The following is a 55803-nucleotide window of genomic DNA, read 5'->3' as shown; positions in this document are numbered from 1 at the left end:
CCGGCATGCTGGCGCCGGTGCTGATCGGCACGCTGGTGCTGCACGGCATCGGTGACCTCGATGCACAGGTGCAGGCCGCAGATGCGGTCACAAAGGCCGCGCTGCTGAACGAGTTTGCCGCCAAGATCCACACCCCGTACCTGGCGATGGCTGCGCTGCTGGTGGTGCTGGCGGTGGCCGTTCTGTTCTCGCCGCTGCCGGAAATCAAGTCGTCCGAAGCCAACGCCACGCCGGCGGCTGCCGGTGCCGCCGAGCGCCGCAGCATCTTCCAGTTCCCGCACCTGTGGCTGGGCGTGCTGTGCCTGTTCGTCTACGTGGGCGTTGAGGTGATGGCCGGTGATGCGATTGGTACTTACGGGCATGGCTTCGACCTGCCGCTGGACCAGACCAAGATGTTCACCTCGCTTACCCTTGGCGCGATGCTGGTCGGCTATGTGGTCGGCCTGCTGTTGATCCCCAAGGTCGTTTCGCAGTCGCGCTACCTGACCATTTCGGCGGTGCTGGGCGTGGTGTTCTGCCTGGGTGCCTGGGCCACCCACGGCTATGTATCGGTGGCCTTCGTGGCCCTGCTGGGCTTCGCCAACGCCATGATGTGGCCGGCGATCTTCCCGCTGGCGATCCGCGGCCTGGGCCGTTTCACCGAAACCGGCTCGGCCCTGCTGGTGATGGGCATTGCCGGTGGCGCGATCATTCCGCAGCTGTTCGCCGTGCTCAAGCAGCACATCGACTTCCAGCTGGTGTTCGTGTTGCTGATGGTGCCGTGCTACCTGTACATCCTGTTCTACTCGGTGGTCGGCCACCGCGCCGGCCTGCCGCAGGACAAGGCCTGATCGGCGATGATGGACGGCAGCCAACCCCAGGGAAAACCCATGCGCAGAGCGACCATCAAGGACGTTGCGGAAAAGGCCAAGGTCTCGCTGAAGACGGTCTCGCGGGTGATCAACAACGAGCCTTCGGTGATGCAGGCCACCCGTGCGCGGGTGCTGCGTGCCATCGCTGAACTCGATTACGAACCCGATCCATCCGCGCGCAACCTGCGCAGCGGCACCACCTTCGTGATCGGGCTGGTCTACGACAACCCGAACCCGTACCACATCATCGGCGTGCAGAACGGCGTACTGGCCGCGTGCCGCGAGACCGGTTTCGGCCTGCAGATCCATCCCTGCGATTCCAGCTCGCCGCTGCTGGCCGATGAGCTGGCCGACTGGGTGCAGCGTTCGCGCCTGGCCGGGTTGGTGCTGACCGCACCGATGTCCGAGCGCCGCGACCTGATCCAGGCACTGACCGCGCGCGGCATCAAGCTGGTGCGCATCATTGCCGCCACCGAAGACCCGGCCGACGGCGCCTGCGTGTTCGTCGACGACCGCGAGGCCGCCTACGAGATCACCGAGCACCTGATCCAGCTGGGTCACCAGCGCATCGGCTTCCTCTGGGGCGGCATCTCGCACCGCTCATCGGGCGAGCGCTATGCCGGTTACGAAGCCGCGCTGAAGGACTACGGCATGACCGTGGACAAGCACCTGGTGGTGCAGGGTGACTACACCTTCGACGACGGTTTCCGGGGCGCACGCCGCCTGCTGGCGCTGCGCGAGCCGCCCACGGCCATCTTCGGTTCCAACGACGAAATCGCCGCCGGTGTGCTGGCCGCCGCCAAGTCGGCCGGCATGAACGTGCCGTATGACCTGTCCATCGCCGGTTTCGAGGACAGCCCGTTCTCGCGCCAGTCGTGGCCGCCGCTGACCACCGCCAAGCAGGCCACCGAAGACATCGCCCGCCACGCCGCGCGCCTGCTGATTGCACAGCTGCGCAGCGACGCCTATGACGATGCGCCGGCACCGCTGCACAACCAGGGCTTCGTGCCGCAGCTGGTGGTGCGCGGTTCGACCGCGCCGATGCGCCCGGCCGGCGCACGCCCCCTTCCTTCCGATCCTGCCTGAGCCTGCCATGTCGCTGTCAGACCCCACGTCCACCCTGATGTTCGCCGAGGCCGCTGAAGCGGCCGACGTGGTCGCGCGCCAGTTCTCGCGCAACCACGCCACCATGGAAACCCTGGCCGCCAGCCTGCGTGCGGCGCCGCCGCCGTTCGTGGTCACCTGTGCACGCGGCAGCTCCGACCATGCCGCCACCTATGGCAAGTACCTGCTGGAAACCCAGCTGGGCCTGGTGGTCGCATCGGCTTCGCCGTCGGTGGGTTCGGTCTATGCCGCACCGCTGCAGCTGCGTGGCGCGCTGTTCATCGTCATCTCGCAGTCGGGCAAGAGCCCGGACCTGCTGCGCAACGCGGAAGCTGCCAAGGCCGCCGGCGCGCGCGTGATCGCACTGGTCAACGTCGAGGATTCGCCGCTGGCGCAGCTGGCCGATACGGTCATTCCGCTGCATGCCGGTGCCGAGAAGAGTGTGGCGGCGACCAAGAGCTACCTGGCGTCGCTGGCCGCGCTGCTGCAGCTGGCTGCCTACTGGAAGCAGGACGCAAGCCTGCGTGCGGCGCTGGACCTGCTGCCGGACGCGATGCGCGAGGCCTGGCAGTGCGACTGGACGCCGGTGACCGAGGGCCTGGTCGAGGCGACCAACCTGTTCGTGCTCGGCCGTGGCCTGGGCCTGGGCGCGGCGCAGGAAGCCGCACTGAAGTTCAAGGAAACCTGCAGCCTGCATGCCGAAGCCTACAGCTCGGCTGAAGTGAAGCATGGCCCGATGGCGCTGGTCGACCGCGGTTTCCCGGTGCTGGCCTTTGCCCAGCCGGATGAAACCGGCGCCGGCACCCGTGCCGTCGTCGAGGAATTCACCGCGCGCGGTGCACAGGTGTGGATGGCCGGTGCCGGTGGCAACCTGCCGGTAGCGGCCGCGCCGCATCCGCTGTGCGCACCGCTGCTGACCGTGCAGAGCTTCTACCGCGCGATCAACGCGCTGGCGCTGCGTCGCGGCTTCAATCCGGATCTGCCGCCGCACCTGAACAAGGTCACGGAGACGGTGTGATGGCAACGGTCCTGCGCAATGCCCGCATCCTGGCAGGCGACGAATTCCGCGATGATCTGGCGGTGGTGATCGAGCACGGCCGCATCAGCGCGCTGCTGCCCGATGCAGCGCCGCAGCTGGGCCAGGCCGCCGAGCAGGTTGATCTGGGCGGTGGCTGGCTGCTGCCCGGTTTCATCGATGTGCAGGTCAATGGTGGCGGCGGCGCGCTGTTCAACAACACGCCGGACGTGGCGGCACTGCGCACCATCGCGCAGGCGCACCGTCGCTTCGGTACCACCGCGATGCTGCCGACGCTGATCAGCGATGACGTGGGCGTGATGCGTGAAGCCATCGATGCGATGCGCGAGGCGATCGCGCAGGGTGTGCCAGGGGTGATCGGCATCCATCTGGAAGGACCGTACATCGCGCCGGCCCGCAAGGGCACGCACGATGCCAGCAAGTTCCGCGTGCCCGACGAAGCAGAGATTGCGCTGGCCGCATCGCTGGACAACGGCGTGACCCTGCTGACGCTGGCACCGGAACGCGTGCCGCTGGAGACCATTCGCGCGCTGGTCGAGCGCGGCGTGATCGTTGCCGCCGGCCACACCGCAGGCACCTATGAAGAGATCCGCGCCGGCCTGGATGCCGGCGTGCGCGGCTTCACCCACCTGTACAACGCGATGTCGCCGCTGCAGGGGCGTGAGCCCGGCGCGGTGGGCGCGGCGCTGGAAGACCGCGACAGCTGGATCGGCATCATCGTCGATGGCGTGCATGTGCATCCGGCCAGCCTGCGCGTGGCGCTGGCGGCCAAGCCGCGCGGCCGCCTGCTGCTGGTGACTGATGCGATGCCACCGGTTGGCGCCGACGATCCCAGTTACGTGCTGTACGGCGAAACCATCACCGCCATCGATGGCGTGGTGCGCAATGCGGCCGGTTCGCTGGCCGGTTCGGCGCTGGACATGGCCACTGCCGTGCGCAACACCGTGCAGCTGCTCGGCCAGCCGCTGGCCGAAGCCGCGCGCATGGCCTCGACCTATCCGGCGCAGTTCCTCAACGTTGACGACCGCCTCGGCCACATCGCCGAGGGCTACCAGGCCGACCTGGTCCTGTTGGATGACGCCCTGCAGGTGCGTGGTACCTGGATTGCCGGACAGTACGAGGCCGCCTGATGAACAGTATGCCGCCACGCCGGCTGGGCTCGATCGATGCCCTGCGCGGCATCACCGTGGCGGCAATGCTGCTGGTCAACAACCCGGGTGATTGGAGTGCGGTGTTCGCGCCGCTGCGTCATTCGGAATGGCACGGCTGCACGCCCACCGACCTGGTGTTCCCGTTCTTCCTGTTCCTGGTCGGCGTGTCGATGGCCTTCAGCGTGGCGCCACGCGCGCTGGACGTGGCCTTACGACCCGCGCTGGCGCGCGGCGTTCTGGAGCGCGCACTGCGCATCCTGGTGGCCGGTGCGCTGCTGCACCTGCTGATCTGGTGGGCGCTGGATACCCATCACTTCCGCATATGGGGCGTACTGCAGCGGATCGCGGTATGCGCGGCGCTGGTGGGCGTACTGGCGGTGTATGCGCGTCCGCGCGCACAGGCGGCCGTACTGGTCAGTCTGCTGGTGGGGTATACCGTGTTGCTGGGCGTCGGCGATCTGGCGCCGTGGACCAATCCGGCCAGTCGTCTGGATACCGCGCTGTTCGCACCGTGGATCTACCAGTGGCATGCCGATACCGGGCTGGGACATGACCCGGAAGGATTGCTGAGTACGCTGGGCGCGCTGGCCAGCACGGTGCTCGGCCTGCTTGCTGGTGGCCTGCTGCGCAACGGGCGTTCGGCGGCATTGGCCGGGCTGGGCGTGGCGACCGCTGTGCTCGGCCTGTTGCTGGCCATCGTGTTGCCGCTGAACAAACAGCTGTGGACGCCCAGTTACGTGCTGTGGACGGGCGGTCTTGCGGCGCTGGCGCTGTGGCTGGGCCACGTGCTGATCGACCAGAAGGGCTGGCCCGCGCTTGGCCGGCGCTTCGGTGTCAACGCGATCACCGCGTACCTGGGGGCATCGGTGATGTCGGTGGTGTTGATGGCGACCGGCGCCTGGGGCTGGATCTGGCAGCAGCTGGCCAACGCGATGCCAAAGTCGTTGGAACTGGCGTCGATGCTGCAGGCACTGGTGTTCGTCGCGCTTTGGTGGGGCGTGGCGTGGTGGCTGGACCGGCGGAAGATCTATCTGAAGATCTGACCCCATTTGCCAACGGCATCCACGCATGGCGTGGATCTACCAGGTGCCATGAGTGAATCGATTGGCGATGCAGGGTCAGTAGATCCACGCCATGCGTGGATGCTTTGCGCGTGATCCCCACGTGCCAAAAAATGAACGATTTCAGCCACATCACATTGGCGTGAGGACCGGGCGATTTCACATCTGAACTGTGATTCTCTGCACGCAAGTTCACCTGTCGAAACGGTTCACCACACGGCAGACTGCAAGCGCAGTGCCGCACATACGCAGTTCCTGATTTCCCGTCCAGGAGTGCCCCATGTCCCGTGCCGTTCCGCGTGCGTTCCGCCCGCGCCGCCTTGCTGTTTCCGTGTTGCAGGCCCTCGCCGTTCCCTCCCTGCTTCTGACGACCGCCAGCGTCGCCTGGGCCGGCTGTAACAACTCGACACCGACCGCCGGCCAGACGGTCACCTGTGATGCCAACGCACCGAATCCGCAGACCACTCCCGTTACCGCCAGTGGCGCGGCTGGCGTCACCGTCAACGTCGGCAATGGTGCCCAGTTGCAGCAGAGTGGTGGTGGATCGGCCCTCGCGCTGGTCGGTGCCGGTGGTCACCTGCTGTCAAACCAGGGCGCGATCAGTTCGGTGGGCGGTGTGGCCGTGCAGCTTGGGGGTGGCAGCCGCGTCGACAACACCGGCAGCATCAGCACCGGCAACAACATTGCCCTGCAGTTCATCGGCGCAGGCGACAGCGTGCTGGTCAATCGGGGAACGATCAGTGGTCAGACCGGCGTGCAGTTCGATGCGGGCAACGATCGCCTCGAGATGCAGGCCGGCAGCATCACCGGAGGCGTCCTGCAGGGCGATGGAAACGATGTGCTGCTGCTCAGTGACGGTACGATCGACAGCGTCGACCAGGGCGGTGGCGATGACCAGATGACTGTCACCGGCGGCACCGTCACCGGCGTGGTGGTGCAGGGCAGTGGCCGCGATGATTTCGTCATGAGTGGCGGCACGATCGGCGCGCTGCAGCAGGGCGACAACATCGATACCTTCCGCATGAGCGGTGGCCGCATCGTCGGTGCGTTCGAGGATGGCGACCAGGCCTGGATGACCGCTGGCCGCATCGGCCGCGTCAACATGAAGCTGGACAAGAATCTGTGGGATCAGTCCGGCGGCATCGTTGAGGGCAACGTGGTCACCGGCTTCGACACCGACACCATCATCATCTCGGGTACGGCCTACATCGGCGGCAACATCAGTGTCAGTGGTGGTGCCGACAGCGTGACCATCACCGATGGCACCGTGCGCGGCCAGGTACTGCTCAGTACCGGCAACGACACCTTCAACTGGAACGGCGGCGGCATCGTCTACGGCGCGATCGACATGGGGCCGGACAACGACGTGGCCAACCTCAGCAACCTCAACCAAGGCAACCTTGGTGCAGTGCCGCTGTTCGACGGTGGCAGTGGCATCGATCAGCTCAACTTCAACAACGTCAAGGCTGCGGGCGTGGGACGCTTCCAGAACTGGGAGACAATCAGCCTGGCCAACAGCACCGAGCTGACCTTCGATGGTGATCTGGTGCTGGGTGACAGCGGAACCGGCACCGGCACGCTCACGGTGGATGACACCAGCACTGTCTACGCGGGCAGTGGCGGCCATGCCGTCCGTCCGTTCAACAGTGGCGCACTGGTGGAGATGGTCAATGCCGGGCGCATCGACCTGACCGGTGCCGGCGCCGGCGACGTGTTCACCGTGCGTGGCAACTACCGCGGTGACGGTGGCGGCCTGTACCTGCGTACCGTGCTCGGCGCGGACAATTCCACCAGCGACCGCCTGGTGATCGATGGCGGTACCGCCACCGGCACCACCGGCATCGGCGTGCTCAATGCCGGCGGCAGCGGCGCGGCCACGCTGGCCGATGGCATCCTGGTGGTGCAGGCGTTGAATGGTGGCCGTACCGCGCCGGGCGCGTTCTCGCTGTTCGCGCCGGTTGCGGCCGGTGCCTACGAGTACTTCCTGTTCAAGGGCGGTGTCAGTGCCGGTACCAGCGAGAACTGGTACCTGCGCTCGACCGTGGTGGCCGGGCCTGCACCGGCGCCCAACGGAAGCGGTATCAATGGCGTGCCGCCGCCGCCGACGCCGCCCGTCGCACCCCCACCACCGATCACCCCGGCACCGCCACCGCCGCCCGAAGGCGCCACCGATTCGGATCTGACCGCAGGCGAGACCGCGCCGCCACCACCGCCGCCGGAACCCGTGCCGGTGGCGCCGCCCAGTGATCCGGCGGTGCCGGATGTGCCGGTGGCGGGTGGCAGCCTGCCCGGTACCGGTACGCCGCCGACGCCGGGCGCGCGCCCCGCCGAGGGCGCAGTGGTGCCGCTGTACCGCGTGGAAACCGCCACCTACGCCGTGGTGCCGCCGCTGCTGCGCGAGACCTCGCTGGCCAGCCTCGGCACGTTCCATGAGCGGCAGGGCGAGCAGCGCCTGCTGTACAACCAGGGCGCATTCCGCACCGCGTGGGGCCGGTTGGTGGGGCAGAGCAGCGAGATCCACTGGAAGGGTGATGCGAAGCCCGGCTTCGATGGCGATGTGATGGGCCTGCAGGCCGGTCTGGATGTGTGGGCCGCAGCGTCTGACAATCATCGCAACCAGATCGGCGTGTTCGTCGGCCGCACCCGCGCGCAGGGCAAGACCACCGGCCTGGCACTCGGCTGGGAGAACGTGCAGGTGGGGCAGAACCGCTTGGACGACAAGCACGTGGGCCTGTACTGGACGTTCACCGACAGCAGCGGTGGCTACATCGACGCCGTGGCGATGCAGAGCCGTTACGACGGCCGCGTACGCTCCTCGCGTGGGCTAGGCTTCGGGATCAAGGGCGATGGCACCAGCGTGTCGGTGGAGGCGGGCAAGCCGCTGCTGCACTTCGGTCAGTCCGCATGGTGGCTGGAACCGCAGGTGCAGGTGATCTGGCAGCGCACCTCGCTGGACGACCGCCGCGATGAAGTATCGAGCGTGCGTTTCGACAACGACAATGCCTGGACCGGCCGCATCGGCCTGCGCCTGGCCGGCGATTACCAGTTGGCCGACAACGGCTGGCAACCGTACTTCAAGCTCAATTACTGGCATGGCCGTTCCGGCGAGGACCGCGTCGGCTTCGACAACGACACGATCATCAATTCGCAGCGCTCGCGTGCACTGGAAGCAGGCGTAGGTGTGGTCGGGCGCTTCAATCGCACCATCAGCGCGTACGCCGTGGCCGACTACACGCGCGAACTGGGCAGTGACCGCAACGAGAAGCGCCGCATCATCGAAGGCAACATCGGCCTGCGCGCGGACTGGTAGCGCCGGGTATGGATTTCATGACCCGCTCTGTGAGGTGTCGACCTTGGTCGGCACGAATCCATCGGTGCCATTACCCCGCGCATGCACCCGGCGCCACCAGCGCGCTGGCATGATCGGCCAACACCACTGCCGCGTGCAGCAGGCCTTCCTCCACCTGTGGCGGACACTGCGCCTGCGCATCGTCCGTCTCGCGCGCCGACTGTGCAGCCAGCAGTACCCCGCCGCACACAGACAATGCTGCCAAGCAGCGCGTCGCCTCCGCCAGTTCCCGGCCACGCACATCGCTGAGTTGCCGTTCGCGCCAGACCTGACCATCGGCGGCGTGGCTTTGCGCGATGCCGTGCAACCGGGCGAAGAAGGCCGGCGGCGGAGCGTGTTCATGGGCTTCTGTGAGCGCATCTTCCAACGCTTCGGCTGCGGCATTGGAGAGCTGCAGGCCGGGCATTGCGGCACCGAGCAGTACATACAGACGTGGGTAGGTGGGGTAGAGCGTGGTCATGGCAGCAACCTCACAAGGCTGGGCCACCTGCAGGGATGCAAGGTGGCGGGCGGTGCGGGTTGGCGTGCCGGTGAAGCTACCCAAAGGAAACGAAGCCGGCGGATCGGAAGGATCCCCACGCACCGCCCGCCGCAGGACGACGGACGGTGCATTATTCGAGCCCGCGACATGGTCGCAAGCCCGACTTCAGGTAGCTTCATTCAGGACGCCAATCCCGGCCAGCGCAGGAGGCGCCGACGGAGGCAACCTTCTCGCGTTCTAGGTGGCGATGACATGGGCAAAGTTGCAATCTACTGATCGCGTGCAAGCTGTCTTGCTGCAATCCGCGGCGGGGCCAGATACGACAGTCCGCGCATGGCGAAAGCCATCACCTGCGGGCTATGCTGTGCGCCTGCCTCAACGACAAGGAAACGTCACATGCAGGTTCGCAAGGGAGTGCGTCGCATTGGTGCGCTGGTGATCGCGCTGGTGGCTGCCAACGCCATGGCCGATACGCCCAAGGCAATCGAGGTGCCCTCGCCGGAGGCGGAGGCCGAGATCCTCAACCTGCTTGAACGGCAGGCGCTGTATCGCGACCGGGTGGACTGGCCTGGCACCCGCACACGACTGCAATCGGTGCAGGGTGACCCCGTGAAGCGGCTGGCGTTGCTGCGCGAAGCCATTGCGGTCAGCACGGGCAATCATGGCGTATGGACGACGACCCAGCGCCAGAGCGAATCCCTTGCGCGCGCGCAGCAGGTCGGCGCCGCCGCCGTGGAAAGGGCCAAGGCCGCCGATGCGGTGGATGCGCGCATCGGCTGGTTGGTCATCGAGGGATATGCCTCCACGCCCGGCGCGACGCCACAGGAAGCGTTCCGCCAGAACATCCAGCGCGCCGCGCGGTGGCAGCAGGTCATCCGCAGCAAGGACGACGGCATGCGCTGTGGCTGGATCGTCGACCTGCGTGACAACAGCGGTGGCAACATGTGGCCGATGCTGCTGGGCATGGCACCGCTGCTGCGCACCTCGGTGGTGAACAACGAAGATGTGGGGTCGTTCGAAACCGCACAGGGGCCGGAGCGCTGGACGTTGACCGCGACCGCCGTGCAGCGTGCAGGCAAGCCGGTGCTGGACTTCGGCCAGACCGGCTATGTGCTGCGGCAGCCTGGCGCGCCGGTGGCGGTGCTGTTCGGACAGCGTACCGGCAGTTCGGGCGAGGCCTCGGCGCTGGCGTGGCGTGGCCGCGCGCAGACGCGCAGCTTCGGCCAGCCGACGGCAGGGGTCTCGACTGGCAACAACGTGCGCACACTGGCCGATGGCAGCCGCCTGTTGTTGACCACCACCGTGATGCGCGACCGCAATGATCGTGGTGATGGGTTGAAGATCGAGCCCGACCAGCGCATCGAGGGTGATGCCGCCACCCTTGCCGCCGCCCAAGCCTGGCTGCTGGCCCAACCCGCCTGCCAGGGCCGCTGATCCATGATCCTGATCGGCCAGCAGGAACGGGTGATGGTGGTCGGCCCGACCGAAGCCCACCACTGCCTGCGCTGCCAGACGGAAACCGGGTTCGCGCCCCAGCTGCGCTACAAGATGGCGCGCATCGACCTGCTGTTCGGCCTCACCTACCATCGCCGCTACGAGCTGGCCTGCAGCCGGTGCGGGCACGGCTGGGTGCTGGACACCGACACCATGGACCAGCAGCTGGGCGGGGTGCCGATCCCGTGGCGGCACCGCTTCGGCCTGCCGCTGATGCTGGTGGTGGTGGCCGGTCTGGCGGCGCTGGGCTGGCTGTGGCGTCATGGATTCCTCGGTTGAGGAGCGGGCCTGTTAAAGTCTGCCCTGCAATCACGTACCGGAACCGACCATGGACCACGACACCCCGTTCGAACCCCTCAACGACCTCGAGGTGCGCCTGCTGCAGGCCCAGGACGGCACGCTGACCGCAGCGCAGTTCCTCGACGGCCTGCTGACCTCGACGGCATTCGTGCTGCTGGACAAGGCCATCGGCGAAGATGGCGCCTGGGACGAGAGCATCTCGCCGCTGGTGCTGACCAGCGAGAGCGGCGAGCCGATGTTCGCGGTGTTCACCGCCCCCGAGCGCGCCGGCCTGTGGCACGAGCAGCTGCCGCAGTTTGCGCATGCCATGCCGATCGCGGTGCACGCGCTGTTGGCCGGTATCGGCGACGGCGTCGGCCTGGTGCTGAACCCGGGCCTGGACGTGGGCATGGAGATGATTCCCGATGCCGTGGCCCAGCTGAAGCAGCGTGCAGCGGCGATCACCCGCGGCATGGCGCACTGAATCCAGGGATTGTCTGGTTGCCGGCTAGCGGCCGGCACTACCCGTGATGCCGGACGGCGGCGATGGCTTGCAAGTGCGTCCTGTTCAATGGAGAGGAGCATCGTGGGCAAGCGTTCTAACCGATCGCTGTGGGTCTATGAGATCGGCCTTCTTGCGGGTTTGGCACTGGCAGCTGCGTTCATCACCCGGTTCAATCCGGTGGAGACGCTCCGGTTGGGTGGTTGGCTCTTCCTCTTGATGCAACCTATCTTGTTGGGTGCTCATGCAGTCGACCACTTCTCGCGCAAGCGTCGTCGATAGACGGGCGATGTGAAGGTGCCGGCCAGCGGCCGGCACTACCAGGGCTTCAGCGTGCGGCGGCGATGGCTTTCACCCGTGCCTTGGCCAGTGCCTCACCGATGGCCGGGCCCTTCAGATGCGTGGTATCCAGATCCCGGGCCTGCACTGACAGCGCCGCCTGGTGCAGGCGCTTGAGCGTTTCGCCCTGTGGGTAGTCGGCATCCTCGAAACCGAGCCGGCCGCGCTTGTCGGCCTCGCAGCACAGCGTGATGCGGGCCACGCGTTCCGGCCGGCGCAATGCATCGCAGCGACCCAGCAGTTCCAGCACGGTGGCATCGCGCAGTTCGTCGATGCGGTGCACGTTCAAGTGCTCGCGGCAGACCGCTTCGGCCAGTTGCTGGTGCTCGGTGGGAATCTTCAACCGCGCGCACAATGCCTTCAGCGGTTTGATGCCGCGCTGCTCGTGCATGATGTGGCGTGGCCATTCCTCCGGCGGGGTCAGGCCCTTGCCGAGGTCGTGGGTGAGGGCAGCGAAGCCGACCAGGTCATCACCCGGTGCCAGTTTCGCGGCCATGTCGCTGACCATTTCCTGGTGGATGCCGGTGTCGACTTCCGGATGGAATTCGGCACGCTGCGGCACGCCATACAGCGCTTCGAGCTCGGGCAGGATCGGGCCCAGTGCCTGCGCATCGTGCAGCGTGCGCAGGAAGGCGGAGGGCCGTTCACTGACCAGCGCCTTGCGCAGTTCCTGCCAGACGCGTTCCGGCACCAGCGCGTCCAGCTCGCCACTGGCGGCGACCTCGCGCATCAGCGCCATGGTCTCTTCGGCGACGGTGAAGCCCAGTGGCGCGAAGCGCGCCATGAAGCGCGCCGCGCGCAGCACGCGCAGTGGATCTTCCACGAACGCCGGGCCGACGTGGCGCAGCACGCGCTGCTCAAGATCGCGAACGCCACCGTAAGGATCGACCAGCGTGCCGGTTTCCTCATCGCAGGCGATCGCGTTGATGGTGAAGTCGCGGCGCTGCAGGTCCTCTTCCAGCGTCACCGCCGGATCGGCATCGACCACGAAGCCGCGATAGCCACGGCCGGATTTGCGCTCGGTGCGCGCCAGCGCGTATTCCTCACCCGTCTTCGGATGCAGGAACACCGGGAAATCGCGGCCGACGGCGGTGTAGCCCTGCGCCTCCATCTGCGCGGGCGTGGCACCGACCACCACCCAGTCGCGGTCGCCGGCAGGGCGTTGCAGCAGGCGGTCGCGCACGGCGCCGCCGACAAGATAGATCTTCATGGGAGGATGATCGCACGGTAGGTGCATGAGCATCGGTAGTGCCGGCCGCTGGCCGGCAACCCTTGGACAATGGCGGTTGCCGGCCAGCGGCCGGCACTACCGATGAAGAGGAATCACGGCAGGCCGCGCCACTCCGGCACGAACAGGCCGGCCAGGAACCACAGGCCGTAGACGATCCACAGGCAGAGGAAGTAGAGCTTGATCTGCGCTTCGTCCCACAGGCTGCCCCAGCTGTCGACGAAGGCCAGTGACTTCCAGCCTTCCATCCAGGCCGCGCCACCCCAGCGCAGCACCCAGGTGGCGAACAGGCTCCAGGCGGCGAATATCCCGATCCAGGCCAGCAGGCTCATCGCTTTCCCCTCCCCGGGAAACGGATGCCGGGTAGTGCCGGCCGCTGGCCGGCAACCCTTGGATAATGGCCGAAGCCGGCCAGCGGCCGGCACGACCGCAGTGCGATCAATCGCCGCCCTGGTCCGCGTTGGCGGCGCAGCTGAAGCTCTTGCGCTTGTCCACCAGGCGGCCCATCAGACGGTCGCTCAGAGGCAGCGCATCACCATTGAGGCGCCAGTCGTAGATCACGCTGAAGGCCAGCACGCGCGCGACGTACTCGCGGGTTTCCTTGTAGCTGATGGTCTCGATCCACAGGTCCGGGTCATAACCCGGGCGCTGGCCCTGCCAACGCGCGGTCGGGGTCGGGCCGGCGTTGTAGGCGGCGATGGTCACGTACGGCAGACCGTCGTACTTGTTCATCAGCTGGCGCAGATAGGCGGTACCGATGGCGATGTTGGTGTCCGGGTCGTACAGGCTGTCGGCGCCGCCGTAGCCGGTCAGGCCGATCGACTTGGCCACGCCGGCACCGGTGGCCGGCAGCACCTGCATCAGGCCCATGGCGTTGGCAGGCGAGCGCGCGCGCGGGGTGAAGGTGCTCTCGGCGCGGATCTCTGCCGCCACCCAGGCCGGATCGATCGCGTTGCGTGCCGATTCGCGGCGGATGGTGGCGTCGTGGTGCAGCGGGAAGCGCAGGTCGTACAGGCGCTGTTCCTGCGGCTGCTTGCCGAGTGCGAACACGGCGCGGTCGAACCAGCCATTGTCCTGCGCCACGCGAACGGCGAGGCGGCGCTGGGTGTCATCGAAGCGCGACAGCGCACTGTTCCATTCGGCCACGGCCCAGCCGGCGCGGTCGATCTGGTACAGCGCCATCGCGCGCTGGATGGCTGGGTCGCGCGCGATCACCGCTTGTGCCTGCGCGCTGTCGTTCGGCTTCCACGGGCACAGCGTGTAGCCCTGCTGCAGTTTGTCGGCGGCGAGGAAACCATGGAAGGTCGGTGCGCGCGCGGCCTCGCGGAATAGCGGCTGCGCCTGTTGGGCCTGGCCGGTCTTCTCCAGCATGCGGCCTTCGAAGTAGCGCCAGCGCGGGTCGCTGCGCTGCTTGCTGCCCATCTTGCGGATCGCGGTCAGCGCTGCCGGCCAGTCGCCGCGCGACATCGCTTCGCGCACGCGCCATTCGTGCAGGCGTTCGTCGTAAGCCGATTCCGGCACCGCATTGAGACGGCGCGCCGAATCGGGCAGGTAGGACGCCACCGTCCACAGTGCGATCTGGTACAGCACCTGGCCCTGCTGGTCGGCACTCAGGCCCAGTGCCTGCGCGTACTGAGGCAGCTGCTGTTCGGTGGCGCCGGGATCGGCCTTGGCCAGCTTGGCCAGGCCATCAGTGGCGATGCGCCGGCTGCGCTCGTTGCGCGGCCAGTTCAATGCGCTGGCATTGGGCTTGTCGACAAAGGCCGCGTAATTGTTGGCCAGCGCCAGGTCGGTGGCAGGCAGGCCCCGTGCGGCGCTGCGCATCACAGCGGGTTGCTGGGCGTCGGCGGCAGCGTCGATGCGTTCCCAGCGCAGGGCGTCGCTCAGACCACCCTGTGCCTGCAGCACGGCAAAAACGGCATCACAGCCGTCCGGCAGCGACTTGCCGTTCTTGCGCCACAGATCCTGCGCTTCACTGATCCACTGCGGATCGACCTTACCGGTCACCTGGCGCGCGGTCAGCTGCGCACAGCGCAGGCCGGCGTTGTCGGTGGGCGCCCAGTTGGCGAGCAGGGTCGGCCAGTCCTGGCGGCGTGCGACCGAGGGCAGCCATACGCTGCGGAACGTGGTGGCCACGGCCTGGCCGTCATAGCGCTTGAGGAAGGCCTGCGCCTGCGCGGTATCGACGGTGTCGATGTTGCGGCGCAGGTTGGCGTACTCCAGCCAGCCGTATGCAGGATGGCGGCTGAGTGCGGCGGCCTGGCCGGGATCGAACTGGCCGCGTTCGGCGGCAGCGATCGCGGCCTTCAGCTGCGCGTTCTGCGCGTCGAGGGACTGGGCATTGGCGCAGCCGATCAGCAGCGTGGTGGCCAAGGGCAGCAGGGACAGGGCGGTCGAAGAGCGTCGGGTCATGGCGGGCAGCATAGCGGGCATTGGCTGAATTCAGTTTCGCATTGCGTGCACGCGATGGGTCGGCAACGGCAGCTGAATGCTCGTGCTGCAGGCACTGCCTCGCGAGCCTGCGGGCGACGTAGTGTCGAGCTTGGGCGAACGGCCCGGCTGCAGGGAGCGGCACATGGCGTTCAGTAGCGCAGGAAGAAGCGGCCCGCTGGCGGACATCAATGTCACGCCACTGGTGGATGTGATGCTGGTGCTGTTGATCATCTTCATCGTGACCGCGCCGATCGTGGCCCGGCCGATAGCCGTGCAGTTGCCACAGGCCACCGATCGCGTGGTCGACCGTCCCGAACCGCCACCGCCGATCGAGCTGCGCCTGGACGCTGCCAACCAGCTCAGCTGGAATGGTCAGCCGATGGTGATCAGTGAGCTGCAGGCGCGCCTGCAGGCACAGGCGGGCGAACATGCCGGCAACCTGCCGGAGCTGCGTATCGCCACCGATCCGGCGGCCGAATACGAAGGCATGGCGAGGATTCTGGCCGCAGCCGAGGCGACCGGCATGGAGCGCATTGCGTTCGTGCGGTAGTGCGATGTCTCACTGCCGCTCATGCGGTGATTGCCGCATGGGCGGCGCTTCCCCTGCTGACAGCGTCGCATCCAGGATCCGCAGAAAGGCCATTTCAATCTGCGCTGGAACCGGGGTTGGATGTGCTCGCCACCTTCCGGTCCCAGGGGCACGTTCAACGTCGAAAGCAGTCAATTCGGCTCTCTCGAAATCCACCACAACCGTCAATCCCTCTCCCGAGGCCAAGGCCGCATCGCTGGGAGAGGGGCAGTTGTTGCACTCGATCACGCCGCCTGCTCTCGATTCGCCCGCCAGGGAAAAAAGCAGCGTCATCACCGTCGTGACACCCAGCACCGCACTCACCGCTTTCATGATCGACCCTCCCGCGAATGGCTGGAGGTGCGAGTCTGCGCTGGACCGACTAGCGGCGCCTTCTGAAAGAGGGAATTTCAAACTATTCCTGAAACGGTCCGGCAGAGACCTTTTCCATGAATGCGGTGGCCCCCGGCGTGCGCTGTCGCAGCCGGCATCAAGGCTGCCTGTCGTGAACAATATCGTCCGGTCATAACCTGCAGCCATCTGACGCAATCGGCCTGCAATTGCGTCAATTCCGCGTGAAAGAGTGTCGATCATCACGCCGCGATTTTTACCACTTGTTTACAAAGGAGACGGCGCCGCCATGCAGGGAGGGAGTGCGGCAGCCCATGTCCCGACATTCCTTTGGAGAGAGAGCGAATGAATCACCTGCACCACCGCCCTTTGGCGGTTGCCGTCGCGCTGTGCGTGATGACCCTGGCACCGTTGGGTGCCGCTGCACAATCCACCACCAACCTCGATGCGGTGGAAGTCACCGGTACCCGCATCAAGCGCGCTGAAGTCGAAGGCCAGGTGCCGATCCAGACGCTGACCCGCGGTGATATCGAACGCACCGGCCTGACCTCGATCGGCGAAGTGCTGCAGCAGCTCACCGGTTCCGGTTCCGCGCTCAATGCCAAGTTCAATTCGTCCGGCAACTTCGGCTTCCCGCCCGATGGCAGTGGTGTAGGTGCTGGCTCGGCGCAGGTGGACCTGCGCCATCTGGGCGCCAAGCGCGTGCTGGTGCTGGTTGACGGCATCCGCTGGGTCAATGAGTCGTCCGCCTCCGGTGTGGGCTCGGCCACCGACCTCAACACCATTCCGCTGGCCATCGTCGAGCGCATCGAAGTGCTCGAAGATGGCGCGTCGTCGCTGTACGGCTCCGATGCCATTGCCGGCGTGGTCAACATCATCACCCGTCGTGATTTCGATGGCGGCCAGGTGACCCTGAACTACGGCGAGTACAGCAAGGGCGATGGCACGCAGAAGGGCGTGGACCTGGCCTGGGGCAAGAGCGGTGATCGCTTCAGCCTGTTCCTCGGCGCCAGCTGGACCAAGCAGGATCCGGTGTTCGCCAAGGACCGCGAGCAGTCGCGCTTCCCGATTCCCGGCACCGGCCTGGCCTTCGGCAGCGGTGGCATTCCGCAGGGCCGTTTCATGTTCACCGACCCGAACACCGGTGCGGTGCAGAACATCGTGCCCAATACCGGCGTGAGCAACCCGCGCTACGACGGCAGTGCCGGCTGCGCGCGCACCGATGACTATCACTGCTTCACCAGTGCTGATCGCTTCAACTTCGCCGAATACAACATGGTGCTGACACCGTCGGAGCGTAAAGGCCTGTTCGGTCAGTTCCGCTTCGACATCACCGACAACGTGCAGTGGTACGTCAAGGCACTGGGCAACCGCCGTGAGTCGACCAACCAGGCCGGCCCGGAGCCGCTGTTCTTCGGTCCCGATGGCGCCACCGGCAATCCGCTGGCCGACAACATCACCGTGTCTGCGCTCAACCCGTACAACCCGTTCGGCTTCGACCTGGTCTCGGGTGACAACCTGAGCCTGATCGGTCGCCGTCCAGTAGAAGGCGGCGCGCGCGTGTTCAAGCAGGAAGTGGACACCACGTATTTCGCCACCGGCTTCGTCGGCAACTTCCAGGCGGCTGACCGCAGCTGGTACTGGGACGTCAACGGCATGTACAGCAAGAACAAGGCCGAACAGACCAACTACGGCAGCTACAACATCTACAACGTCAACATGGCGCTGGGCGATCCGTCCGTCTGTGCGGCGACGCCGGGCTGCGTGCCGCTGAACATCTTCGGCGGTGCCGGTTCGATCACTCCGGACATGCTGAAGTGGATCCAGCCGGTGGTGCGTGACCGCAGCCAGAACGAGCTGAGCCTGTTCACCGCCAACCTGTCCAGCGACCTGTTCACGCTGCCGGCCGGCCCGGTGTCGTTCGCTACCGGCTTCGAGTATCGCAAGTACGAGGGTTCGTACCAGCCCGATCCGCTGACGGTGGCGGGCCACTACAACGGCGTGCCTTCGCAGCCGACGTCCGGCTCGTATGACGTCAACGAGGCCTACCTGGAGTTGAGCGTGCCGATCTTCGCCGACTCTTCATTCGGCAAGAAGCTGGACCTGAGCCTGGCCGGCCGCTATTCGGACTACTCCACCTTCGGTGGCGAGTTCACGCCCAAGTACGGCCTGCGTTGGCAGGTGACCGACGATTTCGTGCTGCGCACGACCTATGCCGAGGGCTTCCGTGCACCGTCGATCGGTGAGTTGTACGGTTCGGCCGCGCGTGCCGACCTGCAGTTGTTCGATCCATGCTCGGTGGGCCTGGGCGGTACGCCGCCGCGCGGCAGCGCCGCCAACTGTGCCGCGCTGGGCGTGCCGGCCGGCTTCCAGCAGGCCAACTCGCAGATCTCGGTGACCACCGGCGGCAACCGCGAGCTGGATCCGGAGCGCTCGCGCAGTTTCAGTGCCGGATTCGTGTGGAGCCCGTGGTTTGGCAACAACACCTCGTGGTCCGAGCGCTTCGACGTGGAGGTGACCTTCTATCGCCATGCCATCGATGGCGCGATCCAGGCAATCAACGCGCAGACCCAGCTGGACCTGTGCGTGGAAACGCTGGATCCGATCTACTGCGATGGCATCACCCGCGCCAATACCGGTGCAGTGAGCAGCTTCAACAACCGCCTGACCAATCTCGGCTCGATCAAGACCGATGGCTGGGACGTGGATCTGTTCTGGACGTTGCCGCAGAGCTCGATCGGCCAGTTCAAACTGGGCTGGAAGAACACGTTCGTCGGCCGCTACGAGGCCACCGGTGCGGCGGGCCAGAAGCAGCCGCAGAAGCCGGGCGTGGAAGTGGCCGACAGCTCGATTCCGGAATGGACCAGCAATGCCAGCATCGGCTGGACGCTGGACCGTTGGAGTGCCAACTGGACCGTTCGGCATATCTCCGAATTGACCGAGAACTGCGGTGACGCCTCTGTATTCCCGGTCTGCAGCAACCAGGCCGCAGGCACCAATACGCTGTCGGCCACCACCTTCCATGACATGCAGGTGGGCTACAAGATCGACTGGATGAAGGGGCTGCAGCTGACCGCTGGCCTGAACAACGTGTTCGACAAGGATCCGCCGATCTGCCTGTCGTGCTCGTTGAACGGTTACGACGCTTCGACCTACGACATCCCGCGTGGCCGCTACTGGTACCTGCGCGCGGACCTGCGTTTCTGATGAAGGGACGGCGCCGGGCTCCGCCCGGCGCCGTTGCAGCGTCGAGCCATGCTCGACTCCATGAAGGTGGTCAATCCGGAATGTCCTGTTCCGGGTCATCCTGTTCAAGGCTGGCACGGCGGAACGCGGTGCGTGCCCATCCCAGTCCGGCCACGATCATCATCGGCCCGACCGCGAAGGCGGGCAGTGAGGGAATGCGGAACTGTGGCAGGGATTCAACCAGCAGGTTGTACAGGATCCAGGCCACCAGGATCAGGCCGATCCCCGCGCACAACAGTCCGAACAGCACCTGTGGAATGCCCATTGCCAATCCCAGCGCGCGCTCGGAGCGGGTGGGAGTGGGGATGGCGCGCAGTTCACGGCCCAGATCGAACCAGAACAGGATCGCTGCGGGCAGGCCGATCAGCAGAAGCAGGATGAAGTAGCCATTGCCTGTAGCGACCATCAGCGGCAGCGAAGAGAACAGGGCCACGAGCGAGACAGCGAGTTTCGTGCGGGTGCGCATGGCCGGTCGTCCTTGAGGGGGAAGGCGCGAGGTATCCGTCTGCGCGACGCTACACCTGCAAGGTCAGCGCGGCAACGGGGGCGCCGAGCGCCCCCGTTGTGGTGTCGAGCCGTGCTCGACGACCCCGTGTGATCGAGTCGAGCATGGCTCGACGCTACAAGGCCGGTTGGATCAGAACGCCCAGGTGAACGTCAGCGAGCCATTGCGGCCGTCGCCGTAGGCACCGTAGCCGGTGATCTGCGAGTAGTACTTCTTGTCCAGCAGGTTGTTGAGGTTGGCCTGCACGCTGAACTCCGGCGAGATGCGGTAGCGCACGAAGGCACTGACCAGCGCGTAGCCTTCCTGTTCGAAACGGCCCACTACCGGCGCAGCGTAGTAGATGCGGTTCTGCCAGTTGGCACCGCCGCCGACGGTCAGTTCCTGCAGCGATTGCGGGGTGTAGCTGGTGAACAGCTTCAGCGCGGTCTGCGGCAGGTTGGTGTTGATGTCGGCGCCGTTGATGTCCTTGGCCACGTAACGTGAAGCACCGAAGGTCGCGTTCCAGCCCGGTGCCAGTTCGCCGTTCACTTCGAACTCGAAGCCGCGGCTGACGGTGCCACGTGCAGCGATGTAGGCGGTCTCGTTCATTTGCCCGTCGACCTTGTCCATGGTTTCCTGGCCAACGTTGTCCTGCTCGATGCGGAACACTGCCACGGATGCATTCAGCCGGTTGTCGAACCACGCGCCCTTGACGCCGACTTCGTAGCTCTTGCCATCGACCGGATCGAGGTAGCTGCCCTGCTTGTTGCGCAGCGTCTGCGGCTGGAAGATCTCGGTATAGCTGGCGTAGGCGGAGTAGGTATCGTTGATGTCGTAGACCAGGCCGGCATACGGCGTGGTCACTTTGTGCGAGCGGTCGTTGCCTTCGTCTTCGCTCTTCCAGTCGGTGTAGCGCGCACCGATGATCAGCTTCAGTGGATCGGCCAGCGACAGGCGTGCGGCGGCATAGCCGGCCTTCTGGGTGATGGTGCCCTGGCTGGCAAGCTTCAGCGGTCGCCAGTTCGGCTGCGGGAAATCACCGGTCCAGCCGAAGTAGCTGGCCAGCGGCAGGTACTGTGCATTCGGATCGTTGAAGTCAGGCTGGAAATCACCATAGTTGGCGAACTCACGCTTGTTGTAGCTCAGGCCGGCCATGAACTGGTGCTCGCGTCCGAACAGCTGGAACGGCCCATCGATGTAGCCATCGATGCCATCAACCTTGCGCTCGGTGTTGTAGAAGCCGGCCATCGGCGTGATGCCGGCGCCCGTGGTCTTGTTGAACGCGGTGTAGGCCGGATAGAACAGCTTGTCGTCGGCCTTGGTGCGGTCGTGGGTGGCGCCGATCTTGAACTTCCAGCCGTTGCTGAAGGCATGCTGCAGGGTGGCGAACGCACGCTTGCTGGTGGTGTCCCAGTAGGTCCAGTCCGGCGACGGATTGAACGAGGTCGGATAGTTGGTCGGGCTGCCATCGGCGTACCACATCGGGAAGCCGCCCCAGGTCGCGCCGTTGGCGCGCTTCTGCTGGTAGTCGTAGCCCACGCTGAGCTGCGTGTCCGGGGTCAGGTCGGCGTCGATGACGGCATAACCCAGCGTCTTGCGCTGGTTGTAGCGGTCCATCTGACCATCGGTGTCCAGGTAGCTGCCGATCACCCGGCCGCGCACCGTGCCACTGGCGTTCAGCGCGGTGCCCACGTCCACGGTGGTGCGGGTGCGGCCCCAACTGCCGACGTTCACCGAGATGCTGCCGGTCAGTTCTGCGTTGTCGGCGTGTTTGCGGATGAGGTTCACCGAGGCGGACGGATTGCCGGCACCGCTGAGCAGGCCGGTAGCGCCGCGTACCACTTCCACGCGGTCGTACAGCGCAAGATCGAGGCCGGAATCGCCGTAGCTCCAGTTCTGCACCATCTGCGTCGGCAGGCCATCGAACTGGTAGGCATCGATGTAGAAGCCACGCGCGTAGAACTCGGTGCGCTCGCTGTCGGACTGGGTGCTGGTCACGCCGGTGGTGTTGGCCAGCACGTCGATGATGTCGTCCAGCTTCTGATCTTCGATGCGCTGGTGGCTGATGATGCTGACCGACTGCGGGATCTCGCGCGGTGCCAGATCGAAGCGGGTACCGGCCGAGGTGCGGCGCACCGAATAGCCTTCGGCACGTTCGCCCTTGACCACCACCTTGTCCAGCGTGGTCGGATCGGCGGCGGTGTCGGCGAAGGCGGCTGGGGCCACGGCGCAAAGAACGGCAAGCACGGCAACGGACAGCCGCTGCGGCTGCAGGGTACGGAAGGCGGGACGGGTCATGGGGGTCCTGGACGAGCACGCGCGTTCGGCCGGCATCCAGGAGGCGAGGCGCTACGGGTAGGGGAAGGGCGGGCAGGCCGTCCTGGCACCACCGGAAACGAAAGAAATGGTAATACGAACTATTCCTATTTACAAATCATGAACGGTTCGGTGCGCGGGTGCGCCGTGGCGATCAGCGCAGCAACGGCAACGGGTCGCGGGGGCCGTTCGTGCCGTAGATGCCCCAGTGCAGATGCGGCGGCGTGCCCTTGGCATTGCCGCTGTCGCCCACGTGGCCGAGCAGGTCACCGGCCTGCACCACCTGGCCGCGCGCCAGGCCCTCGGCCCAGCCTTCCAGATGCGCGTAGTAGTAGCGTTCCCGCCCGGGCCCGATCACCCAGACCTGGCGACCACCGAGGCCGCGTTCGCTGACATCCGCGATGACGCCGGCAGTGACGCTGCGCACCGGCGTGCCGCGCTGGGCGAAGATATCGATGCCGGCGTGGGAGCGGTCGCGGCCGCGCGGCGCGCCGAAGGTATCGGCGATCTGGCGGGGGCGCACACCCTCCACCGGCACCGGGAGTTCGGTGGCCGGCGGCATGCGCGAGAGTGTCCACAGCATCCTCGGCGTGGCCGCCCATGGGCTGTTCCACAGCGCCATCGCGGCAACGACGGCAATGGCCAGCCACAGGCCGCGCAGCAGCCAGCGGCGCAGGCGACCGGCAGGAGAGGACGGAGTGCTCATGGTCTCCGACTGTAGCGTCGAGCCATGCTCGACGGCTGTTGCTTTGCGGTAAAAACGCAGTCGAGCATGGCTCGACGCTACAGAACCGGTGCCAGCGGGACCTCGAAACTCCGCTTCAAGGTGCCCAGTGCCACCGAGGTACGGAAGCGCTCGATGTTGTCATCGCCACCGAACAAGCGCTCGGTGATCGCCTCGTACTCCTCCATCGACGCCGCCGAAGGCAACAGCAGGAAATCGCCATCGCCGGTGATCGAGTAGCACTGCTGCACGGCCGGGTCGTCCTGTACGCGGCGCTTGAACGGCGCCACCCGCTCGCGCTGCTCGCTGACCACGCGCACCTCGACGATGATGGTCAGCGGCCGCCCGACCTTGGCGGCGGCGACCACCGCTACATTGGCCGCGATCACGCCGCTTTCCTGCAGGCGCTTGATGCGGCGCTGCACGGCCGGGGTGGACAGGTGCACGGCCTCGGCGATTTCGCGCTGCGGCAGGGTGTTGTCCCGCTGCAGCAGGTCGAGGATGGCGCAGTCGAAACTGTCGAGCACGGGGGCGATGGCCATGGCGAGCAGAAGTTGCACGAACGGGCCGTCAATTGAGCCAAGTGCTCGGCGCCGGCGCAATAGACTTTGCGCATGCAGACTTCACGATTCGCGCCGATGTTGCCGGCGCTGGCGGTGCTCGGCTCGGTCACCTCGCTGGCCATCGGCACCTCCTACGCAAAACACCTGTTCCCGCTGATCGGTGCCCAGGGCACCAGCGCGCTGCGCGTGGGCTTTTCGGCGCTGTTGCTGCTGCTGTTCTGGCGGCCATGGCGCTGGAAGACCAGCCGCGTGGATGCGATCACCATCCTGCGCTACGGGCTCACCCTGGGCCTGATGAACCTGCTGTTCTACATGGCCCTGCGCACGATTCCCTTCGGCATCGCGGTGGCCATCGAGTTCACCGGGCCGCTGACGGTGGCGATGCTGTCATCACGACGACCGATCGACTTCCTGTGGGTAGGCTGCGCGGCGGTGGGGCTGCTGTTGCTGTTGCCGATCGGTGGCGGCCCGGCGCTGGATCCGGCCGGCGTGCTGTATGCCATGGGTGCGGCGGCGTGCTGGGGCCTGTACATCGTGTTCGGCAAGCGTGCCGGCCATCTGCACGCCGGGCATTCGGTGTCGCTGGGGCTGCTGGCGGCGTCGCTGGTGGTGGTGCCGGTGGGCGTGGTGCATGCCGGCGCCGCACTGCTCGATCCGAAGATCCTGGCCGCTGGCCTGCTGGTGGCGTTGGTGTCCAGCGCGATTCCGATGTCGCTGGAGATGATGGCGCTCAAGCGCCTGCCCAAGGAGACCTTCGGCATCCTGATCAGCATGGAGCCGGCAGTAGCCGCGCTGTGGGCGATGCTGCTGCTGCACGAGCACCTGCACGGGCTGCAGTGGCTGGCGATCGGCTGCACGGTGCTGGCCTCGGTGGGCAGCACGATGACCGCGCGGCGGCTGAAGGTGCCGGTGGTGCAGGCGGGGTAGCGCCGGGCCATGCCCGGCGGAGAGCGTGCCAACCAAGGTTGGCACCCACCAGGAGCGGTCAGCGCAGGGCGTCGGCCGGGACGTCGATCTGCATCGCCAGGGCGAGGTGATCGGAGAACGCGGCCGGTACGGCTTCCACGGTACGGGTCTGCAGGCCGCTGCTGACCAGGATGTGGTCGATGGCGCGATCGGGGCGCCAGCTGGGGAAGGTCGGCACGATGCAGCCGGGGGGCTGCAGCCGGGTCTTCTGGTACAGCACCTGCATTTCCGGGCGTTCGGCCAGGCAGTTGAAGTCGCCCATCAGCACCGCATTGGGATGGTCGGACAGCAGCTCGGCAATGAAGCCCAGCTGCGACATCCGCGAACCCGCGCCCAGCGACAGATGGGCTACCGCTACCGCCAGGCCATCGGCGCCGTCGCCGAACTTGGCCAGCAGCACGCCGCGCCCGCCGATGCGGCCGGGCAGGGCGTGATCCTGCACTTCCACCGGTTCCAGCTTGCTCAGCAGGCCGTTGGCGCTGGAGGCGACCCCGCCCATGCGCCGGTTCGGCTGGTGGCTCCAGTAGTTGAAGCCGGCACGCTGGGCCAGGTAGTGGGTCTGGTTGGTGAAGCCCGAGCGCAGGCTGCCCGGGTCGGCCTCCTGCAGGCCGACGATGTCATGTTCGCGCGCCAGGGTGGCGATCGCGTCCAGGCTGCTGCGCTTGCGGCCCGCCGGCAGCGCATGTGACCAGCTGCGGGTCACATAGTCGCTGTAGCGGCGGGTACTTGAGCCGGCCTGGATGTTGGCCGTCAGCAAGCGCAGGGTCCGTGTACGGGGGGAATTCACGGCCGGGAAACGCTTCTCTTGGATCAGTGAGCCTGGGCCGCACCGCGTTCGCGGGCGATCAGGTGGTCGGCAATGCGCAGCATGTCCGGGAAGCTCTTGCCCTTCACCAGGTACTTGCCGTTGACGATGATCGACGGGGTGCCGCTGATCTGGCTGCGCTGGGCGAACTGCTTGGCCGAGTTGGTCTTGGCATTCACCGCGAAGCTGCCCATGGTGGCGGCGAACTGCTTGGGATCCACGCCGTAGGCACCGTAGAACTTGGCGATGTCGTCAACCGAATCGGTGCCGCGCTCGCCCTTCAGGGTCTTCTGCGAATGGATGGCAGCGTACAGGGCTTCGTGGGTCTTCTCCTGCACGCCCAGGGTCTGCGCGGCGTAGAAGGCACGGGCGTAGTTGTCCCAGGTACCGCCGAACATGGCCGGCACGTAGACGAAGTTCACGTCGCTCGGCAGGCCGGCCTTCCACGGGCCGACCAGCGGCTGGAACGCGGCGCAGGCCGGGCAGACATAGCCGAAGATCTCGGTCACTTCGATCTTGCCGGCGGCCGGCTGGAACGGCTGGCCGTTCGGGATCACCTGGTAGTCGGCGCCTTCCACCGGGGCCGGGCCGGTCAGTGCGGTGGTGGTCGGGGCCGGTGCAGCGGCCGGGGCGGCTTCAGCCGCGGCCTTCTCGCCTTCGGCAGCGGCCGGGGCGGCGCCTTCGGTACCCGCGGCCGGAGCGGCCGGTTCGGTGGTCGCCGGAGCTGCAGCCGGTTCGGCCGGGGCCGCGGTGGTGTTGGTGCTGCCGTCGTCGGCCTTGCAGGCCGCCAGGATCGGCAGCAGCGCTGCGAGGGCGAGGGCGTAACGGATCTTCATGGAAACGTCTCCAGCATCTGGAAAGGTGGGGCCGGCGTCATGCGCCGGCCAGGGGGAAATGATGACACGCGGCGGCGACAGCGCCGTGTCGGTGGTGGGTGTTGGTTCAGCGGCCGCGGGCGGCGCGGGCCTGGGTGATCAGCGCCGAGGCGATGCGCAGCTGGTCGTCGAAGCTGTCGCCACGGACCAGGTACTGGCCGTTGATGATCAGCGCCGGGGTCCCGGGGATCTTGGTGCGCTGGGCGAACGCGCGGGCGGCATCGACCTTCTTCTGTACGGCATCGCCGCGCAGGGCCTGCAGGTAACGGTCCGGGGTCACGCCGTAGGCCTTGTAGAAGGTGGCGAGCTCATCGGCCGAGACGTTCTGCATCGGCAGCGAGCCGTCCTGGTGCAGTGCCTTGAACACGGCGGCATGGCTGCGCTTGGCCACGCCGACTTCGTCGGCGGCGTAGTAGGCCAGTGCCCAGGCATCCCAGGCGCCGCCGAAGGCTGCCGGTACCGGAGTGAAGCGCACATCGGCCGGCAGCTTGGCTGCCCAGGCTTCCAGCTGCGGTTCGAAACGGGCGCAGTGCGGGCAGGTGTAGCCGAAGACCTCGACCACCTCGATCTTGCCGGCCAGCGGCTGGAACGGGCCCGGCTGGGCGATGCGCTCGTAGTCCTTGCCTTCGACCAGCGGGGCATTGGCGGGGGTGGCGGCGCAGGCTACCAGCGGCAGCAGCACCAGCAAAGACAACAGCAGGCGGGAAATCAACCTCATCGACACGCATCTCCGTTGAAAAAAGCAACGCCGGCGCGGTCGCCGGCGTGAAGGAAACATACCGCAGCCGCGGGCCGGCGTGGCGACCCGGGCCGACCAGTGGTGGTCAGGGGGCGGCAGCCGGTTGTGCCGGCGCGGTGGCAACGGCCACGTCGTCGGCCTTGTTGTGCAGGCCCTGCAGGTAGCTCGACAGCGCCTGCACCTCCTGCTCGCTCAGCTTCTGCGCAACCGCAGCCATGATCTGGAAGTGCGCCTTGTCGGTCTCGTTGGTCTGGCCGGCCTGGTATTCCTGCAGGCGGCGCGCGACATAGCTGGCATGCTGGCCACCGATGTGCGGATAGGCCGGCCCCGGATTGCCGGCGCCACTGGGGCCGTGGCAGGCCATGCAGGCCGGCAGGCCACGCTTGGCATCGCCGCCACGGTACAGCTGCTGGCCGATCTCGTAGAACTTCATGCCCTTGTAGGGGCCGTCGGTGACCGCCGTGTCATCGGCGATGCCGGCAGTGGCCTTCTGCGTGGCGAAGAACGCGCCGATGTCGCGCATGTCCTGCGGGGTGAGGTTCTGCACGAACGGCACCATCGCCACCGCCGCGCCGGAGCTGCGCTGCCCATTGGCGATCAGGGCCATCTGCTGGGCCACGTAGCGTTCGCTCTGGCCGGCGATGGACGGGTACATCTCCACCGTGGAATTGCCGTCGGCGCCATGGCAGGCCGCGCAGGCCGAGGCCTTGGTCTGGCCGGCCTTGGCATCGCCCCAGTGGGTCTTGCTGAAATCGACCTCCAGCGAGGCGGTGTTGATCGGCCCGTTGTCGGGCAGCGGGGTCAACGTGGTCTGCGCGAACGCAGCGGCGGCAACGACTACGGCAGTGGCAAGGGCGGATACGGCAAGAACGCGAGCGTGGCGCATGCTAAAGCTCCGTATGGACCGGGCCGGGCGGCAGCCACGGCATCGTCCGGATTATCAACGCCGTTTCCGCGCACGGTCAACGCAGCAGTGCAGCATTTTCCCGGCGGAGGGCCCGCGGCCGGGCGCGCGGTGCCACAACATGCGATCCTATGCACATGTCATTGCTCATCGAACGCGCTCAATACCACCTCTCTGCCCACAACATGGGGCAGCTGCCGCCCGATGAGGGGGCCGAAGTGGCCTTTGCGGGCCGCTCCAACGCCGGCAAGTCCAGTGCTCTCAACGCATTGACCCGGCAGAACAGCCTGGCCCGTGTCTCCAAGACCCCCGGCCGCACCCAGCAGCTGGTGTTCTTCCAGGTGACCCCGGAAGCCCATCTGGTCGATCTGCCCGGTTACGGCTACGCCAAGGTGCCGCTGGACCTGCAGGCGCACTGGCAGGCCTTCATCGACCGCTACTTCCGCACCCGCAATGCGCTGAGGGGCCTGGTGGTGGTGATGGATATCCGCCACCCGCTGAAGGACTACGACCGGCAGATGCTGGCCTATGCCGTGCAGCGTGGCCTGCCGGCGCATGCGTTGCTGACCAAGGCCGACAAGCTGAGCCGCAGCCAGCAGATGCAGACCCTGCAGAAGGTGCGCAAGGAACTGCACTCCTCCTTCGGTGATACGGTCAGCGTGCAGGTGTTCTCTGGCGCGGCCCGCACCGGTGTGGACGAAGCCCGCGGCATCATCGGTGGTTGGTTGGGGCTGGAATAAGGCATTTCCGGTCGCCCGGCTGGCAGCCGGGCGCTACCGGATCGGGTGGGTGCCGACCTTGGTCGGCACACCCTCACAACGGCGAATACTCCGCCGGCACCCACGCATAGGCCTTGCCCTCGCCACGCACATGGCCCAGACCGGGGAACGGCAGGTGCGCACCGGCCACCCACCAACCGTTGGCGGTGGCCTGCTGCAGCAGGCCGCGACGGCTGGCGATGGCCGCCTTGCGGTCCGAATCGGCCTCGAAGGCCGCCTCCGGGTGCGCGAACTGCACCGCATGGAAGTGCAGCACATCACCCCACACCAGTAGCGACTGGCCCTGGCTGTCGAACCGGTAGGAGACATGGCCGGGCGTATGGCCATGGGTGTCCATCGCCACCGCGCCACCGGGCAGGGCATCGCCGGGACTGAAGGTGCGCAGGTGGCCGCTGGCCTGATAGGGCGCTACCGCGTTGCGCGCCAGCGGGAAGGCAAAGCGCACGCCCTTCGGCGCGGTGGCCTCGCTGGCCGGGTTGAGCCAGTAGTCGGCATCGGCCTTGGACAGCCACACCGTGGCATTCGGGTAGGCCGGCTTGCCCTGCGCGTCGAGCACGCCGCACAGATGGTCCGGATGGGCGTGGGTCAGCAGCACCTCATCCACCTCGGCCGGGTCCACGCCGGAGGCGCGCAGGTTGCCCAGCACCTGGCCCAGGCCGGGGCCGAAGCACTGCGCGGTACCGGTATCGACCAGGGTCAGGTGGTTGCCCTGGCGCACCAGGAAAGCGTTGATCGCGGTCTGCAGGCCCTTCTTGTCTTCGGGCACGTAACGGCCTTCCAGCAGGCGGCTGACCAGCGTCGGCGGCACGTCCACGACTTCCTGCCGGCCCAGCGCGACCACGCCATCGAACAGGGCGGTGACCTGCAGCGCACCGACGCGCTGGTGGTAGACGCCTGGGACCTGCTGGGTGGGGGCAGGCGACGTGGTTTCGGCCAGCGCGGCCAGTGGCAGGGATGACAGGGCCAACAGCAGGGCGCGGTGCAGCGGCAGGGGACGCAGGGTCATGGTGGTTCTCGGTGGACGATGGGTGGTTCCGTTGCCGCATAGCGTGCCGTGGCCGACGTGTGTGCGGCGCTCAAACCACTACGCGGAATGCTCAGGGAAGGGGTGTTGTCTGCAGGGCTGCGCCCTGCACCCGCAGAGGCAACAGCAACGGCTGAAGCAACAGCAACGGCTGAAGCAACAGCAACAGCCGAGGCAACAGCAACAGCGGGCTATCCGTGGGATGGCGGGGTGGGTCCGGTTGCGGGGGCCGCTGCAAGTACGTCCATGTAAGCTCGGTCGCCGCATCCATGCGGCTCACGCCCCCGCAACCGGACCCACCCCGCCTTCGACAGTTTTCTGCGATCTGTCGGAACGGCAAACTGCTCTGGTGGGTGTCGACCTTGGTCGACACAGTAGATCCACGCCATGCGTGGATGGATCATTCGATATCTGACAGATGTGTCGACCAAGGTCGACACCTACCAACAGCACACGGAATCTGTCAGAGGCGGGGTGGTGTGGGTGGGCAGGACCGTTGGCGCCATGGATGGCGCCATCGAGCCCCCATGGATGGGTTTACGGCGTGTCCTGCCCACCCACACCGCCCCGCCATCCCTCGGATAGCCGCTGTTGCTGTTGCTTCGGACGTTGCTGTTGCCTCTGCGGGTGCAGGGCGCAGCCCTGCCGAACCCCTTCAAATGTCTGTGGGAGCCAGCCCGTACTGCTCGGCGAAGCGCTTGCTGAAACTCGCCGCAGACCGGTAGCCCGCGCGTGCTGCGACGGTCTTCAATGGCAGGTCCGTGGTGTAGAGCAGCTGCATGCCATGCGCCAGCCGGGCCTCGGTAAGCAGCTGGCGCAGGCTGGTGTCCTCGGCGGCGAGACGACGACGCAGGGTCGCACCGCTCAGCGCGAACTGTTCTTCCACATCACGCGATTGCCAGTCGCGTGCCGGTTCGGCGGCGATGCGGTCGCGGATCTGTTCGCCCAGGCTCGGCGCCTGCGGCAGCAGCAGGTTGCCGTGGCCCTGCCGGCACAGGGTCAGCACCAGCGAGGCCAGGGCCAATCGTGCCTCGCTGTAACGGCCGTCCTGCAGCGATTGCCGCCACTGGCGCAGCACCGGGCCATGGTCGATCAACGGCAGACGTGCCATCGCCTGGCCAGGGGCGGGAAGTTCCTCGCTCCACAGTGTGCGTGCGGCCGCCAGCACTTCGGCACACAGCGGCACGATGGCACTGAGGTAGCGGCCGGTCCCCGGGTCGGGGCTGTTGACCACGTCGATACGGCAGCGCTGTGTCAGCAGCAGGATGTCGCCAGGGATGAATTCCAGCGACTGGTGCGCGGTACGCACCTGCTTGCGGCCTTCCAGCAGGATCGCGAACTGCGGTTGCGGAATCTCCACCGAGCTGGCGCCATGCTCGCGACGGGCGGTGATGCAGGCATAGCCTTCGGCGCGCTCACAGCCCGCCAGACTGGCCATCTCGGCCAGCAGTGCGGTGGCCGGGGGCAGCATGGCGGTCATGTCACGTGTGCGCCGAGCAGGCGACCGACGCCGGCGGCCGCGGCCATCGCCAACGCGCCCCAGAACATCACCCGGATCGCGCCGCGTACCGGCGGTGCGCCACCGGCCTGGGCCGCCATCGCGCCGGTCAGGCACAGGCCGAGCAGGGTGCTGGCGGTGGTCATCAGTGCGACCTTGTCGACCGGCGCCAGCAGGGCGGTCAGCACTGGCAGCGCCGCACCGCAGGTGAACGCACCGGCCGAGGCCAGCGCTGCCTGCAGCGGGCGCGCGCGCAGGGTATCGGTGATGCCCAGTTCGTCGCGGGCGTGGGCACCCAGCGCATCGTGGGCGGTGAGCTGTTCGGCCACCTGCCGCGCCAGCGCAGGCTCCAGGCCGCGGTGGCGGTAGATCGCGGCCAGCTCCTCCAGTTCGCTGTGCGGATCGTCGCGCAGCTCGCGCTTTTCCATTGCCAGGTCGGCCTCTTCGGTGTCGGCCTGGGTCTGCACCGACACATATTCGCCCGCCGCCATCGACATCGCGCCGGCCACGGTACCTGCCACGCCGGTGGCCAGGATGGTCGCAGCCGAGGCGCCGCTGGCGGCCACGCCGACCACCAGGCCAGCCACCGAGACGATGCCATCGTTGGCGCCCAGCACGGCGGCTCGCAGCCAGCCGACGCGCTCGGAGCGATGCAGTTCGGGGTGTCGTGAATGGCGGCTCATGGCTCTGAGTGTACGAGGGTCAAGAGGGCGTCGGTAGGATGCTGAAACCCGTCACCGTCGCATGACGCAACGGGGTGCCACGCTATAGTGCGCCCTTGCGATGGAAGGCCGCGAGCCCCACATCCCCCGCCACCGTCCAGCGAGCCTTTCCCTTGTCGAGCCCCAGCCACGTCGCCGATACCCCCATTACCGACCGCTCGCAGCTGGTGGAGGTGATCGCCTCCGGCGAGAAGCCCCGCGCGCAGTGGCGCATCGGCACCGAGCACGAGAAGTTCGGGTTCCGCCTGGATGACCTGCGCCCGCCGACCTTTGAAGGCGAGCGCGGCATCGAAGCGCTGCTCAACGGCCTGGTCCGCTTCGGCTGGGAGCCGGTGCAGGAGAACGGCAACACGATCGCCCTGCTGCGCGATGGTGCCTCGGTCACGCTGGAACCTGCCGGTCAGTTGGAACTGTCCGGCGCGGCGCTGGAGACCATCCACCAGACCTGCGTGGAGACCGGCACCCATCTCAACGAAGTGGCACAGGTGGCCGGTGAGCTGCAGCTCGGCTTCCTCGGCATGGGCTTCCAGCCGAAGTGGAAGCGCGATGAAATGCCGTGGATGCCAAAGGGCCGCTACAAGATCATGCGCGCCTACATGCCCAAGGTCGGCTCGCTGGGCCTGGACATGATGACCCGCACCTGCACGGTGCAGGTGAACCTGGATTACGCGACCGAAGCGGACATGGTGAAGAAGTTCCGCGTGTCGCTGGCGCTGCAGCCGATCGCCACCGCGCTGTTCGCCGATTCGCCGTTCACCGAAGGCAAGCCCAACGGCTACCTGAGCTACCGCTCGCACATCTGGACCGACACCGACGCTGACCGCACCGGCATGCTCGACTTCGTGTTCGAGGATGGCTTCGGTTACGAGCGCTATGTCGATTACCTGCTCGACGTGCCGATGTATTTCTCCTACCGCGATGGCATCTACCACGACGCCAGCGGGCAGAGCTTCCGCGATTTCATGCTGGCCAGGCTGCCGGTGCTGCCGGGCGCGCTGCCGACGCTGCGCGACTGGTCGGACCACATGACCACCGCGTTCCCGGAAGTGCGCCTGAAGAAGTACCTGGAAATGCGCGGCGCCGATGGTGGTCCGTGGAGCCGCCTGTGTGCGCTGCCGGCATTCTGGGTCGGCCTGCTGTACGACGACGCTGCGCTGGACGCTGCGTGGGACCTGGTGCGTGACTTCACCCTGGCCGAGCGCCATGCACTGCGCGACGGCGTGCCGAAGCATGCGATGAACCTGCCGTTCCGCACTGGCAGCGTGCGCGACCTGGCCCGTGAAGCGGTGAAGATTTCCGTCGAAGGCCTCAAGCGCCGCGCGGCGCGCAATGCCGACGGCCAGGACGAGAGCAAGTTCCTGGACGTGCTGCAGGAGATCGTCGAGTCCGGCCTGACCCCGGCCGAACGCAAGCTGGCGCTGTTCCATGGCCGCTGGCACGGCGACGTTGATCCGGTGTTCCGCGAATTCGCGTATTGATTCGATTGCGGTAGCGCCGGGCCATGCCCGGCGTCGATGTCAGCCCGGCTTGCCGTCGCGCCGTGGGCACAGGTAGATCCAGCCCACCCGCGCCACCCACGGTGCCAAGGCCAGCAACCAGCCGATGGCTGCGGCGAAATGCCACGCATAGGCGTCGGGCATCAGTTCGGCAGCGATGCGCATGATCGCCACCGCCTGCAGCGCGACGAACGCAAACCAGGCCACTGCCGGCATCACCAGCGGTCGGCCGGAATGGCCCTGGGTGACACGGGTCACCATCGCCACCAGCAGGCTGCCGAACAGGCCCACGGCGAGGGCATGCAGCGGCGCGCGGCCGAGCAGTTGCGGATGGCCCAGCATCTGGCCGATGTCCTGCAGCAGATACAACGCGAAGCTGATCGGCAGCCACGCCAGTGCCAGGAACAGGGCCGCGAGCAGGCCCGGCATCGGCCCGCGTGGCCACCAGTGCCATAGCGCCTGCAGCGACAACATCAGCAGCGGCGCATCGGCCAGCCACAGCAGGTGGTCGACCTGCAACGCGCTCAACAGCAGGCGCAGCATCAGCAGCGCCCACATCGCAGCCAACCAGCGCAGCGGGCGCCACGCCACATAGCCATCCACCACGTTGTTGGCGAAGAACGGGATCATCCGGTGCGCGACGGTGAGGTAGACCGGCAGCAGCAGGCCGAAGGTGCCGAGTGCCACCGTGACTGGCATCAGCGTGGCGTGGCCGCGCCCCACCGCCATGAACAGCAGCAGCCCCAGCCAGCCCAGCAGCAGTGCGGCATAGCAGGCGCGCGCATGCCAGTTGCGGTTGGGACCGGCGGCCTTGAGCACGCGTCCCAGCACGATCAGTCCGGCGCTCCAGCCGGCCAGTGCCAGCAGCAGGCCGGGCCACAGCCCGGGTGTCCACCCGCAGGCGGCGGCAATCAGCAACGCCTGCCCACCAAACAGGCCGATGCCGACCGGCGCATAACGGCTGCGTGGCAGCTCCGGCTGTGCCATCCAGCGCGGGAACACGGTGAGCAGGAAGCCGAAGATGAAACTGGGCAGTACCAGGTACTGCATCAGCAGCGCGTGCAGCCAGGCCGGAGGCAGCGGCGGTGGCTGCGGCGTCCACAACCCGCGCAATGCGCCCAGCCACAACGCCCACCACAGCATTGCCAGCAGCAGGTTGCTGGCGCCGATGAAGAACAGCAGCCGGTGCGGCGCGCGCATCAGCATCGCAGGGGAGGGCAGGCGGGCCATGCAGCGAGTCTGCGCCCGGCTGGTGGCCGGGTCCTTGATCTTCGTCATGCCCAAGGAGGGAGGCAACCGCTTCGCTCGCTGGGCATGGCCCGGCGCTACCCGTCATCTTTCCGGTAGCGCCGGGCCATGCCCGGCCGACGGGCCGTGCAACGCAAACAAGAAACCCCGGCAGTGCCGGGGTTCTTCGTTCACAGTCGCCGATCGATCAGGCGGCGTTCTTCATCGTCGCCATGTCGATCACGAAGCGGTAGCGCACATCGTTCTTCGCCATGCGCTCCCAGGCTTCGTTGACGTTCTTGATGTCGATCATCTCGACATCGCTGACGATGCCGTGCTCGGCGCAGAAATCCATCATTTCCTGGGTTTCGGCCATGCCGCCGATCGCCGAGCCGGTCAGGTGCTTGCGGCCGAAGATCACGCTGCCGCCGGTCAGCGGCGGATCCAGTTCGGTCAGCACGCCGACCAGGCACATGGTGGCCTCGCGCTTGAGCAGGACCATGTACGGGTTGGTGTCATGGCCAACCGGAATGGTGTTCAGCAGGAAGTCGAAGCTGCCGGCGTGCGCCTTCATCTGCGCGGCATCGCGCGAGACCAGCACTTCATCGGCGCCCAGGCGCTTGGCATCGGCACCCTTTTCCGGCGTGGTGGTGATCATCACCACGTGCGCGCCGAGGGCCTTGGCGAACTTCACGCCCATGTGGCCGAGGCCACCGAGGCCGATCACGCCGACCTTCTGGCCCGGGCCGACCTTCCAGTGGCGCAGCGGCGACCAGGTGGTGATGCCGGCGCACAGCAGCGGGGCGGCGGCCTTCAGGTCCAGCGTTTCGGACACCTTCACCACGAAGCGCTGTTCGACCACTACGTGGTCGGAATAGCCGCCGTAGGTCGGCGCGCCGCTTTCGCGTTCACGGCCGTTGTAGGTCCAGGTCGCGCCTTCGGCGCAGTACTGCTCCAGGTCGTGCTCGCAGGCGTCGCAGTGGCGGCATGAGTCGACCATGCAGCCCACGCCGGCGTGGTCGCCCACCTTGAAGCGGGTGACGTTGCTGCCGACCTCGGTGACGCGGCCAATGATCTCGTGGCCCGGCACCATCGGGTAGATCGAGCCACCCCAGTCGTCGCGGGCCTGGTGCAGGTCCGAATGGCAGATGCCGCTGTAGAGGATCTCGATGCGCACATCGTCCGGGCCGACCGCGCGGCGTTCGAACTCGTAGGGGATCAGCGGGTCGGTATGTGAATGGGCGGCGTAACCACGGGCGAGGGACATGGGGAATCCTTGGCAGGGTTTGTCGAAAGGCGCTTTACAATACGCCCCGTACCCAGCGGCAGAAAGCCCGGATATCGGCATGATTCATCAAGTGAAACTGCACAATCATGGCCACTGACAATCTCTCCCACCTGGCCGCGTTCGCCGCAGTCGCCCGCCACCGCAGCTTCCGCCGTGCCGGCGCCGAGCTGGCGCTGTCGACCTCGGCGGTGAGCTATGCGATCCGCGCGCTGGAAGAACGGTTGGGGGTGGGCCTGTTTCATCGCACCACCCGCAGCGTGGCCCTGACCGAGGCCGGGCAGCGCCTGCTGGAGCGCCTGCAGCCGGCCTTGGGGCAGGTGCACGATGCGTTGGAGGAGATGAACCAGTTCCGTGCTGTCCCGGCTGGCCTGCTGCGCATCAACGCCACCCGTGCTGCGGTGGCGACACAGCTGGGACCACGGCTGGCGCGCTTCCTGCACGCCCATCCCGACGTGCGGGTGGAGCTGACCGAGAACGACGGCCTGGTCGACATCGTCGCCGAGGGCTACGACGCCGGCGTGCGCCTGCACGAGTTCGTACCCGAGGACATGGTGGCAGTGCCGATGGGGCCACCACTGCGCGGGCTGATTGTCGGATCGCCGGACTACCTGCGGCGGCATCCCGCGCCACAGCATCCGCGCGATCTCGCTGCACACGAATGCATCCGCTTCCGCTTCGCCAGCGGGCATCTGTACAAGTGGCAGTTCGAGCGCGGTGGGCAGGCGCTGGAGATCGACGTGCCCGGACGGCTGACGCTGGGCGAGCAGGGCACCGTGGTCGGCGCGGTACTCGATGGCATCGGCCTGGCCTACGTGCTGGAAGACACCGCGCGGCCCTACATCGAATCAGGGCAGATGGTGGCGGTGCTGGAAGACTGGAGCGAACCGTTCGCCGGCTTCGCGCTGTACTACCCGAAGCAGCGGCAGATGCCCGGTGCGCTGCGTGCGTTCGTGGATATGCTGCGCGAGTGAATCGCGGTGGATGGCGCAGTGCCGTCCAATGACCGGCTCCAACGAGAGCTTTCCGGGTAGATCCACGCCATGCGTGGATGGCGTTCACCCGCTAGAGTGAGTCTTCTCAACAAAAGGACGTCATTGAGCATGCTCGCCGATCTCGAACAGGCTTCCGGCCAGACCTTCCCGCCGTTGTTCCGCCAGCTGGTGGAAGGCAACCGTTTCAGCTGGGGCGAGCAGGGCCCGAACTGGTACCGCACGGTGTTCCCGCAGGTGCAGCCGCAGCCGCCGGTACTACTGTATGCCAACGACTATGAACCGATCGAGCCGAGCGAACTGCGCGCAGCGTGGGAAGATCTGACTGCCGAAGATCATTACAACCCGCTGCGCGATGACCTGAAACTGCTGCCGTTCGCGCGCACCGGCGCGGGTGATCATTACTGTTTCTGGACCAATGCACCGGGTTCCAGCGAGTCGCCGGTGCTGCTGGTCTGGCATGACGATGATCGCGCCGATCTGCTGGCCGCGAACTTCCAGGACTTCCTGTTCCGCAAGATGGCCGAAGCGGTGGTGGAGCTGGAGGAAGAGGATTCGCTGCTTTCGGAGGGCGATATCGGAACCAATCTGCAGGCTTGGCTCGGTACCCATCGTGGCTGGTTGCGAGGGGACCAGGTAGCGGCGCTGGAGGCGTTGTATGCACGCGTGGATGACATCACTGCGGGTGAGATCAGTGACGAGGACGTGCAGCCGCTGTTGCAGCTGATCGCGTTCGATGGTATCGACAGCGAAATGCCCTACGTGCGGGCGTGACCTGATCCGAAGCGCTGCCGGTAGAACCTCGCCATGCGTGGATGCGGTCTGCTACAGCACCTGCAGTACGGGTGCCAACAATTCCAGGCAATCACGCAGATGCACCTCTACCGGCGCATCCTCGGCCACCACACCGATCACGCGTTCGCGCAGCGGCTCGGCCACGGCCATCGCCAGGATCAGCCGCGCCATGCACGCGGCATCTCCCTCGCGCAGCAGCCCGCGCTGCTGCTGACGCGCCAGCCAGTCGGCCAGCAGCGCACGGCCGCGTTCGATGCCATTGTCCAGATAGGCCTGCAGCAGCGCGTCCTTGCCGGGAAAGTCGGTGGCCAGCAGGCGGAATACCTGCACTGCCTGCGCCGACAGTGCCTGCGCGCACACCGCGTGCAGGATGGCCTGCAGCAACGGCATCACCTCGTCGGCGTCGTGCGCATCGCGCTGCAACTGCGGCGCGAAGCCGTCGGTCCACTCGCGCACGGCCAACCCGACCAGTTCCTCGCGGTTGCTGGCGTGGCGGTACACGGTCTTCTTCGCTACCCCGGCGTGCGCCGCCACCGCTTCGATGGTGGTGGCCTCGTAACCCTGTGCCAGCAGCAGCTCCAGCGTGGCCTGCAGCACCGCGTAGCGGACTTCGGCTTCCGGCCGTGCAGGGCGGCCGCGGCGGCGGATTGGTGAGGGTGGCTCGGGCAGGGTGGTGCTGTTCATTGCGCCCATCTTACCGCATTCGGATAATTGCGAAACGAAGAGCGTTTCCGTATTGTCAGATCTCCCGACATGCAGGAGACCCCGATGGATACCGCTGTGAACGCCCGCGCCTGGCTGGACCACCACGATCTGCTCGACCCCGCACCGATGCGCTTGGAAACCGGCATCCAGCGCCGCGAAGATGGCACCCTGCTGGTGGCGGTGCGTACCGATCTGCACGGTTGCAAGGGCCGCATGCTGGACTGGTGGTTTACGTTCTTTGAGACCACACAGCACATCCGCTGGTGGCATCCGGTCGATCATGTCGAGCATCGCGGCTGGGACGCGGCCTGGCAGCGCGGACGCAGCTACCACGGTGCCAGCATCCACGCGGTGGAATCGCTGGCCGACATCCCGCCGGTGGCGGCGCGCCTGAAGTTCCATGACCCGCGCACGTTGCTGGTGCCAGAGCGCCTGCAGGCGGCACAGGATGCAGGCGATGTATCGGCAGTGATCGCCGCGCGCATCGGCTTTGGCGACCACGTACGCCTGGATGCAAACGGTGATCCCTGCGACGGGCAGATGCTGCACGTGGCGCGCGATACGCCGTTTGGCTGTGTGCTGCGCAGCCGCTTCGTGCTCGGCCTGGACAGCACCGATCCGCACTGCGATGCCGGCGATGCGGTCGGCCTGGGCCTGCTCAAGCACTGCTACACGGAGTTCAGTTTCCTCTCGCGCCTGCTGCCGTCGCTGTACTACGGTGAGCGCGCCAACGGTGAAGCAGTGCCGTTGCCGTGGTGAACGGCGCGCCGGTCATTCGACCAGCGCGTTGTAGCCTTCGCCGCTGAACTGGATCAGGCAGAAGCCATGCCCGAACGGATCGGCCAGCACGGCGATGCGCCCCCAGCGGCGCTCGCGCACGGACTGCTCAAGCGTCGCCCCGGCCGCAACCGCACGGACCAGTGCGGCTTCGATGTCATCCACCACCCAGTCCAGGTGCAGCGGCGTCCAATGGCGCTCGTAGTCGCGCACGTCGCCATCCTCGGTGGCTGCGCTGCCGGCCTCGTTCTGCAGCAGGTACAGCGGCGTTGGCCCACCGAGCAGCTCCACGGCGCCCGGGCCTAGACGGCGCCCGATGCGCAGGCCGAAGACTCGGATGTAGAAGTCCTCGGCAGCGGCAAGATCGGGGACATCGAGGTTGACGATGAACGATGCGGTGGGCGTATCCATGGCCAGATCCGGTGGATGCGGGTGGGCAGTGTACGCCCGCATCCACGCATCGCGTGGCTCTACTGCGCGCGCGGGTAATCGAGGTAGCCGGCCTCGCCGCCACCGTAATAGGTATTGCGGTCGGGCGTGGCCAGCGCGACGTTGTGCTGCAGGCGTTCGACCAGATCCGGGTTGGCGATGAACGGCTGGCCGAATGCGGCCAGGTCGATGGTGCCGGTCTCGACCAGCTGCAGGGCGCGCTCGCGGGTCATGCCACCGGCCAGGATCACGTTGCCACCGTAGGCTTGCTTGAACTGCTGCAGGAACGCCTCGCCCAGCACCGACTGCCCCGCCTGCAGGTTGTCGTTGAGGTGCACATAGGCCAGCCCGCGCTTGCCCAGTTCCTCGGCCAGGTACAGATAGGTGGCTTCGTTGTCGGGGTAGAACGGCATGTCGAAGGTGAGGTTGTTCGGTGCCAGGCGCACGCCGATGCGGTGGGCGCCGATGCGCTGGGCCATCGCATCCACCGTCTCCAGGATCAATCGCGCGCGGTTCGGCAGCGAGCCGCCGTAGCGGTCGTCGCGCTCGTTGATGAGCGGGTTGAGGAACTGCTCGAACAGGTAGCCGTTGGCGGCATGCAACTCGATGCCATCGAAGCCGGCAGCGATGGCGTTGTCGGCGCCGCGTGCGAAGGCGGCAATGATGCCGGGGATCTCTTCGGTGGCCAGCGCACGTGCCGGGGTGGGATCGGCATGGCCGCGGCTGCCGTCGTCCAGATAGACGAACGAGGTGTTCTTCGGTGCGCTGGCCACCGGGCGGGTACCGGCGCTGACCGGTTGTCCGCCCTCAGGCTGCAGCGAGGAATGCGACATGCGGCCGACGTGCCAGAGCTGGGCGAAGATCGTGCCCTGCGCGGCATGCACCGCCTCGGTGACGAGCTTCCACCCGGCCACCTGCTCGGCCGACCAGATACCCGGCACGTCGATGTAGCCCTGGCCCTGCGGCGAGACCGGCGTGCCTTCGCTGATGATCAGGCCGGCGCTGGCACGCTGCCGGTAGTACTGCGCGGTGAGCTCATTGGCGACCGAGCCGGGGTTGCGGGCACGGGTCATCGGCGCCATCGCGATGCGGTTGCGCAGGGCGATGCCTGTCAGGTCGAACGGGCGGAAGAGGGCGGTGGTCATGTCGGTCATCTCGGTGCGGGGGAGAGGCGCCAGCGGCGCGATGCACACAGGATGGAGTTGACATGCAGGCGCATAAAGCGCTTCGATCTCCCTTGGTGCGGGACCATTTGTCCCCAATGGAGTGCGAACGATGCTGCCGCTGGAATCCTTGAATGGCCTGGTGACGTTCGTCACGACCGCACGCTCGGGCAGCTTCACCGAGGCGGCAGACGCGCTGGGCATCTCGCGCTCGGCGGTGGGCAAGGCCATCGCCCGTCTGGAAGCGCGGCTGGGGGTGCGCCTGTTCCATCGCACTACGCGGCGCATCGCACTGACCACTGATGGCGAGGCGTACTACGCCTCCTGTGCGGCGGCGCTGGAAGAAATCTCCGCGGCCGAGGCCTGTCTGGGTTCGGCGGGCCTGCCCAGCGGGCGGCTGCGCATCGACATGCCGTCCTCGTTCGGGCGGCTGGTGGTGCTGCCGGTGCTGCTGCGGTTGTGCCGGCAGTATCCGGACCTGCAGTTGACGATGACCTTCACCGATCACTTCGTCGATCCGGTCGAAGAGGGCATCGACCTGCTGATCCGTTTCGGTGGGCTGCACCAGGCCGAGCACCTGGTCGCGCGCCGGTTGGGGCGCCAGCGCCTGGTCACCTGCGCATCGCCGGAGTACCTTCAGGCGCATGGCGTGCCGCGCACGGTGCAGGAACTGGCGCAGCACCGCAGCATCGTCGGCTTCCGCCACGGGCAACCGATCTGGTGGCGGATCGGCAGCGAGGAGGACGAGGGAACGTTCATTCCCAGTGCGCCCTATCAACTCAATGATGGCGACGCGGTGATCGAAGCGGCCATCGCCGGCCTCGGCATCTGCCAGATGCCCATTTCACTGGTGCGCCGCCATCTTGATTCCGGCGTGCTGCAATCGGTGCTGGACGAACACATGCAGCGGCACATCGACATCCATGCGCTGTGGCCACCGACGCGCCACCTGCGGCCGAAGGTGCGCTACGTGGTGGATGAGCTGACCCGGTTGGCGGAACAAGGTCTGTTTGATTGAGCGGGGCCCGTACACCGGGCCCCGCCTGTGGAAACGCTGCGCCAGGCCTACTTGAAGTTGTAGCGCAGGCTGGCCATGTAGCGACGGCCCAGTGCATCCAGTACATACGGGAACGGCCCGATGTCATCGCCCACGTTGATCACCGACAACGTCACGCGCGCGGCGTCGGTGATGCGGTAGGTGACGTTGGCGTCCCAGGTGGTCCAGCTGTCGCGGTAGAAGTACTGACGGCTTTCCGGGGTATCGGTCATCGTGTACTGGGCGCGGCTGGTGTAGTTGGAGGCCACGCCGTAGTTCCAGTTGCCGATGCGATGCTGGGCCGTCCAACGGAACTGGCGCTTGGGCTCGTTGAAGCTGCCCGCCTGTTCGACGAACGGCACGTCCCGGTTCGCGGCCTGGCCACGGTTCTTCGGCATGTAGCCGTAGAAGTCCAGGTCCAGTACGCCGAAGCGCGACAGGTCCCAACGGTAGCCGACTTCGGCGGTCCAGCCACGGAACATCAGCACCGGGCCGTTGCCATACTCGGTCTTGATGCTGGTAGCCACGCCGGTGTTCGGATCACGCGTCACCAGGCTGCAGAAGCGGTTGGCGTTGGGCACGTTGGCGGCGTTGAAGTCGGCAGTGTCGAAGCAACCGGTGATGATGTCGTTGGCGCTCAGCGACGTGATCACGTTGTTGATCTTGATGTCATACCAGTCGGCGGCGACGCGCAGGCCCGGGATCCATTCCGGCGCGAACACGATGCCGGCCGTCCACGACTTCGCCGTTTCGTTCTGCAGGCGGGTGCTGCCGTTGGTCGAACCCAGCGTATTGGTCGGCTGCTGGCGGAAAGTGTTCGGATCGGCACCCGGGTAGGCGGCGAAGAACGCCTGGCAGTTGCGGCGACGCACCGCCGGATTTGAGCCGCCGCTGATGTTGTCCAGCGAGCACACTTCCGGGATGTTGTAGTAGGCCGGCTGCTGGGTGGTGTAGAGCTCGGCGATGGAGGGCGCGCGCAGTGACTGGGTCTTGTTGCCGCGCAGCTGCAGGCCGGCGATCGGTTCGTACTGGATGCCGTAGGTGAACGCATTGAACGCGCCGGCGACGGAGTTGTCGACGCGGCGGAACTTGGCGGTCAGGTCCAGGCGATGCAGGCCCGGGATATCCCAGTCGGGATTGAACAGCGGTGCCAGCACTTCGGCGAACACTTCATTGGTGTGGTACTTGCCTTCCGCCGCCTGGGTCGGCACTGAGCGGCCCTGGCCCAGGCGCTGGTACTCGCTGGGGGTGAAGGAGCCTTCTTCTCGGCGGTGTTCGAAGCCGGCCGCTGCGGACAGCTCGCCGCCGGGAAGATCGAACAGGCCGCCGGATACCGACGCATTGATGACGGTCTGGCGGGTCTGCGCCTTGGCCACGGTCCGGGTGGAGACATAGTCCAGGGCTTCGCGCGACGCCTGGTTCTCGCCGAACAGATTCAGCGGGCGGCAGTTCGCATCGGCCGTGGTGCCCGGGCGGGTGGCATCACAGATGATGCGCCCGCTGGCGTCGGTGGTGACGTTGATCGCATTGATGAAGTTCTGCTGGATCAGGCCGGTGCCGAGGTAGTCGAAGTCACCGCGGCCGTGGGTGACGCTGGCTTCCCAGTTGAAGCTGCGTTTTCCGACCTCGAAGAAGCCGTTCAGGCCGAGCACCGCACGGGTCAGGCGGGTTTCGGTGCTGGCGTTGTTCATCGACAGGTCGCGCGAAGATCGCGACAGGCGGAACGAGGTGATGCCGTTGTCGGCGAGGATCTTGCGGGTTTCCGCACTGAGGAACGGATTGCTGGCGCTGAAGGTCAGTGCACCGCTGGCGGTACCGCCGCCGTCCAGGCGCGCATTGCCGAAGGACACCGCGTTGTAGACGTTCTGGTCGAGGGTTTCGCGGGCGGTCGCTTCGTATCGCGAAAGTTCGAAGAAGCCACGCACGTTGTCGGTGAAGTCGAAGCTGCCGGTGGAGAACACCGAGCGTCGTTCGAGGTCGGCGATCAGCGGCACCGTCTCGAACAGGTTCAGGCCGTCACCGCCGGAGGCGTTGCCGCCCGCGTAGCTGGTGCCGGGATTGAACTCGACCAGCTTGCCCTCGTTGTTGAACTGCCACAGTTTGTCTTTGTTCGGGCCGAAGCCAAGGATGTCGCCCAGGCCGTTGCGCGTGTAGCTGCCGGTCGCCGGCATCACCAGGCCACCGAAGGTCATGCTGGCAATGCGCCGGTTGCGGATCCAGACCTGGTCGGGGATACCATCGCGGGGCCCGGTGTTGAACGGAATGCTGCCGTCGATGCGGCCATCATTGGTCGGCCGGCGCAGGGGCTGGGCAGTGGCATTGGCCGCCGTGGGATTGGCCTGCAGGCTGTAGCCCTGGCGGTAGAAATCGCGTTGCAGCGCGTTCACCCCATCGGCGTTGTCCAGCTCGGCGGCAACCACGATGTGGCCACGGCCATCAGCGAAGTCGGTACCGAAGATGGCCGACCAGGAGTAGCGCTCGTTGTCGTTCTTGCTGGTCCTGCCGTAGCCCAGCTCGACTTCGGCACCCTCGAACCGGTCTCGCAGGATGATGTTGTTGACGCCGGAGATCGCATCCGAGCCATAGGTGGGTGCACCGCCAACGCTCAGGCTTTCAATGCGTTGCACCATGACGCTGGGAATGGCGTTCATATCGACCTGGATGCCCGAGCCGCCGCCGGCTCCGAAGATGGTGGGCGGTGTAGAGGTGACGAAGCGGCGTCCATTGACCAGGGTCAGCAGGCGATTGCTGCCCAGCCCGAACTTGCTGGCGAAGTTGACGCCTGCACCGAAGCCGGCCTGGTCGCCGCGCGAACTGACGCCGGCACTGACCCCGGGAATCCGGGTCAGGGCATCGATGAGGTTGGTGTCGCCATAGTTCTCGATCGATTCACGGCTGACCACCGCGGCGGGCTCGAGCGTGTCGAAACCGGCGCGGTAGATGCGCGAGCCGGTGACGGTCATCCGGTCCAGCTGCACGGGGGTCTTGCTGCTGGCGGGCTCGGCCTTCTGTTCCTGCGTGGCGGCCTGCTGCGCCATGGCCGGTGCGGCGGCCACCAGCACCAATGCCGAACCCAGCGCGACAGACAAGCGACTGCGGGCGAACAACGGTCGGTACATGATTTCTCCCTGGTCACGCCAATGTGACTCAGGGGTAAACGCAGGGGCGAATGCGACACCCTACGTCATGAAAAAGTAACAAATGAATCTATTTATTGTTCATTCATACTCTGGGCTGATCTGTCCCTGGGGCATGCCTCGGCAGCACCAGATGGCTTCATTCGCCTCTCTGTTTATACTATCCCCCAGTATAGTTCCGAGGTGGCCCCGCCATGCCGCACTCCCCCGAAGAGAAGAAGAAGGTCCTGGCCCGCGTGCGCCGTATCCGCGGCCAGTGCGATGCGCTGGATCGCGCGCTGGAAGCCGGTGCCGACTGCGGGCCGGTGCTGCAGCAGATCGCCGCCATCCGTGGCGCGGTCAACGGCCTGATGTCCGAGGTGATGGAGGCCCATCTGCGCGAGGAGTTCGGCCAGCCTGCGGCCTCCGATGAACAGCGCGCCGAACGCGTGCGCGACATGAGCGCGTTGATCCGCTCGTACCTGAAATAAGCATCGGCGCCATATCCCGCCGATCGTCCTGCCATTCCCTTTCCGCCTGATACTGGAGAAGCCACCATGAAGTCCCGTGCCGCCGTCGCCTTTGGTCCCGGCCAGCCGCTGCAGATCGTCGAGATCGACGTCGCCCCGCCGAAGAAGGGCGAGGTGCTGGTCAAGATCACCCACACCGGTGTCTGCCATACCGATGCCTTCACCCTGTCCGGCGATGATCCGGAAGGCCTGTTCCCGGTGGTGCTGGGCCATGAAGGCGCCGGCATCGTGGTGGAGGTCGGTGAGGGCGTGACCAGCGTCAAGCCCGGCGACCACGTGATTCCGCTGTACACCGCCGAGTGTGGCGAGTGCCTGTTCTGCAAGAGCGGCAAGACCAACCTGTGCGTGTCGGTGCGTGCCACCCAGGGCAAGGGCGTGATGCCCGACGGCACCAGCCGCTTCAGCTACAACGGCGAGCCGCTGTACCACTACATGGGTTGCTCGACCTTCAGCGAGTACACCGTGGTGGCCGAAGTCTCGCTGGCGAAGATCAATCCGGACGCGAACCCGGAGCACGTCTGCCTGCTCGGTTGTGGCGTCACCACCGGCATCGGCGCGGTGCACAACACCGCCAAGGTGCAGGAAGGCGACAGCGTGGCGGTGTTCGGCTTGGGTGGCATCGGCCTGGCGGTGATCCAGGGTGCGCGCCAGGCCAAGGCCGGCCGCATCATCGCGGTGGACACCAACCCGTCCAAGTTCGAACTGGCGCGCGAATTCGGCGCCACCGACTGCATCAACCCGAAGGACTACGACAAGCCGATCCAGCAGGTCATCGTCGAGATGACCACCTGGGGCGTGGACCACAGCTTCGAGTGCATCGGCAACGTCAACGTGATGCGCGCGGCGCTGGAATGCGCGCACCGTGGCTGGGGCCAGAGCGTGGTGATCGGCGTGGCCGGTTCGGGCCAGGAGATCTCCACCCGTCCGTTCCAGCTGGTGACCGGGCGCAAGTGGATGGGCACCGCCTTCGGCGGCGTGAAGGGCCGCAGCCAGTTGCCGGGCATGGTGGAGGACGCGATGAAGGGCGATATCGAACTGGCACCGTTCGTCACCCACACCATGGACCTGGACAAGATCAACGAAGCCTTCGACCTGATGCACGAAGGCAAGTCGATCCGGTCGGTGGTTCACTACTGAGCCGCGTCATGGGCTGGCTGGATGCCCTGCGCCGGCCGCGTGCGGAAGACCCGCGCGCGGCCCTGGTGGTTCCGATCGAGCAGGCGTTGCGTGCGCTGGGCTGGGTAGTGGGGGAGGTGGGGCCACCGCGTGCGGTGACCTCGGCCTTCGGCAGCGACGATGGCATGCCGTTCGAGCAGTGGCTTGCGCAGGTATTCCTGCCGCGCCTTCATGAGGCGCGCGCGGCCGGTCAGTGGCCGCCGCGCAGCGATGTGGCCGTGGCGGCCTGGCGCAATCTTGATGGCCAGCCTGGCGTCGAATCGTTGCTGCGCCTGCTGGCGCAGCTGGATGAACGGATCAACAAAGGCATCCACGCCGCGCGTGGATAAGCCGACCAAGGTCGGCATCTACCAGAAGCACGCGTGCGCTGACGCGCCGCGCAGGAGAGCACCATGGAACGTATTGAACACCGCGCCTGTTTCGGCGGCTGGCAGGACGTCTACCGGCATCATTCCACCACGCTGGGCTGCGACATGCAGTTCGCCGTGTACCTGCCGCCGCAGGCGGAAACGCAGAAACTGCCGGTGCTGTACTGGCTGAGCGGGCTGACCTGCACCGAGCAGAACGTCATCACCAAGGCGGGCGCGCAGCGCTACGCGGCCGAGCATGGCGTGATCATCGCCGCGCCCGATACCAGCCCACGCGGCGATGACGTGGCCGATGCCGAGGGCTATGACCTGGGCAAGGGGGCGGGGTTCTACCTCAATGCCACCCGTGCACCGTGGGCGAAGCACTACCGCATGCACGACTACGTGGCGCAGGAACTGCCGGCACTGATCGAGGCGAATTTCCCGGTCACCGATGCGCGCGGCATCAGCGGCCACTCGATGGGCGGTCACGGTGCGCTGGTGATCGCGCTGCGCAACCCGGGGCGCTACCGCAGCGTGTCGGCGTTCTCGCCGATCGTTGCGCCCAGCCACGTGCCGTGGGGGCAGAAGGCCTTCCACGCCTACCTGGGCGACAACCCGGCGGACTGGGCGCAGTGGGATGCCAGCGAACTGGTCGCGGTGGCCACTGAGCGCCTGCCGTTGCTGGTCGACCAGGGCGAGGCGGACGAATTCCTGCAGACCCAGCTGCAACCGCAGCGCCTGCAGCAGGCCTGTGATGCCGCCGGCCATCCGCTGACCCTGCGCCTGCAGCCGGGCTACGACCACAGCTACTACTTCATCGCCAGTTTCATCGGCGAGCACATCGCCCACCACGCCCGCGCCCTGCGCGGCTGACGGCTTTCCGGTAGTGCCGGCCGCTGGCCGGCAACCTGCAGCCCTGTGATTCCCCGGGATTGCCGGCCAGCGGCCGGCACTCCCATGGGGGGGGGGGCACGCGACGTGTCGTATTGCCGTATTGGATCACGTGGCCGTGGCGCGGGCGGGGCTATCGTGCGTCCATACGGCCTTGCGGATCGGGGGATGCATGCCGGTAGTGCTGGCGCTGCTGTATGTGCTGTGCCACGGCCTGGTCGTGGCCCTGTGGCCTGGCCCCGCCGGGGTCGGCTCCTTCGTTTTCCTGACCGGCGCCCCGTTGCTGGCGGCGGCCGCCTGCCTGTGGCGGGCCCGCCGCGACCGCGCGGCACTGGGGTGGCGCGCCACGGCATTGGCACTGCTGCTGTGGGCCGGCGGCATGGCGTTCAACATGATCGACGCCTTGGGCGCCGGGCGTGCTGATTTCACCCCGCGCGCAAGCCTGTTCCTTTACGTGCTGTATGGCGTGCCCCTGGTGTTCATCCTGGCGCGGGCACGCCGCGAGCGTCTGAGCATCAGCCTGATCGACGCGGCGATGGCGGCGCTGCTGGGTGTGCTGTTCTTCGTGCACACCGCATCGTTCGCCGCCCGTGTCGACATCGACGCCCATGCGATGTCCAACATGCAGCGCATGTTCGACATCCAGAACCTGTGTATCGCCGCGTTCGCCGTGGTGCGATGGCTGGCCGGCGACGTGCCCGAACGGCGCAGGTTCTTCCGCGCACTGGCGCTGTACGCACTGGCCTATCTGCTGGTGGCCTACTACATCAACCACTACACCTCCGATGATGCATTCGGTGCGTTCAACGATCTGCTGATCGACGTACCTTTTCTGCTGATCGCCTGCCTGGCGCTGGACACGAGGCCGGACACAGGCACCACGGCACACCCGCGGCTGGCGAGGACGGTGCAGGCCGCCGGTCCGATCATCCTGCCATTGCTGCTGCTGGTGGTCGGCACGCTGGTGGTCGATCATGCGCGGCCGTTGGCCGTTGCCGGCTTCGTCGTAGCCACCCTTGGCTTCGGCCTGCGCAGCGTCCTGCTGCAGACCGATCTTCTGGAACGCCAGGCAGCACTGGATCAACTGGCGCGGCAGGATGGCCTGACCGGCGTGGCCAACCGCCGCGAGTTCGACGCACGGCTGACGTCCGAGTGGAATCGCGCACGGCGCAGCGGCACCGAGCTGGGCCTGCTGCTGGTGGATATCGACCACTTCAAGGCCTTCAACGACCAGCACGGCCATCCGGCCGGTGATCGTTGCCTGCAGGCGGTGGCCGGGGTGCTGAAGGCCATAGCCGGTCGCGGTGGTGACAGCGTTGCGCGTTATGGCGGTGAAGAGTTCGCCGTCATCGTGCCCGGAAGCCCGTTGTCGGGCGTGCTGGCGCTGGCCGAGCGGCTGCGCGAAGCGGTCGAAGCGCTGCCATTGCCGGAAGGCCCGGTCAGCATCAGCGTCGGCGTGGGTTACCTGCATCCGCCGGCTCTGGCCAGTGCCGATCAGTTGCTGGCAGACGCCGATGCCGGCCTGTATGCCGCCAAGCGGGCTGGCCGCAACCAGGTGATCCTGCATGCGCACGTGCTGGATGACGAGGGCAGCACGCACGGAACGATGGACTGCTGAGCAGCTCTCTGCATGCGATCACACGGGGGGCGCGACGGCTTATCGCTGCCGCAACCAGCCGGTCGGATCGAGCAGCCTCAGCCCGACCGGTGACAACGAGCGCTGGCGCAACGGCAGGTTTGCCGCCTGCACGGCCATCGCACAGCGCGCCAGCTGCTGGCGCAACGGTGCCAGCGTGTCATCTTCGCGCGGGCGTGCATGCCGCCACTGGGCGATGCGCAGCAGGCAGACCAGCAGGTCCAGTTCGCTGGCCGCGATGAACGGTGAGCCAGCGGGCAGCAGGTCGATCGGGGCGGTGGGCGTGGCCAGCAGCGGCAGCAGGCCGACGAACGCGTCGCAGCCTTCGGGATCAATACCGAGGCTGCTCAGCTGGGCGAGTCCATCGGCCTGTTGATCAGGATCGTGCAGCTGGCGTATCGCCGCCAGCAGTGCCTGTTCGCCGCGGCCGAACTGGCGGCCGAAGGCGCGGTAGTTGACGCGGGTGGGAAACAACGGGGAACGGGAGGCCATGGTTGCTAGGGTTGTGGGTCGCGGGTTTCCACCAGCACGGGACAGGGCGCGTGGTCGATGGTCCATTGCCCGATCGAGGGTTCGAACAGGCGTTCCAGGCGGGACAGGTGGCGGTGGCCGATGACGATCAGGTCGCACTTCAGGCGCCGGGCCTGCTCGCTGATCACTTCGCCCGGGTCACCCGAGGGAATCTGCGCGATGGCGTCGACGCCGCGCTCGCGCAGCTCGGCCAGGGCTTCGGCCAGCACCGCTTCGGCCCGCGAGCGCTGGCGGGCGGCTTCCGGGTACTCGATGCGGTCGGCTTCGCTGGCATCGGCCGCCAGCGCGAATTCGGGGTCGAGCACGCACAGCAGGTGCAGGCGGCTGTGGGGGCCGGCGATGGCTGCGGCCAGGTCCAGCACGCGTGCGTGCTGGGGGCCACCGTCCAGGGCGACCAGCAGGGTATTGAACATGGATGTCTCCTTGGCAGGCCGGGGATGGTCGCCGATGTCACTGCGCGCACCCATGCCGTGCGCGGCAGTCAATGAATGCGTAAAACGCAATCCGCTGTGGTTACAAGTGTCGTAGAGTCATCTGATTTACTGGAGACTGTCATGCCCCTGCCGGACCTGAACCTGTTGCTGGCACTGGACGTGCTGATTGACGAATGCAGCGTGGCCGCCGCCGCGCGGCGGATGAACCTGAGCGCGCCGGCGATGAGCCGTACCCTGGGCCGGATCCGCACCGCGCTGGGCGACCCGGTGCTGGTGCGTGCCGGCCGCGGTCTGGCCCCCACGCCCCGCGCGCTGCAGCTGCGTGAGCAGGTCCGCGATGTGATCGAGCAGGCCCACCGTGTGTTCAACGCCGGTCGCGAGATCGACCTGCGCACCCTGGAGCGCACCTTCAATGTCCGCGCCAATGATGTCTTCATCGGTGGATTCGGCGGACGCCTGCGTGAACTGTTCCGCCAGCAGGCGCCGCGCGCGGTGCTGCGCTTCGTGCCCGAGGGCGATACCGACGACGACGCGATGGCGCAGGGCCGGATCGACCTGTACATCAGCACCGCCGGCAAGCATGCACCCGATACCAAGGTGCAGAACCTGTTCAGTACCTCGTTCATGGGCGCCGCGCGCGAAGATCATCCGTTGTTCGATGAGGAGATCAGCGCCGAGCGTTTTGCTGCCTGCGACCACATCGCGGTGTCGCGGCGGGGGCTGCCGCGTGGCCCGATCGATGACGACCTGGCCACGCTGGGCCTGCAGCGGCGGGTGGCGCTGATCAGCCCGACCTTCCACGGCGCGATCTTCGCTGCCGCCGAGTCGGACCTGATCCTGCCGCAGATGCCGAGCGTGATGCTGGAGCGGATCGTCAGCATGCGCCTGCCGCTGCGCCTGTTCCCGCTGCCGATCCCGGTGCGCACCGCCGCCATCGTCCAGGCCTGGCACCCGCGGCTGGACAACGATGCTGCGCACCAGTGGCTGCGGCGCTCGATCAAGACCATGTGCGAAAGCGCAGGGGAGGCTCCGCGCTAGCGCAGGGGAGGCTCCGCGCTGACACTTTCATGCGTGCGCGTGACGCACGCCTGGGATGCGGGTTGCGCCATTTTTCGCAGGGTACCAGCTCCCTAGACTGCGCTCCCCGGAGTTTCACTGAGCGCATTCCAATGACCCCCAACATGCCGTGCACTGCACGGATCGGTGCCCGGCGATGAGTACGCCGGCCGCCGCTGTCCTGGCCGCTGCTGCGCCCCGTCCTGCCGCCGCCCCCGGGCTCGACCGCCGCGTTCTGGTCGGCCTGTGTGGCGTGCTGCTGGCGGTGCTGGTGTCGGGCTTCAACGAGAACATCACCAAGGTCGCCCTGGCCGACATCCGTGGTGCGATGGGTTTCAGCGTCGATGACGGCAGCTGGATCGTCGCCCTCTACAGCGCGATGTCGGTCAGCGCGATGGCCTTCGCCCCGTGGTGTGCCGCCACCTTCTCGCTGCGCCGCTTCGCGCTGGCGATGATCGGTGGCTTCATGGTGCTGGGCGTGCTCTGCCCGCTTGCGCCGAACCTGCAGGTGTTCCTGCTGCTGCGCGCGCTGCAGGGGCTGTGTGGTGGTGCGCTGCCGCCGCTGCTGATGAGCGTGGCACTGCGCTTCCTGCCGCCCGGCATCAAGCTGTATGGCCTGGCGGGCTACGCGTTGACCGCTACCTTCGGCCCGAGCATGGGCACGCCGCTGGCCGCGTTCTGGGTCGAGCAGGTGGGCTGGCACTGGGCGTTCTGGCAGATCGTGCCGTACTGCCTGGCTGCCATGGCGATGGTCAGCTGGGGCCTGCCGCAGGACCCGCTGCGGCTGGAGCGTTTTGCCCAGTTCGATGGCGTGGGCCTGGCGCTGGGCCTGCCGGCGCTGGTGCTGCTGGTGCTGGGCCTGGTGCAGGGCCCGCGCCTGAACTGGTTCGACTCGCCGATGATCACCCTGATGATCGGTGGCGGCGCCGGCCTGATGGTGCTGTTCATGATCAATGAATGGTTCCACCCGCTGCCGTTCTTCAAGCTGCAGCTGCTGGCCAACCGCAACCTCAGCTACTCGCTGGTGACGCTGGGCGGCGTGCTGTTCGTGCTGCTGGCGGTGATCTCGATTCCCTCCGGATTCCTGGCCAGCGTGCAGGGCTACCGGCCATTGCAGACCGCACCGATGCTGCTGTGGGTGGCGCTGCCACAGGTGATCGCACTGCCGTTGGTGGCGGCGTTGTTGAACATCCGCGCAGTGGATTGCCGCTGGGTGCAGGCCACCGGCCTGGCGATGCTGGCGCTGGCCTGCTGGCTGGGCTCGCACTTGGATGTGGCCTGGATCCGCGACAACTTCCTGTGGGTACAGCTGCTGCAGGTATTCGCCCAGCCGATGGCGGTGTTGCCGCTGCTGATGCTGGCCACTGGCGGGCTGGCACCGCAGGACGGTCCGTTCGCTTCGGCGTGGTTCAACACGGTCAAGGGCTTTGCTGCCGTGCTCGCCAGCGGCGTGCTGGATGCCGTCGCCCAGGGCCGCCGTCATTTCCATTCCACCGTGCTGGTCGACCGCCTTGGCGAGCAGCCGTGGCTGGCCGAGGGCCCGCAGCTGGGCGCGCGCCTGCATGCGCAGGTGCAGGCGCTGACCTCGGCCGACCTGTACTGGGTGGTCGCGCTGGTGGCGCTGGCCTTCATTCCCCTCATTGCCTGGATGCCCACCCGCATCCATCCGCCACGTGCCGTGGCCTGAACCTTTCGCAGGAACCCCCTCATGACGATCAATCGAACCACCCTCAACACCGGCCTGGGCCTGGGCGTGCTGGCCCTGGCCGTCGGCGCGTGGCTGCTGCTGCGCGATGGCGGCCACCAGACCACCAACAATGCGTACGTGGTGGCCGACTACACCCTGGTAGCGCCGAAGATTCCCGGCTTCGTCAGTGCTGTGGAAGTCGAGGACAACCAGTCGGTGAAGGCGGGCGACGTGCTTGCCCGCATCGACGACCGCGACTACCAGGTGGCCCTGCAGGCGGCCCGTGCCGACCTCGCCAATGCCCGTGCACAGCTGGCCAACGCGCAGGCCGCACTGGCCCAGCAGGACTCGCTGATCGAACAGGCCAGGGCCAGTGTCGATGTCAGCCGTTCCGAACTGACCCTGGCCAGCGCCGACCAGCAGCGTTACCGCGAACTGGCCCGTGATGGCGCCGGTACGGTGCAGAACGCGCAGCAGGCGCAGTCGAAGCAGGCCGTGGCCAGTGCGCACCTGCAGCAGGGCCAGGCCGCGCTGTCGACCGCACGCCAGCGCACCGACATCCTCAGCGCTGGCGTGCAGGCCGCACAGGCGGCGGTACAGCGTGCAGAAGCGGCGCAGGCGCGTGCCGAACTGGACCTGTCGCACACCGTGCTGCGCGCGCCGATCGACGGCATGGTCGGCCGCCGTGCGGTACGCGTGGGCGCCTACCTGACCCCGGGTACGCCGGTGGCTGCGGTGGTACCGCTGAAGCGCGCCTTCGTGGTCGCCAACTTCCAGGAAACGCAGATGACCCGCATGCAGGCCGGCCAGCAGGTCGAACTGAAGGTGGACGTATTCCCGGGCAAGCCGCTGCGCGGGCACATCGACAGCATTGCACCAGCCACCGGCGTCACCTTTGCTGCAGTCGCACCAGAGAACGCCACCGGCAACTTCACCAAGGTGGTGCAGCGCATTCCGGTGAAGATCGTGCTGGAGCCGGGCCAGCCGCTGCTGGACCAGCTGCGTGCCGGCATGTCGGTGGAAGCCAGTGTTGACCTGGGCAGCCGCGCCCGCGCGCAGAGCGTGCAGCACAGTCCGGGCCACAAGAGCGGGGAGGGCGCATGAGCGCAGTCACCGTGTTCCGCACCTTCGTTGCGGCCAGCCTGTGCACGGCCTTGGCTGCCTGCACGATGGGGCCGGACTTCGTACGCCCGCAGGCGGAACTGCCCAGCCACTGGCAGGGTGAGGCCGTCGCCGGCAACGCCATCGACCAGGACGCGGCCTGGTGGGCCGGTTTCGACGATCCGCTGCTGGGGCAGCTGGCCAACCAGGTGCTGGCGGCCAACCTGGACCTGCAGCTGGCGGCCAACCGCGTGCAGCAGAGCCGTGCTGCACGCGGCATCACCGCCGCCGATCGCCTGCCCAGCGTCAGCGCGAGCGCCAGTGGCGTGCGTGCACGCAACAGCGAGGTGGGCCTGAATGATCCGTCCGGCAACGGCGGCCGTGATGACTACGGGCTGTTCCAGGCCGGCATCGGGTTGAGCTGGGAGCTGGACCTGTGGGGGCGTGTGCGCCGCCAGGTGGAAGCGGCCGACGCACGCGTGCAGATGGCCGAGGAGGATGCACATGCGGTGCGCATCGCGCTGCTGGCGGAAACCGCGCGTGATTACCTGCAGCTGCGTGCGACGCGGCAGCTGCTGGCGATCACCGAGGACAACCTCAGCATCGCCCACGACATGAAGCGCCTGACCGAGGCACGCCAGCAGCAGGGCGTGGCCAGCACGCTGCAGGTGTCCAGCGCGTCCGCGCAGGTGGCATCGCTGCAGGCCCGCATCGCGCCGCTGCGGCATCGTGAATCGCAGCTGCGCAATGCGCTGGCGTTCCTGCTGGCGCAGCCGCCGCAGGCGCTGGACGCGCAGCTGCAGGATGCACGCCGTGACTGGCCGGCGTTGCCGGCCGTAGCGGTGGGGTTGCCCAGCGAACTGGCCGAGCGTCGCCCGGACATCCGTCGTGCCGAAGCGGCACTGCATGCGGCAACGGCCGGCATCGGCGTGGCCAAGGCCAGTTTCCTGCCGCGCATCACCTTGAATGGCGACGCTGGGTTCCAGGCCAAGCAGCTGGATGATCTGGATGGCTGGAACGCGCACCGCTTCAGCATCGGGCCGTCCATCAGCGTACCGATCTTCCAGGGCGGGCGGCTGAAGGCCAACCTCGCGCTGAGCAGGCTGCAGCAGCAACAGTCGGCGCTGCAGTTCCGCCGTACCGTGCTGCAGGCATGGCACGAAGTGGATGACGCCATGGATGGCTACAGTGCCGAGCAGCAGCGCACGGTGCAGCTGCACGTGGCGGTGGATGAGAGCGAGACGGCACTGGGGGCGGCGCGCCGGCAGTACCAGGCCGGCGTGGTCGACATGCTGGACGTGCTGACCACCCAGCGCATCGCACTGGACAACCAGGCCGCGCTGGCCAACAGCCAGGCCACCGCCGCGATCGCGCGTGTAGAGCTGTACCGCGCGCTGGGCGGAGGCTGGTAGCGATAGGGAAACGCCGGGCCATGCCCGGCGGTTCGTCGGTAGTTGCCAACCTTGGTTGGCAGTTTTTTTGGAGCGCCAACCAAGGGTGGCGTCTACCAGAGCCCGT

52 protein-coding genes (1 of these 52 only partly in view) are annotated in these 55803 nt (G+C 67.0%); 28 read left to right on the top strand and 24 right to left on the bottom strand.

Features of this window, described 5'->3' with window-relative positions:
• The 6 genes from ACZK3J_RS19385 to ACZK3J_RS19360 form a co-directional block, all read left to right on the top strand.
• Positions 1-830 carry the 3' portion of a sugar MFS transporter gene (locus ACZK3J_RS19385; RefSeq protein ID WP_032128949.1) on the top strand. The gene continues 460 nt to the left of window position 1, outside the view, so only the last 830 of its 1290 coding nucleotides appear in the window; its start codon lies beyond the left edge, outside the window; the stop codon is at positions 828-830.
• A gap of 39 nt (positions 831-869) precedes the next feature.
• Positions 870-1937, top strand: coding sequence for a LacI family DNA-binding transcriptional regulator (locus ACZK3J_RS19380; RefSeq protein WP_006391719.1), 1068 nt, complete (start codon positions 870-872; stop codon positions 1935-1937).
• Positions 1938-1944: 7 nt separating this feature from the next.
• A complete protein-coding gene (locus ACZK3J_RS19375; RefSeq protein ID WP_049400482.1) occupies positions 1945-2973 on the top strand; it encodes an SIS domain-containing protein in 1029 nt (342 codons plus the stop codon).
• On the top strand, positions 2973-4121 hold the full coding sequence (gene nagA / locus ACZK3J_RS19370; protein WP_149908675.1) for an N-acetylglucosamine-6-phosphate deacetylase: 1149 nt from the start codon (positions 2973-2975) through the stop codon (positions 4119-4121). The genes ACZK3J_RS19375 and nagA overlap by 1 nt, the downstream gene beginning before the upstream one ends.
• A complete protein-coding gene (locus ACZK3J_RS19365; RefSeq protein ID WP_478476187.1) occupies positions 4121-5185 on the top strand; it encodes an acyltransferase family protein in 1065 nt (354 codons plus the stop codon). The genes nagA and ACZK3J_RS19365 overlap by 1 nt, the downstream gene beginning before the upstream one ends.
• Positions 5186-5483: 298 nt before the next feature.
• On the top strand, positions 5484-8513 hold the full coding sequence (locus ACZK3J_RS19360) for an autotransporter family protein (RefSeq protein WP_478476186.1): 3030 nt from the start codon (positions 5484-5486) through the stop codon (positions 8511-8513).
• A 70-nt stretch (positions 8514-8583) separates the two neighbouring features.
• On the opposite strand, the gene ACZK3J_RS19355 is transcribed toward ACZK3J_RS19360, so the two are convergent.
• Positions 8584-9012 (bottom strand): hypothetical protein, encoded by a 429-nt coding sequence (locus ACZK3J_RS19355; protein ID WP_478476185.1) that lies wholly within the window; start codon positions 9010-9012, stop codon positions 8584-8586.
• A 417-nt stretch (positions 9013-9429) separates the two neighbouring features.
• Between ACZK3J_RS19355 and ACZK3J_RS19350 the strand changes: the two genes are divergently transcribed.
• The 4 genes from ACZK3J_RS19350 (at position 9430) to ACZK3J_RS19335 (ending at position 11590) form a co-directional block, all read left to right on the top strand.
• Entirely contained in the window at positions 9430-10467 is a 1038-nt protein-coding gene (locus tag ACZK3J_RS19350) for a S41 family peptidase (protein WP_134951226.1), read from the top strand.
• Between the two features lie 3 nt (positions 10468-10470).
• Positions 10471-10806 (top strand): hypothetical protein, encoded by a 336-nt coding sequence (locus ACZK3J_RS19345; protein ID WP_149908672.1) that lies wholly within the window; start codon positions 10471-10473, stop codon positions 10804-10806.
• A 49-nt stretch (positions 10807-10855) separates the two neighbouring features.
• Positions 10856-11290, top strand: coding sequence for an SseB family protein (locus tag ACZK3J_RS19340; protein ID WP_005419309.1), 435 nt, complete (start codon positions 10856-10858; stop codon positions 11288-11290).
• Between the two features lie 102 nt (positions 11291-11392).
• Positions 11393-11590: a hypothetical protein gene (locus tag ACZK3J_RS19335; protein WP_125895627.1), complete on the top strand. Its 198-nt coding sequence runs from the start codon at positions 11393-11395 to the stop codon at positions 11588-11590.
• A gap of 46 nt (positions 11591-11636) precedes the next feature.
• On the opposite strand, the gene ACZK3J_RS19330 is transcribed toward ACZK3J_RS19335, so the two are convergent.
• The 3 genes from ACZK3J_RS19330 to ACZK3J_RS19320 form a co-directional block, all read right to left on the bottom strand.
• Complete coding sequence (locus ACZK3J_RS19330) at positions 11637-12857, bottom strand: multifunctional CCA addition/repair protein (protein WP_478476184.1); 1221 nt, start codon at positions 12855-12857, stop codon at positions 11637-11639.
• Between the two features lie 113 nt (positions 12858-12970).
• The gene (locus ACZK3J_RS19325) at positions 12971-13207 is read right to left on the bottom strand and encodes a hypothetical protein (protein WP_049429401.1); all 237 of its coding nucleotides are present in this window, start codon (positions 13205-13207) and stop codon (positions 12971-12973) included.
• A 106-nt stretch (positions 13208-13313) separates the two neighbouring features.
• Positions 13314-15299: a transglycosylase SLT domain-containing protein gene (locus tag ACZK3J_RS19320; RefSeq protein ID WP_277779326.1), complete on the bottom strand. Its 1986-nt coding sequence runs from the start codon at positions 15297-15299 to the stop codon at positions 13314-13316.
• Between the two features lie 151 nt (positions 15300-15450).
• Between ACZK3J_RS19320 and ACZK3J_RS19315 the strand changes: the two genes are divergently transcribed.
• Positions 15451-15858 carry an ExbD/TolR family protein gene (locus tag ACZK3J_RS19315; RefSeq protein ID WP_071229521.1) on the top strand — a complete coding sequence of 136 codons (408 nt, stop codon included), beginning with the start codon at positions 15451-15453 and terminating at the stop codon, positions 15856-15858.
• A 9-nt stretch (positions 15859-15867) separates the two neighbouring features.
• Here the strand turns inward: ACZK3J_RS19315 and ACZK3J_RS19310 are convergent, their stop codons facing one another.
• Positions 15868-16209, bottom strand: a complete 342-nt coding sequence (locus ACZK3J_RS19310; RefSeq protein WP_458075493.1) for a hypothetical protein — start codon at positions 16207-16209, stop codon at positions 15868-15870.
• A 363-nt stretch (positions 16210-16572) separates the two neighbouring features.
• Between ACZK3J_RS19310 and ACZK3J_RS19305 the strand changes: the two genes are divergently transcribed.
• Positions 16573-19434, top strand: a complete 2862-nt coding sequence (locus ACZK3J_RS19305) for a TonB-dependent receptor (protein ID WP_032128961.1) — start codon at positions 16573-16575, stop codon at positions 19432-19434.
• Positions 19435-19504: 70 nt separating this feature from the next.
• Here the strand turns inward: ACZK3J_RS19305 and ACZK3J_RS19300 are convergent, their stop codons facing one another.
• The 4 genes from ACZK3J_RS19300 to ACZK3J_RS19285 form a co-directional block, all read right to left on the bottom strand.
• Positions 19505-19939, bottom strand: coding sequence for a hypothetical protein (locus tag ACZK3J_RS19300; protein WP_277779319.1), 435 nt, complete (start codon positions 19937-19939; stop codon positions 19505-19507).
• 171 nt (positions 19940-20110) lie between these two features.
• Positions 20111-22255 (bottom strand): ferric-rhodotorulic acid/ferric-coprogen receptor FhuE, encoded by a 2145-nt coding sequence (fhuE, locus tag ACZK3J_RS19295; RefSeq protein WP_277779320.1) that lies wholly within the window; start codon positions 22253-22255, stop codon positions 20111-20113.
• A gap of 172 nt (positions 22256-22427) precedes the next feature.
• Positions 22428-22979 (bottom strand): M23 family metallopeptidase, encoded by a 552-nt coding sequence (locus ACZK3J_RS19290; protein ID WP_414578434.1) that lies wholly within the window; start codon positions 22977-22979, stop codon positions 22428-22430.
• Positions 22980-23056: 77 nt separating this feature from the next.
• A complete protein-coding gene (locus ACZK3J_RS19285; RefSeq protein ID WP_478476183.1) occupies positions 23057-23539 on the bottom strand; it encodes an Lrp/AsnC family transcriptional regulator in 483 nt (160 codons plus the stop codon).
• Between the two features lie 72 nt (positions 23540-23611).
• Here ACZK3J_RS19285 and ACZK3J_RS19280 point away from each other — a divergent pair, with 72 nt between their 5' ends.
• Entirely contained in the window at positions 23612-24487 is an 876-nt protein-coding gene (locus ACZK3J_RS19280) for an EamA family transporter (RefSeq protein ID WP_012512098.1), read from the top strand.
• Between the two features lie 58 nt (positions 24488-24545).
• On the opposite strand, the gene ACZK3J_RS19275 is transcribed toward ACZK3J_RS19280, so the two are convergent.
• The 4 genes from ACZK3J_RS19275 to ACZK3J_RS19260 all read right to left on the bottom strand — a co-directional run bounded on the left by ACZK3J_RS19275 (position 24546) and on the right by ACZK3J_RS19260 (position 27831).
• The gene (locus tag ACZK3J_RS19275; RefSeq protein ID WP_005419292.1) at positions 24546-25283 is read right to left on the bottom strand and encodes an endonuclease/exonuclease/phosphatase family protein; all 738 of its coding nucleotides are present in this window, start codon (positions 25281-25283) and stop codon (positions 24546-24548) included.
• Positions 25284-25336: 53 nt separating this feature from the next.
• Entirely contained in the window at positions 25337-26167 is an 831-nt protein-coding gene (locus ACZK3J_RS19270) for a thiol:disulfide interchange protein DsbA/DsbL (protein ID WP_049400467.1), read from the bottom strand.
• A 106-nt stretch (positions 26168-26273) separates the two neighbouring features.
• Positions 26274-26924 (bottom strand): thiol:disulfide interchange protein DsbA/DsbL, encoded by a 651-nt coding sequence (locus ACZK3J_RS19265; protein WP_478476182.1) that lies wholly within the window; start codon positions 26922-26924, stop codon positions 26274-26276.
• A 106-nt stretch (positions 26925-27030) separates the two neighbouring features.
• A complete protein-coding gene (locus ACZK3J_RS19260; protein WP_032128969.1) occupies positions 27031-27831 on the bottom strand; it encodes a c-type cytochrome in 801 nt (266 codons plus the stop codon).
• Positions 27832-27986: 155 nt separating this feature from the next.
• Here ACZK3J_RS19260 and yihA point away from each other — a divergent pair, with 155 nt between their 5' ends.
• Positions 27987-28589 carry a ribosome biogenesis GTP-binding protein YihA/YsxC gene (yihA, locus tag ACZK3J_RS19255; RefSeq protein WP_041864681.1) on the top strand — a complete coding sequence of 201 codons (603 nt, stop codon included), beginning with the start codon at positions 27987-27989 and terminating at the stop codon, positions 28587-28589.
• Positions 28590-28662: 73 nt separating this feature from the next.
• On the opposite strand, the gene ACZK3J_RS19250 is transcribed toward yihA, so the two are convergent.
• From ACZK3J_RS19250 to ACZK3J_RS19240, 3 genes are all read right to left on the bottom strand, one after another.
• The gene (locus tag ACZK3J_RS19250) at positions 28663-29634 is read right to left on the bottom strand and encodes an MBL fold metallo-hydrolase (RefSeq protein WP_049461259.1); all 972 of its coding nucleotides are present in this window, start codon (positions 29632-29634) and stop codon (positions 28663-28665) included.
• A 673-nt stretch (positions 29635-30307) separates the two neighbouring features.
• Positions 30308-31132 (bottom strand): helix-turn-helix transcriptional regulator, encoded by an 825-nt coding sequence (locus ACZK3J_RS19245; protein WP_134951702.1) that lies wholly within the window; start codon positions 31130-31132, stop codon positions 30308-30310.
• A complete protein-coding gene (locus ACZK3J_RS19240) occupies positions 31129-31833 on the bottom strand; it encodes a VIT1/CCC1 transporter family protein (RefSeq protein ID WP_149908663.1) in 705 nt (234 codons plus the stop codon). Before ACZK3J_RS19240 ends, ACZK3J_RS19245 begins: the two co-directional genes overlap by 4 nt.
• 152 nt (positions 31834-31985) lie before the next feature.
• Between ACZK3J_RS19240 and ACZK3J_RS19235 the strand changes: the two genes are divergently transcribed.
• On the top strand, positions 31986-33350 hold the full coding sequence (locus tag ACZK3J_RS19235) for a glutamate--cysteine ligase (RefSeq protein ID WP_149908662.1): 1365 nt from the start codon (positions 31986-31988) through the stop codon (positions 33348-33350).
• Between the two features lie 39 nt (positions 33351-33389).
• On the opposite strand, the gene ACZK3J_RS19230 is transcribed toward ACZK3J_RS19235, so the two are convergent.
• Positions 33390-34646, bottom strand: a complete 1257-nt coding sequence (locus tag ACZK3J_RS19230) for an NnrS family protein (protein WP_478476181.1) — start codon at positions 34644-34646, stop codon at positions 33390-33392.
• A 157-nt stretch (positions 34647-34803) separates the two neighbouring features.
• Positions 34804-35862 carry an NAD(P)-dependent alcohol dehydrogenase gene (locus ACZK3J_RS19225; RefSeq protein WP_071229530.1) on the bottom strand — a complete coding sequence of 353 codons (1059 nt, stop codon included), beginning with the start codon at positions 35860-35862 and terminating at the stop codon, positions 34804-34806.
• 107 nt (positions 35863-35969) lie between these two features.
• Between ACZK3J_RS19225 and ACZK3J_RS19220 the strand changes: the two genes are divergently transcribed.
• Positions 35970-36854 carry a LysR family transcriptional regulator gene (locus ACZK3J_RS19220; protein WP_149908660.1) on the top strand — a complete coding sequence of 295 codons (885 nt, stop codon included), beginning with the start codon at positions 35970-35972 and terminating at the stop codon, positions 36852-36854.
• Positions 36855-36983: 129 nt separating this feature from the next.
• Positions 36984-37646 (top strand): SMI1/KNR4 family protein, encoded by a 663-nt coding sequence (locus ACZK3J_RS19215; RefSeq protein ID WP_478476180.1) that lies wholly within the window; start codon positions 36984-36986, stop codon positions 37644-37646.
• A gap of 51 nt (positions 37647-37697) precedes the next feature.
• Here the strand turns inward: ACZK3J_RS19215 and ACZK3J_RS19210 are convergent, their stop codons facing one another.
• A complete protein-coding gene (locus ACZK3J_RS19210; RefSeq protein ID WP_478476179.1) occupies positions 37698-38360 on the bottom strand; it encodes a TetR/AcrR family transcriptional regulator in 663 nt (220 codons plus the stop codon).
• Between the two features lie 75 nt (positions 38361-38435).
• On the opposite strand from ACZK3J_RS19210, the gene ACZK3J_RS19205 reads away from it, so the two are divergent.
• Positions 38436-39131, top strand: a complete 696-nt coding sequence (locus ACZK3J_RS19205; protein ID WP_049421839.1) for a DAPG hydrolase family protein — start codon at positions 38436-38438, stop codon at positions 39129-39131.
• Between the two features lie 12 nt (positions 39132-39143).
• Here ACZK3J_RS19205 and ACZK3J_RS19200 read toward each other — a convergent pair whose 3' ends face one another.
• Both ACZK3J_RS19200 and ACZK3J_RS19195 read right to left on the bottom strand, forming a co-directional pair.
• Entirely contained in the window at positions 39144-39560 is a 417-nt protein-coding gene (locus ACZK3J_RS19200; RefSeq protein WP_121504394.1) for a VOC family protein, read from the bottom strand.
• A gap of 59 nt (positions 39561-39619) precedes the next feature.
• Entirely contained in the window at positions 39620-40723 is a 1104-nt protein-coding gene (locus tag ACZK3J_RS19195) for an alkene reductase (protein ID WP_478476178.1), read from the bottom strand.
• A 130-nt stretch (positions 40724-40853) separates the two neighbouring features.
• Here ACZK3J_RS19195 and ACZK3J_RS19190 point away from each other — a divergent pair, with 130 nt between their 5' ends.
• The gene (locus ACZK3J_RS19190; RefSeq protein ID WP_134951584.1) at positions 40854-41759 is read left to right on the top strand and encodes a LysR family transcriptional regulator; all 906 of its coding nucleotides are present in this window, start codon (positions 40854-40856) and stop codon (positions 41757-41759) included.
• A gap of 47 nt (positions 41760-41806) precedes the next feature.
• On the opposite strand, the gene ACZK3J_RS19185 is transcribed toward ACZK3J_RS19190, so the two are convergent.
• Positions 41807-44896 carry a TonB-dependent receptor domain-containing protein gene (locus ACZK3J_RS19185; protein WP_134951583.1) on the bottom strand — a complete coding sequence of 1030 codons (3090 nt, stop codon included), beginning with the start codon at positions 44894-44896 and terminating at the stop codon, positions 41807-41809.
• A 212-nt stretch (positions 44897-45108) separates the two neighbouring features.
• Here ACZK3J_RS19185 and frmR point away from each other — a divergent pair, with 212 nt between their 5' ends.
• The 5 genes from frmR to ACZK3J_RS19160 all read left to right on the top strand — a co-directional run bounded on the left by frmR (position 45109) and on the right by ACZK3J_RS19160 (position 49458).
• Positions 45109-45384 carry a formaldehyde-responsive transcriptional repressor FrmR gene (gene frmR, locus ACZK3J_RS19180; RefSeq protein ID WP_005411009.1) on the top strand — a complete coding sequence of 92 codons (276 nt, stop codon included), beginning with the start codon at positions 45109-45111 and terminating at the stop codon, positions 45382-45384.
• 66 nt (positions 45385-45450) lie between these two features.
• On the top strand, positions 45451-46560 hold the full coding sequence (locus ACZK3J_RS19175) for an S-(hydroxymethyl)glutathione dehydrogenase/class III alcohol dehydrogenase (protein ID WP_012512082.1): 1110 nt from the start codon (positions 45451-45453) through the stop codon (positions 46558-46560).
• A gap of 8 nt (positions 46561-46568) precedes the next feature.
• On the top strand, positions 46569-46928 hold the full coding sequence (locus ACZK3J_RS19170) for a YqcC family protein (protein ID WP_012512081.1): 360 nt from the start codon (positions 46569-46571) through the stop codon (positions 46926-46928).
• A gap of 63 nt (positions 46929-46991) precedes the next feature.
• Positions 46992-47822 (top strand): S-formylglutathione hydrolase, encoded by an 831-nt coding sequence (fghA, locus tag ACZK3J_RS19165; RefSeq protein WP_277779165.1) that lies wholly within the window; start codon positions 46992-46994, stop codon positions 47820-47822.
• A gap of 190 nt (positions 47823-48012) precedes the next feature.
• Positions 48013-49458: a GGDEF domain-containing protein gene (locus ACZK3J_RS19160; protein WP_071229623.1), complete on the top strand. Its 1446-nt coding sequence runs from the start codon at positions 48013-48015 to the stop codon at positions 49456-49458.
• Between the two features lie 39 nt (positions 49459-49497).
• Here the strand turns inward: ACZK3J_RS19160 and ACZK3J_RS19155 are convergent, their stop codons facing one another.
• Together ACZK3J_RS19155 and ACZK3J_RS19150 are read right to left on the bottom strand one after the other, a co-directional pair.
• The gene (locus ACZK3J_RS19155) at positions 49498-49968 is read right to left on the bottom strand and encodes a hypothetical protein (protein WP_049400257.1); all 471 of its coding nucleotides are present in this window, start codon (positions 49966-49968) and stop codon (positions 49498-49500) included.
• Positions 49969-49973: 5 nt separating this feature from the next.
• The gene (locus ACZK3J_RS19150) at positions 49974-50420 is read right to left on the bottom strand and encodes a universal stress protein (RefSeq protein ID WP_032129880.1); all 447 of its coding nucleotides are present in this window, start codon (positions 50418-50420) and stop codon (positions 49974-49976) included.
• 141 nt (positions 50421-50561) lie between these two features.
• Between ACZK3J_RS19150 and ACZK3J_RS19145 the strand changes: the two genes are divergently transcribed.
• The 4 genes from ACZK3J_RS19145 to ACZK3J_RS19130 all read left to right on the top strand — a co-directional run bounded on the left by ACZK3J_RS19145 (position 50562) and on the right by ACZK3J_RS19130 (position 55697).
• Positions 50562-51479, top strand: a complete 918-nt coding sequence (locus tag ACZK3J_RS19145; RefSeq protein WP_032129879.1) for a LysR family transcriptional regulator — start codon at positions 50562-50564, stop codon at positions 51477-51479.
• Positions 51480-51654: 175 nt separating this feature from the next.
• Positions 51655-53184: an MFS transporter gene (locus tag ACZK3J_RS19140; protein ID WP_049462474.1), complete on the top strand. Its 1530-nt coding sequence runs from the start codon at positions 51655-51657 to the stop codon at positions 53182-53184.
• Between the two features lie 21 nt (positions 53185-53205).
• The gene (locus ACZK3J_RS19135) at positions 53206-54288 is read left to right on the top strand and encodes an HlyD family secretion protein (RefSeq protein ID WP_277779166.1); all 1083 of its coding nucleotides are present in this window, start codon (positions 53206-53208) and stop codon (positions 54286-54288) included.
• A complete protein-coding gene (locus ACZK3J_RS19130; protein ID WP_049462471.1) occupies positions 54285-55697 on the top strand; it encodes an efflux transporter outer membrane subunit in 1413 nt (470 codons plus the stop codon). Before ACZK3J_RS19135 ends, ACZK3J_RS19130 begins: the two co-directional genes overlap by 4 nt.
• Positions 55698-55803 lie beyond the last annotated feature (106 nt).

Source organism: Stenotrophomonas sp. 86428_Sma, assembly GCF_056481585.1.
Note: the sequence above shows the minus strand (reverse complement) of the source record. Positions and strands in the feature narration are given on the sequence as shown.

Excerpts from the sequence above, each read along its gene's own strand:
- ACZK3J_RS19380 (WP_006391719.1), top strand. The coding sequence starts at position 870 with ATGCGCAGAGCGACCATCAAGGACGTTGCGGAAAAGGCCAAGGTCTCG.
- ACZK3J_RS19375 (WP_049400482.1), top strand. The coding sequence starts at position 1,945 with ATGTCGCTGTCAGACCCCACGTCCACCCTGATGTTCGCCGAGGCCGCT.
- nagA (WP_149908675.1), top strand. The coding sequence starts at position 2,973 with ATGGCAACGGTCCTGCGCAATGCCCGCATCCTGGCAGGCGACGAATTC.
- ACZK3J_RS19365 (WP_478476187.1), top strand. The coding sequence starts at position 4,121 with ATGAACAGTATGCCGCCACGCCGGCTGGGCTCGATCGATGCCCTGCGC.
- ACZK3J_RS19360 (WP_478476186.1), top strand. The coding sequence starts at position 5,484 with ATGTCCCGTGCCGTTCCGCGTGCGTTCCGCCCGCGCCGCCTTGCTGTT.
- ACZK3J_RS19355 (WP_478476185.1), bottom strand. The coding sequence starts at position 9,012 with ATGACCACGCTCTACCCCACCTACCCACGTCTGTATGTACTGCTCGGT.
- ACZK3J_RS19350 (WP_134951226.1), top strand. The coding sequence starts at position 9,430 with ATGCAGGTTCGCAAGGGAGTGCGTCGCATTGGTGCGCTGGTGATCGCG.
- ACZK3J_RS19345 (WP_149908672.1), top strand. The coding sequence starts at position 10,471 with ATGATCCTGATCGGCCAGCAGGAACGGGTGATGGTGGTCGGCCCGACC.
- ACZK3J_RS19340 (WP_005419309.1), top strand. The coding sequence starts at position 10,856 with ATGGACCACGACACCCCGTTCGAACCCCTCAACGACCTCGAGGTGCGC.
- ACZK3J_RS19330 (WP_478476184.1), bottom strand. The coding sequence starts at position 12,857 with ATGAAGATCTATCTTGTCGGCGGCGCCGTGCGCGACCGCCTGCTGCAA.
- ACZK3J_RS19325 (WP_049429401.1), bottom strand. The coding sequence starts at position 13,207 with ATGAGCCTGCTGGCCTGGATCGGGATATTCGCCGCCTGGAGCCTGTTC.
- ACZK3J_RS19320 (WP_277779326.1), bottom strand. The coding sequence starts at position 15,299 with ATGCTGCCCGCCATGACCCGACGCTCTTCGACCGCCCTGTCCCTGCTG.
- ACZK3J_RS19315 (WP_071229521.1), top strand. The coding sequence starts at position 15,451 with ATGGCGTTCAGTAGCGCAGGAAGAAGCGGCCCGCTGGCGGACATCAAT.
- ACZK3J_RS19310 (WP_458075493.1), bottom strand. The coding sequence starts at position 16,209 with ATGAAAGCGGTGAGTGCGGTGCTGGGTGTCACGACGGTGATGACGCTG.
- ACZK3J_RS19305 (WP_032128961.1), top strand. The coding sequence starts at position 16,573 with ATGAATCACCTGCACCACCGCCCTTTGGCGGTTGCCGTCGCGCTGTGC.
- ACZK3J_RS19300 (WP_277779319.1), bottom strand. The coding sequence starts at position 19,939 with ATGCGCACCCGCACGAAACTCGCTGTCTCGCTCGTGGCCCTGTTCTCT.
- fhuE (WP_277779320.1), bottom strand. The coding sequence starts at position 22,255 with ATGACCCGTCCCGCCTTCCGTACCCTGCAGCCGCAGCGGCTGTCCGTT.
- ACZK3J_RS19290 (WP_414578434.1), bottom strand. The coding sequence starts at position 22,979 with ATGAGCACTCCGTCCTCTCCTGCCGGTCGCCTGCGCCGCTGGCTGCTG.
- ACZK3J_RS19285 (WP_478476183.1), bottom strand. The coding sequence starts at position 23,539 with ATGGCCATCGCCCCCGTGCTCGACAGTTTCGACTGCGCCATCCTCGAC.
- ACZK3J_RS19280 (WP_012512098.1), top strand. The coding sequence starts at position 23,612 with ATGCAGACTTCACGATTCGCGCCGATGTTGCCGGCGCTGGCGGTGCTC.
- ACZK3J_RS19270 (WP_049400467.1), bottom strand. The coding sequence starts at position 26,167 with ATGAAGATCCGTTACGCCCTCGCCCTCGCAGCGCTGCTGCCGATCCTG.
- ACZK3J_RS19265 (WP_478476182.1), bottom strand. The coding sequence starts at position 26,924 with ATGAGGTTGATTTCCCGCCTGCTGTTGTCTTTGCTGGTGCTGCTGCCG.
- ACZK3J_RS19260 (WP_032128969.1), bottom strand. The coding sequence starts at position 27,831 with ATGCGCCACGCTCGCGTTCTTGCCGTATCCGCCCTTGCCACTGCCGTA.
- yihA (WP_041864681.1), top strand. The coding sequence starts at position 27,987 with ATGTCATTGCTCATCGAACGCGCTCAATACCACCTCTCTGCCCACAAC.
- ACZK3J_RS19250 (WP_049461259.1), bottom strand. The coding sequence starts at position 29,634 with ATGACCCTGCGTCCCCTGCCGCTGCACCGCGCCCTGCTGTTGGCCCTG.
- ACZK3J_RS19245 (WP_134951702.1), bottom strand. The coding sequence starts at position 31,132 with ATGACCGCCATGCTGCCCCCGGCCACCGCACTGCTGGCCGAGATGGCC.
- ACZK3J_RS19240 (WP_149908663.1), bottom strand. The coding sequence starts at position 31,833 with ATGAGCCGCCATTCACGACACCCCGAACTGCATCGCTCCGAGCGCGTC.
- ACZK3J_RS19230 (WP_478476181.1), bottom strand. The coding sequence starts at position 34,646 with ATGACGAAGATCAAGGACCCGGCCACCAGCCGGGCGCAGACTCGCTGC.
- ACZK3J_RS19225 (WP_071229530.1), bottom strand. The coding sequence starts at position 35,862 with ATGTCCCTCGCCCGTGGTTACGCCGCCCATTCACATACCGACCCGCTG.
- ACZK3J_RS19220 (WP_149908660.1), top strand. The coding sequence starts at position 35,970 with ATGGCCACTGACAATCTCTCCCACCTGGCCGCGTTCGCCGCAGTCGCC.
- ACZK3J_RS19215 (WP_478476180.1), top strand. The coding sequence starts at position 36,984 with ATGCTCGCCGATCTCGAACAGGCTTCCGGCCAGACCTTCCCGCCGTTG.
- ACZK3J_RS19210 (WP_478476179.1), bottom strand. The coding sequence starts at position 38,360 with ATGGGCGCAATGAACAGCACCACCCTGCCCGAGCCACCCTCACCAATC.
- ACZK3J_RS19205 (WP_049421839.1), top strand. The coding sequence starts at position 38,436 with ATGGATACCGCTGTGAACGCCCGCGCCTGGCTGGACCACCACGATCTG.
- ACZK3J_RS19200 (WP_121504394.1), bottom strand. The coding sequence starts at position 39,560 with ATGGATACGCCCACCGCATCGTTCATCGTCAACCTCGATGTCCCCGAT.
- ACZK3J_RS19195 (WP_478476178.1), bottom strand. The coding sequence starts at position 40,723 with ATGACCACCGCCCTCTTCCGCCCGTTCGACCTGACAGGCATCGCCCTG.
- ACZK3J_RS19190 (WP_134951584.1), top strand. The coding sequence starts at position 40,854 with ATGCTGCCGCTGGAATCCTTGAATGGCCTGGTGACGTTCGTCACGACC.
- ACZK3J_RS19185 (WP_134951583.1), bottom strand. The coding sequence starts at position 44,896 with ATGTACCGACCGTTGTTCGCCCGCAGTCGCTTGTCTGTCGCGCTGGGT.
- frmR (WP_005411009.1), top strand. The coding sequence starts at position 45,109 with ATGCCGCACTCCCCCGAAGAGAAGAAGAAGGTCCTGGCCCGCGTGCGC.
- ACZK3J_RS19175 (WP_012512082.1), top strand. The coding sequence starts at position 45,451 with ATGAAGTCCCGTGCCGCCGTCGCCTTTGGTCCCGGCCAGCCGCTGCAG.
- ACZK3J_RS19170 (WP_012512081.1), top strand. The coding sequence starts at position 46,569 with ATGGGCTGGCTGGATGCCCTGCGCCGGCCGCGTGCGGAAGACCCGCGC.
- fghA (WP_277779165.1), top strand. The coding sequence starts at position 46,992 with ATGGAACGTATTGAACACCGCGCCTGTTTCGGCGGCTGGCAGGACGTC.
- ACZK3J_RS19160 (WP_071229623.1), top strand. The coding sequence starts at position 48,013 with ATGCCGGTAGTGCTGGCGCTGCTGTATGTGCTGTGCCACGGCCTGGTC.
- ACZK3J_RS19155 (WP_049400257.1), bottom strand. The coding sequence starts at position 49,968 with ATGGCCTCCCGTTCCCCGTTGTTTCCCACCCGCGTCAACTACCGCGCC.
- ACZK3J_RS19150 (WP_032129880.1), bottom strand. The coding sequence starts at position 50,420 with ATGTTCAATACCCTGCTGGTCGCCCTGGACGGTGGCCCCCAGCACGCA.
- ACZK3J_RS19145 (WP_032129879.1), top strand. The coding sequence starts at position 50,562 with ATGCCCCTGCCGGACCTGAACCTGTTGCTGGCACTGGACGTGCTGATT.
- ACZK3J_RS19140 (WP_049462474.1), top strand. The coding sequence starts at position 51,655 with ATGAGTACGCCGGCCGCCGCTGTCCTGGCCGCTGCTGCGCCCCGTCCT.
- ACZK3J_RS19135 (WP_277779166.1), top strand. The coding sequence starts at position 53,206 with ATGACGATCAATCGAACCACCCTCAACACCGGCCTGGGCCTGGGCGTG.
- ACZK3J_RS19130 (WP_049462471.1), top strand. The coding sequence starts at position 54,285 with ATGAGCGCAGTCACCGTGTTCCGCACCTTCGTTGCGGCCAGCCTGTGC.